The sequence below is a fragment of the Streptomyces sp. NPDC046931 genome (assembly GCF_040644655.1).
Classification (GTDB): Bacteria; Actinomycetota; Actinomycetes; order Streptomycetales; family Streptomycetaceae; genus Streptomyces.
Genome location: NZ_JBEYWX010000002.1, coordinates 386337 through 442873, shown reverse-complemented (window position 1 = coordinate 442873; position 56537 = coordinate 386337). Strand labels below are relative to the sequence as shown.

Below are 56537 nucleotides of genomic sequence, written 5' to 3'. Positions count from 1 at the left end.
CAGGGCTGGTCGCCGGTGTGGTCGTAGTGGTCGGCAGAGCGCCAGTTCAGGAGGGCCACGGTGATCACCGGCCCCAACGCCGCTTCTGCGGGCTGCTGGCCTGGCTGTCGGACGGACCGGACAGTTCCGTGCGACCGGTGCGAGTGGGCTTCGCATCCCGCTTGCTGTCGTGCAGCTTGTGCGCTTTGGCGGTTTTCTTCAGGCGGTCGTAGTCGCCATCCAGCCCATCGGAGTGGATGCGGTCGACGCCGAGGCTCCAGCGGCGGGGCATCAGACGGTCACCTCCTGCTTGCGCACCAGGTGAGCGGTGCCGGTGCCCTTGCAGGCCGGGCAGGTGACGCGGAGGGTGGCGCGGGTGCCGTCGCGGTGGCGGGTGCCGGTGGTGATGGTGGCGATGGCGAAGCCGTCGCAGTCGCGGCAGACGGGCGTGCTGGGGGCGTGCTGGGGCATGATGTGGTCTCCCTTTCGGGTCCCTTGGATCTGGAAGAGGTCCAGGCGCCCGGAGCGGCGGAAGTTTGGCGACCGAGGCCGCTCCGGGGGCCGTCAGTGCTTGTGCAGGTCCTTGACGAGCAGGCGCAGGACGACGGCGACCACAGCGACGGAGACGCCGGTGATGGCCACGGCGAGCAGCAGTGAGACCAGGACGGTGCCGACGACCAGGACCACGGCTCCGCCACCGGCGGCGAGGGCGAGCGCGCTGCTGGGGGTGAGCTGGACGGTGGGCCGGTTCGTACCCGGGGTCGGGCTGGTCTGCGCGGCCGGAACCGGGGCCGTCGTTGCGGACCGCTGCGGCGTGGTCGGCGTGGTGGGGGCGGTGTCCGGGGGCGGGTACTTCGGGGTGAACACGGGCGGGTCTCCTCTCGGGTCAGGGCGTGCAGCGGTGGGTGCGGGCGGCGAGTTCGGCGGCCGAGCGGTTGCGGTGCTCGGTGGAGAAGCCGCAGCCGGGGGCGGTGCAGGCTGCGGTGTGCCGGGTCTGGCCGCGGCCGTTGTGATACGAGCCGACCTGGACGGGACCTATCTGGATCACGTCGTAGAAGCGGTTCGGGCGCATGTCAGCCCTCCTTCCGGAGACTGCGGCCGGGGAACTCAGCGAGGATGCGGGCCGCGTCGTGCGGGTCCGGGGTGCGGTCGGCAGCCTCTTCGGCGAGCAGCCGAGCCAAGGTCGCCCGACCCGAGTCGGCCATCTCCCGCGCCGCTTCCACGTAGTCGGATGGGCGGTTGAAGTTGAACAGCGGCATGGACTGATCTCCCTTTCGTGTCAGGCAAGTTGTGCGGCGATGGCTCCAGCGAGGTCTTCGGGGACCCCGAGACGGGCGCGCAGGGTGGCGGTGTCGATGTCCGTGCCGGTGCGGGTGCGGTGGTCAGCCGCGACCTTGCGGGCGTGGTCGATCAGAGCCGGGGGCACCGGCGGAGCCGGGGCCGCTTGCGGCAGAGCAGGGGCGGGCTCCGGAGTGGTGACCGGCTTGCGCTTGCCTTCCGGGGCCGGTTCGGTGGGCTCGGGGGCCGGGGCAGCGGGTGCCGGCAGAGCTGGCTCCCGGTCGTCGGCGTGGGTGTGGGTGAGCAGGGTGCCGCCGAGGAAGGCCAGGGCAGGCCATCCGGCGACGAGGATGCGTAGCCAGGCCGGGACGTGACCCAGGTCGAGGAGTCCGGCGGTGGCGATGTTGGCGCCGAGCGAGGCGACCAGGGCCACGAGGAACCAGATCCAGGCCAGGCGGGACGGGCCGTCGGTGCGGAGCCGTCGCCACACGGCGACCAGGAGCAGGTCGACCGAGACCGGGTAGGCCCAGGCTTTCCAGCCGGTCTGTCCGGCCGCTGCGGCAAGGTCGTGCAGGTGGGCGAAGGACAGTGAACCGGCAATCACTGCCTGCACCAGAAGGGCATCCAGGCGGATCGAGCGGGGCATGCCCTCACCTCCCTCTCAAGGGGTCGGGCCGGAGCGGGGCAGGGAACGTGTCCGCCGCCCGGCTCCGGGCGGGTCAGTCGGTGGGGGCTTCGCCGGTACCCAGGCAGGTCAGGCACAGGGCGCCTTGCCGGTCTTCGGTGGGGCGGCCCTTGCGGGCGCCGACGCGGACGGTTTCGGCGATCTCGCCCTTGCCGCCGCAGTCGGGGCACTTTGGCGGCTTGGGTGCCGGGCGGCGGGTGCGCTTACCGGTGGTGGCCACGGTGATCACACCTCTAGCCGGGGGTATCCGTGGCCGACCGGCGGATAGGCACCGGCCGCGCGGTCGGCGAACTCGGCGTTGAACGCGCTGGCCAGGGTGGCGATGAAGGCGTCCCGCTCGGGGTGCTGGTGCAGGTGGTTGAGCAGGGTCTCGAACAGGACGCCGAGCCGGTTGGCGTCGTCCCGTTCGGTCGAGTCGTACTCGTACCAGGGCTTGCGGTGCATCGGGGTCCTCCCGGTTTCAGGCATGGCGGGGGTAGGGACCTGGCGCGAAGGCGGTCGCGCCGACCGGGAAAGTGCAGGGGGTTACTCGGTGACCGGGTGCGGCTTGACCAGCGGCGGCACCGGCTCAGGCGCCGGGGCGGGGCGGACGGTCGGCCGGAACGGGGCCAGGAACGGCAGTTCCGGGGTGAGGTCGGCGTACTGGCGGCACACGGCCACGACGTCATCCGTGGACGTCTCGGGGGTGCGGATGCGGGACCAGCCGCCGGAGGTGTCACCGGCCACCGCCACGCCGGGGCGGTCCGGGGCGATCGTGGTCGCAGCCATCACGGCATCCGGCGCGATGTCACCCAACCCCATCTCGGCCGTCTGCTTGTCATTGACCCGGTGCACCACACGCCCGGTGAGCTGTGCGCGCAGCGCGGTCGCGCCCCTGCCCAGGTCCGAGCCGAAGCGCTGGCCGCAGACCTCCAGGAAGATGCCGACCGCGCGGGCCATCTGACCCAGTCGGACCATCTGCATGACTGAGCGGTCCCGGCGCTCCTCCTCCTTCTTCGAGGTGACCAAGAACAGCTCTGCGACCTCGTCGACCAGGACGACCAGGGGCACCGGCCGCACCGCGTCAGGGAGTTCCCACACATCCGACGCCCCGTGCTCGGCGAGCAGGTCAAAGCGGTCTTCCATCTCGCCTACCAGCGCATCGAGCAGGTTGGAGGCGTCGTCTGGGGTGGTGACCAGGGCGGACAGGCGGGGCGCGTAGCGGCTCTGTTCGACGCCGCGTTTGCAGTCGATGCCGACCAGGCCGACCGGCAGCCGGGCCAGCCCCTTGATCAGGTTGCGCTGATACATCGACTTGCCGGACCCGTTCGCGCCCAGCGTCAGTGCCATGGGGACCTTGCGGTAGTCCCGCTCGAATACCGAACCGTCCTCGCGCAGCGCCACTGGCACCACCAGGTCACGGGACTGCACCGAGCGCGGCAGACGCACCCGCTTGAGCACGTCGTAACCGGTCATGCGCAGTTCCACGTAGCCCGGCTTGGTCTCCGCGACGATCACCGACCGCACGCCCCACGCGTGGCGCAGCCGCTCCGAGGACGCGGCGACATCCGCCGGTTCCAGTCCGGCCGGGAGCCGGAGGGAGACCCGCAGGCCGGTAGAGGTAGGGCGGACCCGGCGGACCTTCGGTGGCACCGGGCGGACCTCACGCCGGGCGACGTTGCGGGTCATGAAGGCCCGCAGCCCGGACGGCCGCACCGTCAGCCCGCACACCTCCATCGTGGACCGGTAGGTCCAGGTGAACCGGCCCCAGGTGACCGGCGCGCCGACCAGCGACCAGTAAACGCGCGGGGCGCGTACCTTCGCGTAGCCCAGGCCACCGGCACCCGCTAAGGCGCCCGTGGCTTCCAGCCACATCGTGAGGTCGGTCATGGTCAGACCCCCGCGGTGATCGCGACCGCGCGGAACGAGATCCCGTGCCGCTTCTGACCGTTGAACTCGTTCTCCCAGTCCCTGGCCTTCAGGCCGACCACCCGCACCGGCATACCCGGCGCCAGCCCTTCGGGGAGACCCGTCTCCGGGATGGTCACCTGGTAGAGGTTTCCCTCCCCCTCATCCGAGACCAGCAGGCCCACGGTCGACAGGCCCGCACCGGTCTCCCGGTCCACGGCCCGCTCCCCGGTCTTCTTGTTGACCAGCTTCGGTTCCGGCGCGGTCGCCACGAACACCACAGCAGTCGACAGATCGATCTTGAACGACGGCATGAGCACATCCCTCGTACCGAGGAGGCCGCCCATCGCGACCTCTCTAGACATCTCCATTGGAGCGCAGATCTCTAGAGACGTCAACCGAGATGTCTAGAGATGTTCGGGGCGCCAGATTGCGGCTACACGCACTGAGCAGGTGCCTCACGTATGGCCTAGGCTGTCTAGAGAAGAGAGGAGGGCTCCGGAATGACCAACACCGACGACGACCGTCGGCCGAAGTACCAGAAGATCGCGGACGCTCTGCGCGAAGCGATCGAGTCGGGCGAGTACGGTCCCGGTGATCGGCTTCCGGGGGAAAACGAGCTGATGGCCACGCATGGCGTGGCGCGCATGACGGCCCGCCAGGCCCTGAGTGTGCTCAAGGACGAAGGGGTTGCGGAGGCCCGCAAGGGAGCGGGCGTGTTCGTACGAGCCTTCCGTCCCCTGAGGCGCAAAGGCATCCAGCGGCTAGCGCAGGAGCAGTGGGGAAGCGGCCGGTCTATCTGGTCTGCCGACATCGAGAACCGCACGCTGGTGGTCGACCAGGTGACGGTGTCGGAAGAAGCGGCACCGGAACGCGTCGGACAGGTTTTGGATCTGGGGGAGGAAGACACCGTCTGTGTGCGGCGCCGGCGGTTCGTCTTGGACGGGAAGCCCGTTCTTCTCGCGACGAGCTACCTTCCCACTTCGGTGGTCGCAGGATCGGCGATCACCCAGGAAGACACCGGGCCAGGCGGAACATACGCCCGTCTTGCCGAGCTCGGTTACAAGCCAGTGCACTTCCGCGAAGAGATCCGCTCACGCATGCCCTCGAAGCACGAGACGGCACAGTTGAGCATGTCCGCGGGCACGCCTGTCATCCTCATCTGCCGGACCGCCTTCGCAGACGAAGGCCGCCCCGTCGAGATCAACGAGATGACGCTCGACGCCGCCTCGTACATCCTGGAGTACGACTTCGACGCGTGACCTGGGCTGTTACAGGTTTCTCTACCTCATCAAGCCCCGGCTGCGCTCCGCTCCGCCGGGCGCGCTTCCCGGCTCCGCTGCGGGCGACGCTCCTGCCTTCGGCCCGCTCCGCCCGCGCTGCGCCGACGCGCGCCCACACGTGGATAGGGCCGGAGGCCATGAGTCGATCACCGCATAGCGCGGCCCACGGCCAAGGCAATGCCTCCGGCGGGGGATCGGCCGGCACCGGGATGGAGGGGACACCGTTGCCGACTGCGGGCAGGTAGTGGCGTGCGTGGGGTGCTCCCATCCCGTCCGCCATCGACCCAGGCAGAGCCGAGCAGACGCGGCCCATGGCGTCCAGGTCGTTCGTACAGTGGCGCGCTCCACCTGGACGCCATGAACCACGCCCGCTCCACGGTGTGTGGGTCGACGGCGGACGGGATGGGAGCTGGGGTTGGTGGTGGGAAAGGTGGCAGGGACAGGCTTGGCCGCGATCACTCGTCCCGAGCCGTTCCGCCGGCCGAGCTGCGACTGGACACGGCCATCGGATTGAATACCGTTCCGAACTGCCGTCACGCTGGGGAGAACATGACCTTCACCAAGCTTCTGAGACCCGCCCTCGCAGCCACGCTTCTGGCCTCAGTCACCGCCTGCGGAGCGTCATCCGCGCCGGACGTCTCGGCGAGCACCACGACCAGCTCGGGGGCCGCTGAGACGCGTCGTTCGGCAGACCTCAAGCCGGTCAGCGCCACCATGCCCGATGTCATCGGCGGCAACGCCGGGCGTGCGTACGAGCAGATGAGCTCCGAACTCGACATGGTCTTCAAGGACGCGAGCGGACAGGGGCGTGCGGTGGACGACCCGGCTGCGTGGAAGATTTGCGACTCCCAGCCTGGCCCCAACCAGCAGATCACCGAGTACCCGGTCGTCTTCGAGGTGGTGGAAGTTTCGGAGAGCTGCGAAGACGCGACGCCGAAGTGATGTGTGTCCAACGGCGAGGCTCCCTTTGTCAAGACCGAGTGCGACAGCTGACACCAGCGGCTGACACCAACAAGCCCGAACAGCAGCGGCCGACGCCGGACCCCAGAGGACGATCGGCCGAGGCGCAGGGGCGGTTGGTCGACGTTGGCGAACCCCCATGATCGACCTGATAAGGATGAGGCCAGACCTCAAAGCCTGCATCAGGCGGCGTGTGAGCGCTGGGCCGTCTGTGGGCCGTCCGAGGGCGGCCGACGACGACAGATGACGACAGTCGACGACAGCCCTTCCCCTGCTCAGCGATGATGGTTCGGGTGCCAGCACGGGTGCCCATCAGTGAAGCAGAGTTGAGGAACCCCAGAGCTTCGGCGCAGGATGGCGGCCATGACCTCCAGCGCGCGCCCTTTCCTCAACCGTCGGCTCGCCGAGTTCGGGACGACGATCTTCGCCGAGATGTCGGCCCTCGCCATGAGCACCGGATCCATCAACCTCGGCCAGGGCTTCCCGGACACCGACGGGCCGGAACAGGTCCGCGAGGCCGCCGTGCGGGCGCTGCGGGACGGGCGCGGCAACCAGTACCCGCCGGGCCCCGGCGTCCCCGAGCTGCGCACCGCCGTCGCCGAGCACCAGCGGCGGCGGTACGGCCTCGAATGCGACCCCGACACGGAGGTGCTGGTCACCGCGGGCGCCACCGAGGCGATCGCCGCGACCCTGCTGGCGTTGCTGGAGCCCGGCGACGAGGTGATCGCGCTGGAGCCGTACTACGACTCGTACGCCGCCTGCATCGCCATGGCGGGCGGCGTGCGCGTGCCGGTCACGCTTCGGCCGCACCACGACGGGGGCGCGAGCTTCCGCCTCGACCTGGACGAGCTGCGCGACGCGGTCACCGACCGCACCCGGCTGCTGCTGATCAACACCCCGCACAACCCGACCGGCACCGTGCTCACCCGCGAGGAGCTGGCCGCGATCGCCGAGCTGGCCGTCGAGCGGGATCTGCTCGTCGTCACGGACGAGGTGTACGAGCACCTGGTTTTCGACGACGCCGAGCATGTGCCGCTCGCGACCTTCCCGGGCATGCGGGAACGGACCGTCACCATCTCGTCGGCGGGGAAGACGTTCTCCTTCACGGGGTGGAAGGTCGGCTGGGTGACGGCGGCGCCCGGGCTCGTCACGGCGGTGCGCTCGGCCAAGCAGTTCCTGACGTATGTGTCGTCCGGGCCGTTCCAGTACGCCGTCGCCGAGGCGCTCGCGCTTCCGGAGACGTACTTCGAGGCGTTCCGCGCGGATCTGCGCGCCAAGCGCGACCTGCTGGCGACCGGGCTCACGGAGGCGGGGTTCGCGGTGTTCCGGCCCGCGGGCACGTACTTCATCACCACCGACATCCGCCCCCTCGGCGACAGCGACGGTCTGGCCTTCTGCCGGGCCCTGCCCGAACGCGCGGGGGTCGTCGCCATCCCGAACACGGTCTTCTACGACCACCGCGAGTCCGGCGCCCCCTTCGTCCGCTTCGCCTTCTGCAAACGCACCGAGGTCCTGGAGGAGGCCGTCCGGCGGCTGAAGTCCCTGGCCGGCTGACCCCCATCGTCCGGGGGCGCGCCGTACGCGGGAATTCGTTGCCCTCATGGCCGCGCAAGGTTCGCAAATCGGGTGTGATCGTCGCATGGTTCCGGTGTGACCGACGCCAGGACCATCCCGGCCCCCACCACGCGAGGCCCGCGGGACAGCGACCGAGCCCGTCCGGCCGGGGCCGGGTGGCGGCTGCCTGTGACGGCCACGACGGCCCTCGGGCTGTTCTTCACCGCGCGGCTGTGCGGTGGTCTGGTGCTCGCCCTCGTCGCCCGGTCCGCGGGCAAGCACCCGCTGCTCCTGCTGGGCCGCTCCTGGGACTCCGTCTGGTACCTGGGGATCGCCGAGCACGGCTACGGACTCACCCACCGCAACCGCACCGGCATCCACAGCGATCTGGCGTTCTTCCCGCTCTATCCGGGGCTGGTCCGCACGGTCGCCCTCCTCACCCCGCTCGACGGCGTCAGGGCGGCCCTTGTGGTGTCGTGGACGGCCGCCGCGGCCGCCGCGTACGGGATCTATCTGCTCGGCGTACGGCTGTACGGACCCGCCGTGGCCACCGTCCTGGTCGGACTGTGGGGTCTGCTGCCGCACTCCGTCGTGCTGTCGATGGCCTACACCGAGCCCGTGATGACGGCGTGCGCGGCCTGGTCGCTGTACGCGGTCCTGAGCGGGCGCTGGGTGTGGGCGGGCGTGCTGGCGGCGCTCGCGGGCCTGTCCCGTCCCAACGGGATCGCGGTCGCGGCGGCGGTGCTCTCCGCGGCGTCGCACGAGGTGTGGCGGGCGCGCGGGCGCGGGGTTTCCCCCAGGCTGTGGACGGGCGCGGCGCTCGCGCCCCTCGGCTGGAGTGGCTATGTGCTGTGGGTCGGCAGCCGCAGGGGCGATCCGCTCGGCGGCTACTTCACCGTGCAGCGGCTGTGGGGCTCACGCTTCGACTTCGGGCGCGGCGCCCTGCGCTTCACGGAGCACATGCTGCTGCACGGCACCCGGCTGCTGTTCCCGATCGCGCTGGTGATCGTCGTGGTGAGCGGAGTGCTCTTCGCGCTGCTGATCGCGGACCGCGCCCCGCTTCCGCTCGTCGTCTACAGCGGCGTCCTGCTGGTGATCGCGTTCGGCGGCTCGGGCTTCTTCGAGTCCAAGCCGCGCTTTCTGCTGCCGGCGTTCCCGCTGCTGATCGTGGTGGCGCGGGCGCTGGTACGGACGGCGAGAGCCCGGCCGTGGCACGCCGCCGTCGTGGCGGGCGCCCTGGCCGGGCTCTCGTTCGCCTATGGGGCGTATCTGGTGGTGCTGGCCCGGTCGCCCCTCTAGCCGGGTCTACTCTCCGTCGTCCTCAGGCTCATCCGCGTCGTCGACGTCCTCCGCGAGGCCGAGCTGCTCGACCAGCCACCGGTCGAACTCGATGGCGGCCCTCACCCAGCTGACGGTCGACGAGACGAAGTGCTCCAGGCTCACGCCGGTGCCGATCAGCATCTGCGCCTCACCGATGAGGCGGACGGTGCCGTCGTCGTGCGTGTGCGTGTAGACCTTGGGCCACAGGGTGCGCCGGTTCCAGTCGTCGATGGACTCCAGCAGCTGCGGCTTCTCGCCGATCTGGTGGGGACGGTCGTAGAACGTCCGGACGGAGAAGACCGCCTGGTCGGCCTCGCCGCGGAACATGAAGTACGTACGGAACTGCTCCCACGGCGCGACGAGGTCTCCCTCTTCGTCGACGAGGTGCTTGAGCTCCATCTGGTCCAGGAGCTGCTTCACGAGGTCCTGATCCGGAACCACGGGGCCCGCCGGCTGCTGCGGCTCGGGCTGGCCCCCGAAGTTCGGAATCGAGGACGGGTCGATGCTCACCGTGTTCTTCCCTTCGTACGGATTCCGCCATCCTCCCTCATCCGGGGAGGGGGGTGGCAACCCCCGGCGGATCGTGTCAGCCGTCGGCTGACACGATCCGGTCACCCGGGTGGACAGCGTGTCCGCACCCGGGCGGGACACACCCTCGAGTACCCGCGCGAGGACGCCTGGAGCACCGGGGTACGGCTACAGCGTCTTGCCGGTCGCCGGACCCACCAGCAGGCCCTCGCCGACGCGGTCCACACGGACCGTGTCGCCGTCCTTGACCTCGCCGGCCAGGATCTCCCGCGCGAGGCGGTCGCCGATGGCGGTCTGGACGAGACGGCGCAGCGGGCGGGCGCCGTAGGCCGGGTCCATGCCCTCGTCGGCGAGCCACTCCAGGGCCTCCGGGGTCACCTCCAGGTTGAGCCTGCGCTCGGCCAGGCGCCGCGACAGCCGGTCGATCTGGAGCCGGGCGATCCGGCTCAGCTCGTCCTTCGTCAGAGCCGAGAAGACCACCAGGTCGTCGAGCCGGTTCAGGAACTCCGGCTTGAAGGAGGACCGGACCACCTCCAGGACCTGCTCCCGCTTCTCCTCCTCACTGGAGATCGGGTCGACCAGGAACTGGCTGCCCAGGTTCGAGGTCATCACCAGGATCACGTTGCGGAAGTCGACCGTGCGTCCCTGACCATCCGTCAGGCGGCCGTCGTCCAGCACCTGGAGGAGGATGTCGAAGACCTCCGGGTGGGCCTTCTCCACCTCGTCGAGCAGGACGACGCTGTACGGGCGGCGGCGCACCGCCTCCGTGAGCTGGCCGCCCTCCTCGTAGCCGACATAGCCGGGCGGGGCGCCGACCAGCCGGGCGACGCTGTGCTTCTCGCCGTACTCCGACATGTCGATGCGGACCATCGCCCGCTCGTCGTCGAAGAGGAAGTCGGCGAGCGCCTTGGCCAGTTCGGTCTTGCCGACACCCGTCGGGCCTAGGAAGAGGAACGAGCCGGTCGGGCGGTCGGGGTCGGCGATGCCGGCCCGGCTGCGGCGTACGGCGTCGGAGACGGCCCGTACGGCCTCGGTCTGGCCGATGAGCCGCCTGCCCAGCTCCTCCTCCATGCGCAGCAGCTTCTGCGTCTCGCCTTCCAGGAGGCGCCCGGCGGGGATGCCGGTCCAGGAGGCGACGACGTCCGCGATGTCGTCGGGACCGACCTCCTCCTTGACCATGGTGTCCTTGGCGGCCTCCTCCTCGGCCTGCGAGGCGGCCTCCAGCTCCTTCTCCAGGCCCGGGATCTCGCCGTACAGCAGCTTGGAGGCGGTGTCGAAGTCGCCGTCGCGCTGGGCGCGTTCGGCCTGGCCACGCAGGTCGTCGAGCTTCTCCTTCAGCTCGCCGACGCGGTTGAGGGACTGCTTCTCCTTCTCCCAGCGGGCGGTCAGGCCGCGCAGCTCCTCCTCCTTGTCGGCGAGGTCGCGGCGCAGCTTCTCCAGCCGATCCCTGGAGGCCTGGTCGGTCTCCTTGCCGATCGCCAGCTCCTCCATGCGCAGCCGGTCCACGGCGCGCTGGAGCTCGTCGATCTCCACGGGGGACGAGTCGATCTCCATGCGCAGCCGGGAGGCGGACTCGTCGACCAGGTCGATGGCCTTGTCGGGCAGGAAGCGGGAGGTGATGTACCGGTCGGAGAGAGTGGCCGCGGCCACCAGCGCGCTGTCCGCGATCTGCACCTTGTGGTGGGCCTCGTAGCGGCCCTTGAGGCCGCGCAGGATCGCGATGGTGTCCTCGACGGTCGGCTCGGCCACCAGCACCTGCTGGAAGCGCCGCTCCAGCGCCGGATCCTTCTCGATCCGCTCGCGGTACTCGTCGAGGGTCGTCGCGCCGACCATGCGCAGCTCGCCGCGGGCCAGCATCGGCTTGAGCATGTTGCCGGCGTCCATCGCGGAGTCGCCTCCGGCGCCCGCGCCCACGACGGTGTGCAGCTCGTCGATGAACGTGATGATCTGGCCCTCGGAGTCCTTGATCTCGGCGAGGACGGTCTTCAGCCGCTCCTCGAACTCGCCGCGGTACTTGGCGCCCGCGACCATGGCGCCGAGGTCCAGCGCGACCAGCCGCTTGTCCTTGAGGGACTCGGGCACGTCGCCCTTCACGATCCGCTGGGCGAGCCCCTCGACGACGGCGGTCTTGCCGACGCCCGGCTCACCGATGAGCACCGGGTTGTTCTTCGTACGGCGGGAGAGCACCTGCACCACGCGGCGGATCTCCTGGTCCCGGCCGATGACCGGGTCGAGCTTGCCGTCGCGCGCGGCGGCGGTGAAGTCGGTGCCGAACTTCTCGAGGGCCTTGTACTGGCCCTCCGGGTCCGGGGTCGTCACCCGGCGTCCTCCCCTTGTCCTCTGGAACGCGTCCAGGAGCTTCTTGGCGTCCGCGCCCTCACGGGACAGGACCTCCCCCGCGGCGCCGCCCTTCCCGGCGATGCCGATGAGCAGGTGCTCGGTGGAAAGGTACTCGTCGCCGAGGTCCTTGGCGCGATTGCCGGCGTCTGCGACCACGGCGAGCAGCTCGCGGTTGGGCTGGGGCGGCGCGACGGTCGACCCGGTGACGCTGGGCAGACCGGCGAGCACGCGCTCGGCGCCGGACCGCACGGAGGCCTGGTCGGCGTCCACGGCGGCCAGCAGGTCGATGATGTTCTCGTTGTCCTGCCCCTCGAGCAGCGCGAGGAGCAGGTGGGCGGGGGTCAGGTCCGGGTGGCCCTCCGACACGGCCCGGCTGGTGGCCGCGTTGATCGCGTCCCGGCTCCTGTTGGTCAGCTCGGCGTCCACGTTCCCGATCTCCTCCTTGCGTCGGCCGCGCTCAGCTGTCGTCTTCCTTCACTCTGACGAGAGCAACGTACACAAAGTTGAGTCTATTGCACTCAAGGCGTGAAGCGGGAGAGACAAGGACCGTGTACCCGCGCGGCGCCCGGAGTGACATACGGGCCGGACGCGGAAGCGGCTCGGCGATCGGGAAGGACGGCGCACGAGGAGGCGCACGAGAAGGCATGGTGCCCACGAAGGGCCCAGGCTCGCACGAAGGGACCAAGGGGGCACGTCGACGGCCCCGCCGCGGGCATCCGCGGCGGGACTGTCACCGAATGTGACCGCTGGGACCGGCATGGGTGCGTTGGAACCCGGGAGGAGGGGCTGGTTCCAGCCACCGTGCCCTCGGGACGTACTCGGCGTTTCCGCGCAAACTGCAGCGGCGTCACCGTGTTCAGGTCACGGTGACGCCGCTGCGGGGGGGAAGCACCTGAGCGATCTGTTACGACGGGGGAATCGCGTCAGGCACTGCGGGGGGTGGCTGAGATGGTCGTCATTTCGGGGGTGTCCGGTTCGGCCAGCCGGTGGTCGCGCTGGTCCAGGTTCACAAAGATCATTCCGTACCTTATGGCGCACCGGACGGGCTGCGGCGCCCCCCGAGGCCGCCGCAGAAGCCGGTAGGCCCGCACATCGTCGTCCTCGTCCCGGGTGACGACGACGGGCTCTCCGAACACGGTCACCATCAACGAGTCACCGCTGTGGGGGATGGCGGTGACCAGGTCGATGAAGTGCCAGCCGGAGCGGTAGGCCGTGGCCATCTCGCGACGGAAGGTGCGGTCGTCCGGAGGAGTGGTCACATCAGCTCCACACGCTGTCATCTGTGCCGACGGGTGTGTCACTGCCGGCCGCAGAAGAAGCGGGCACCAACGACCAGACGCTGTCCGCTCGCACGTCCTCCTTCGTGCCGGAGAGGCCACTCAGCGTTCCGAAGGCCACAACGGCGGAGAAGGTGGCGACAAGCACCGAGCGAAGCATTCTCTTACCCATAGTCGGCTTCGTCCTCACTTGAAGGTCCCCTCTTCCCCCGTCGACTAAGACGATGGCTCATTCGGGCACGTCATGGCCACACAATCGGTGCATCATGTTCCTGCATGTTCAGGACCCTGGGGGGTGGAGATTTGACAACCAATCGGGCTAAAGCGACACATCCCCATGCCTTGACCGAACTGTGCGAGGAGGGTGGCCGCCTGTATGCGAACGCCCTGCGCACAGGGCGTATCGCCCGCGCCGACGCGGAAGAGGCTCCTTGTCTGATGGAGTTCGCCCTCCTCCACCCCGATCCGGACGATGCGAACTGGCTGCGTCCCGTGCCCCCTCCGGTCGCCCTGGCCCAGCGGCTGCATCCGATCGAGCGTGAGATCTCCGAGCGCAGGCGGCTGTCGACCAGTCTGGCCGAAACCTTCGAGCCGTTCATGGCGCTCAGCGCCCAGGCGACCGCGCCCACGCATTCGATCACGGTGCTGGAGGGACTCGACCGGATCAACGCGGCGCTCGACCTGGCCACGGCCCAGTGCCAGAACGAGATGCTCACGGTCCAGCCGAGCGGCCACCGCCCCGAGCGCCGGCTCATCGAGGGACTGGAGCGTGACCGGCCGCTGATCGAACGCGGAGTGCGCATCCGGACCCTGTACCAGCACACGGCCCGGTACAGCCCGGAACGGCTGGCCTACGTGGACCAGTTCGCCGACGGCAAGGCCGAGTACCGCACCATCGACGAACTCGTCGAGCGGCTCATCATCTGCGACGAGGCCGTCGCGTTCATCCCGATCAGCGACGACCGCCAGGTCGCCCTGGAGCTGCGTCACCCGGGCCTGGTCCGCTACCTGGTCAAGGTCTTCGAGTTCATGTGGGGCCGGGCGGTGCCGCTGAGAGCCGGCACCCCCTACGAGACCGATCCGGACGGCATCACGGACATCCAGCACTCCATCGCCAAACTGCTCGTGGAGGGCCATGTCGACGAGGCCATCGCCCGCCGCCTGGGCATGAACGTCCGCACCTGCCGCGCCCACATAGCCAAGCTGGCCACAGCCCTCGGCAGCGGCAGCCGTGCCCAACTCGGCTACCTCATCGCCCAGTCGGGGATCCTGAGCCAGAACCAAGGCCTTCCGGGCGGGGGCCGGCCGCAGTGACGACGGCGCCCGCGCGAGGGCACGCTCCTCGCGCGGAGCGGAGCCGTGGCGCCCGGCACGGCGGCCGGCTCCCTCAGAGACCGGTGGGAGGCTCCTGCGCACAGGGAGCGGTGGCGGGCAGCAGTTCGGGGGCGTGCGGAGGCCCGTCCAGGCCCGCCTGGGCGATACGGACGCCCAGCTGGGTACGGCTCGCCGCGCCCAGGGTCTCGGAGAGCCGGGCGATGTGCGCCCGGCAGGTGCGCACGCTGATGCCGAGACGTTCGGCAACCACGGCGTCCTGGTGGCCCTCCGCGAGCAGCGCCGCGATCGAGCGTTCCCGGTGGGTGATGCCGTCGATACCGGTCTCCGGCAGTGGGGAGGTCAGCGGGATCGCCAGGCGCCACAGGCGCTCGAAGACGGTCACCAGATAGTCGATCAGGGCCGGGTGGCGCAGCTCCAGCGCGATGGTGCGGTCGGCGTTCGCCGGGATGAAGGCGACCGTGCGGTCGAAGAGGATCAGGCGCTCGGGCACTTCGTCCAGGGTGCGGGCCTCGGCCGCCTCGCCCATCAGCTCCATGTAGGTGTGCAGACCCTGGCCGTGCCGGGCGACATGCGTGTACAGATCGCGCATGCGAACGCCCCTGCGGCGCATCTCCATCGCCCGGTGCAGGCCCTCGGAGAGTTCGTCCTCGCGGCGGATGCCGCCCGGCTGCACGGTCAGCACCTCGCGCATGCACTGTTCCGTCGCCTCGTCCATGGCGGCACGGATCCGCGGCAGCCCGTCCAGGACACGGATCGCCACGCCCTCCGCGGGGCCCTGCTCACGACCGCCGAGCCCGGCGTACCACTCGACCGCGGCCACCGCCGCCCCGACCCGCGCCTGGCTCGCGCCCACCTCTTCGTGCACCCCGCGCAGCAACCGGGTCATGACCTCCTGCGGGGAGGTCGGCACCAGCCAGTCCATGTCGTCGGGGTCCGGGTGCAGCAGCGCGAGTTCCAGCAGACAGGGCACCGTCGCGGCGTCGGCTCGGGGCACCCGGCCCCGGCGTACGGCCCGGGAGTACACGCGGTTGCCGGCCTCACAGAGCCGGTCAGCGCCGTGCGGATGCGCGTCCGTCCCGTGCCCGGCCATCTTCCACCCCTGGCTCCAACTCCCGGCTCCAGCGTCCTGCATCGCCTTCGCAGCGCAACTATGCGCGGACCCGCCCGCCTCCGCAACACGGCTCCGCCGCCCCAACGCCCGTACTTGCCCGGGAACGTCCGGGATTCTCCCACCCTCCGGAAGTTCCGATTGCACCCAGGTGCCGGGGGCCGCGGGCGGCGGCGGACGCGCGGCCGGGCGTACCGAAAACAGCCGTGGCGGGCGAGCATCACTGCCCGTCCGCCACGGCTGCTTCGATCCAGCTTCGGTCCGGCTGCTTGAGTCCGGCGCTTCGGTCCGGCGCTTCGGTCCTGCCGCTCCCCGCCGCTACTTCAGACCGGCCGCCAGGCAAGCCGCCTTGTACTTGGGGGTGCAGATCTCCTGGACGGTGTAGATGCCGTCGTCGAGCACGGTGTCCTTGACGTTGTCCTTCTTGAGCGAGACCACCGGCACCAGCATCGACGGGATGTTCTTCTCCGTCGGGCTGTCGACCTTGTCACGGGTCAGCGCGTCGAACTCGATCGAGCGGCCCTGGACCTTGGCCACCGCCATCTCGGCGGCGTTGTTGGCCTCCTGCGGGTACGACTTGTACACGCTCATGTACTGCTCGCCCGAGACGACCCGCTGCACGGCGTCCAGCGACGCGTCCTGTCCGGTCACCGGCGGGACCTTGGCGGCGCCCGCCTCCTTCAGCGCCTCGATGACGGCGCCTGCCATGCCGTCGTTGGCCGAGTAGACGCCCGCGATGTTGCCCAGGCCGACGGACCGGATCGCCTCCGCCATGTTCGCCTTGGCGTTCTCCGGCTTCCAGTCCTTCGTGTCGTAGGACTTGACGATGTTGACCTTGCTCTCGAGCTCGCTGAGCGCGCCCTCCTTGAACTGCGCCGCGTTCGGGTCGGTGACCGAACCGTTCATCATGACGATCTTGCCGCCGTCGGCCTTGCTGCCGAGCGCCTCGATGAGCTCGCGGCCCTGCACCTGGCCGACCAGCTCGTTGTCGAAGGAGATGTACGCGTCGATCGGACCCTGGGCGAGCCGGTCGTAGGCGATGACCGGAATGCCCGCGTCCTTGGCCTTCTGCACACCCGGCGCGATGGCCTTGGCGTCCACCGCGTCCACCAGCAGCACGTCCACCTTGTCGGCGATCATCTGGTCGAGCTGCTCGTTCTGCTTGGCCGGCTGGGCGTCGGCGTTGGCGTAGACGACCTTGCCCTTGCTGTGGGTGAGGGAAGCCACCTGGTCCCGGATGATCGGGTAGTCGAACTTGTCGTACCGCGGATTCTCCTTCTCCGGCAGAAGGAGACCCACTGTGATGTCGTCGCCCTTCTTGGGAGACGCGGAGCTGCTGCCCCCGCCGACTCCGTCGATGACGCCGCACGCGGCGAGAGAGACGGCCGCCGTGGAGGCGGCCAGGGCCATGGCGGTTCGACGCACAGCGGTTCTACGGGGGGTACGAGCGTTCACATCAGATGCCTTCCGAGCACGGGAGCAGCATTGCTACCCAGGTGGCTGAAAGCCAACGCGGCGACGGTGTGCACCGTCAAGAAGTACGGGTTAACGAGATGGCAACAGGATCTCTGTGGAAGTCAAGTGAAGACCAAGAGAGTCTCGTGCGCGGACCGTCTTCGAACCCCCGTCCGATGAAGATCCCGCCCACTACCTGCACGGGCCCCGCATCCGAATTCCGGTCAACTCCCGTGGGACGGCGCGGCGTTCAATTCAGACGGGCAAACGTGACCTCCGTCACATGCCCCCGCGGCGGGGCGGCCGCACACCGTCAGGCGCGCTCCCACAAAGGGCAGTTCTTCGTGAACGGCGCAATACCGGGCACAAGGCCCAACCCGTCGGCAGAGGGCTCCGGAACCGGACCACGCGAAAGGGGCCGGGAGGCCACTTCCGGCCTCCCGGCCCCTTCACGTCCGCGTGAGCGCGTCAGTCCGTCTGCTGCTGCCGTTTCGGCCGCCACACCACCAGTGCGCTGCTCTGCTGCATCTCCTGGTACGGCACCAGGTCGCGGCGGTACGAGGCGTGCACGGCGGCCTCGCGCTGGCGCATCACCGCCGCCGCGCCGTCCAGCGCGGCCTGGAGCTCCGCCACACGGGACTGGAGCGCGGCCACCTGGTTCTCCAGTTCGATGATGCGCTTGATGCCGGCCAGGTTGATGCCCTCGTCCTGCGACAACTGCTGCACCTGGCGAAGCAGTTCGATGTCACGGGCCGAGTAGCGCCGGCCCCGGCCCGCGGTGCGGTCCGGGGACACGAGTCCCAGCCGGTCGTACTGACGTAGCGTCTGCGGGTGCAGTCCGGAGAGCTGGGCCGCCACCGAGATGACGTAGACCGGGGTGTCCTCGGTCAGTTCGTACGGATTCCGTCGACGGCCGTCCATCTCCTCATGCTCCCTTCGCGGCCTGGAACAGCTCCGCCCGCGGGTCCTCGCCCGCGGTCGCCTCGCGATACGCCTCCAGCGCGTCACGAGCCTTCCCCGACACGTCCTTGGGGACACTCACCTCGACGGTGACCAGCAGGTCCCCGCGAGTGCCGTCCTTGCGGACCGCGCCCTTGCCCCGGGCACGCATGGTGCGCCCGTTGGGCGTGCCCGGAGGCAGCTTCAGCGTCACCGGTGGCCCGCCGAGGGTGGGCACCCGGATGTCGGCGCCGAGCGCCGCCTCCGCGAACGTCACCGGCACGGTCACCGTCAGGTTGTCGTCCTTGCGGCCGAAGACCGGGTGCGCGTTCACGTGCACGACGACGTACAGATCGCCGGCCGGACCGCCCCGCTCTCCGGGCGCGCCCTTGCCGCGCAGCCGGATGCGCTGCCCGTCGAAGACACCCGCGGGAATGCGCACCTGCATCGTCCGGGAGGACTTCGCCCGGCCACTGCCGTGACAGACCTCGCAGGGGTTCTCCGCGATCAGGCCGCGGCCCTTGCAGTCCGGGCAGGGGTCGGTCAGCGAGAAGCCGCCGCCCGAGCCGCGCGCGACCTGCCCGGTGCCGACGCAGGTCGGGCACACACGGGGCGTGCCGTTCTTGTCGCCGGTGCCCGAGCAGGCCTTGCAGGGCGCCTGGGAGGACATGCGCAGCGGTACGGTCGCGCCGTCCACCGCCTCCATGAAGCTCAGCGTGACCTCGGACTCGATGTCCTGGCCGCGCCTCGGCTGCGTACGCGTGCCCGCGCCGCCGCCACGGTTGAACAGGCCCCCGAAGACGTCACCGAGACCACCGCCGAAAGACCCTCCGGCGCCGCCCTGGCCGCCGAAGAGGTCGCCGAGGTCGAAGTTGAACGAGCCGCCCGCACCGGGACCGGGGCGGAAGCCGCCGTTGCCGAAGAGGGCGCGGGCCTCGTCGTACTCCTTGCGCTTCTTGGGATCGCCGAGGACGTCGTTCGCCTCGGAGATCTCCTTGAAACGTTCCTCCGCCTTGGCGTTGCCCTTGTTGGCGTCCGGATGGAACTCGCGGGCGAGCTTCCGGTACGCCTTCTTGATCTCGGCCTCGGTGGCGTCCTTGGGGACGCCGAGGACCTTGTAGAAGTCCTTCTCGATGAAGTCCTTGGTGCTCATCCCCGACGCCCCTCCTTCCCTACGCGTTCGTGGTGTACGTCAGCCCTCGTCCGGGCCACCGTTCTCCTTGTCGTCGCCCGCCTCGGTGCTCTCCTCGGCCTTGACCGTCTGCGCTCCGGGCTGCGGCTCGGCGACGGCCACCCGCGCGGGACGGATGGTGCGCTCGCCGAAGCGATACCCGGGCTGCAGAATCGCCACGCACGTCGTCTCGGTGACGTCCGGCGCGTAGCTGTGCATCAGGGCCTCGTGGATCGTCGGGTCGAAGGGCTCGCCCTCCTTGCCGAACTGCTGGAGACCCATCTTCGCCGCGACGGTCTCCAGCGACTCGGCGACGGACTTGAACCCGCCGACCAGCTCGCCGTGCTCCCTTGCGCGGCCGATGTCGTCGAGCACGGGCAGGAGTTCGGTCAGGAGGTTCGCGATGGCGATCTCCTTGACCGCGATCCGGTCACGCTCGACGCGGCGGCGGTAGTTCTGGTACTCGGCCTGGAGGCGCTGGAGGTCCATCGTGCGCTCACCGAGCGCCGTACGAACCTGGTCCAGCTGGGCCACCAGACCGGCGTTCTGTGCGCTTGCGTCCCCCGCCGGGGCCGCCGCCCCCTCCGAAGAGGGGGAGGCGGCCTGCGGCTCGGCGTCCTCAGGGGTGGCGCCGGAGGGGACGTCGGGCTTCTCCTCGAAGCCCGGGGTCTCCTCCGTCACGCGGCACCGTCCTTGCGCTCGTCGTCCACGATCTCGGCGTCGACCACGTCGTCGTCCGCCTTGGCCTGGCCGGCACCGGCGTCACCGGCACCGCCCGCGGCCTGCGCGGCCTGGGCGTCGGCGTACATGGCCTGGCCGAGCTTCTGCGAGACGGCCGCGACCTTCTCCGTGGCGCTGCGGATCTCGGCCGTGTCCTCGCCCTTGAGCGCCTCCTTCAGCTCGGCAACGGCGGACTCGACCTCGGTCTTGATCTCGCCCGGGACCTTGTCCTCGTTGTCCTTGAGGAACTTCTCGGTCTGGTAGACGAGCTGCTCGCCCTGGTTGCGGGTCTCGGCGGCCTCGCGGCGGCGGTGGTCCTCCTCCGCGTACTGCTCGGCCTCCTGGCGCATCCGGTCGACCTCGTCCTTCGGCAGCGACGAGCCGCCGGTGACGGTCATCTTCTGCTCCTTGCCGGTGCCGAGGTCCTTCGCCGTGACGTGCATGATGCCGTTGGCGTCGATGTCGAAGGAGACCTCGATCTGCGGGACGCCACGCGGCGCCGGCGGCAGACCGGTCAGCTCGAACATGCCGAGCTTCTTGTTGTACGCCGCGATCTCGCGCTCGCCCTGGTAGACCTGGATCTGCACGGACGGCTGGTTGTCCTCGGCCGTGGTGAAGATCTCGGACCGCTTGGTCGGGATCGTGGTGTTGCGCTCGATGAGCTTGGTCATGATGCCGCCCTTGGTCTCGATACCGAGGGACAGCGGGGTCACGTCGAGGAGCAGGACGTCCTTGACCTCACCCTTGAGGACACCGGCCTGGAGCGAGGCACCGATGGCGACGACCTCGTCCGGGTTCACGCCCTTGTTGGCCTCCTTGCCGCCGGTCAGCTCCTTGACGAGCTCGGCGACGGCGGGCATACGGGTCGAGCCACCCACGAGGACGACGTGGTCGATCTCGTTGATGGAGATGCCGGCGTCCTTGATGACGTTGTGGAAGGGCGTCTTGCAGCGCTCGAGCAGGTCGGCCGTCAGCTGCTGGAACTGAGCCCGGGTGAGCTTCTCGTCCAGGTGCAGCGGGCCCTCGGCGGACGCGGTGATGTACGGCAGGTTGATCGAGGTCTCGGTGGACGAGGACAGCTCGATCTTGGCCTTCTCGGCGGCCTCACGGAGGCGCTGGAGGGCCATCTTGTCCTTGCCGAGGTCGACGCCGTGGCCGGCGGCGAACTGCTTGACCAGGTAGTCGACGACGCGCTGGTCCCAGTCGTCACCACCGAGGTGGTTGTCACCGTTGGTGGCCTTCACCTCGACGACGCCGTCGCCGATCTCCAGCAGGGACACGTCGAAGGTGCCGCCACCGAGGTCGAAGACGAGGATCGTCTGGTCGTCCTTGTCGAGGCCGTAGGCCAGCGCGGCCGCGGTCGGCTCGTTGACGATACGCAGGACGTTCAGGCCCGCGATCTCGCCGGCCTCCTTGGTGGCCTGACGCTCGGAGTCGTTGAAGTACGCCGGGACGGTGATGACCGCGTCGGTCACCTTCTCGCCCAGGTACGCCTCGGCATCCCGCTTCAGCTTCTGCAGGATGAACGCGGAGATCTGCTGCGGGTTGAAGTCCTTGCCGTCGAGCGCGATCTTCCAGTCGGTGCCCATGTGACGCTTCACGGACCGGATGGTCCGGTCGACGTTGGTGACCGCCTGACGCTTGGCCACCTCGCCGACCAGCACCTCGCCGTTCTTGGCGAAGGCGACGACGGACGGCGTGGTCCTGGCGCCCTCGGCGTTGGTGATGACGGTGGGCTCGCCGCCCTCCAGAACGCTGACGACGGAGTTAGTCGTGCCCAGGTCGATGCCGACCGCACGTGCCATTTCGATTCCTCCAGCTGACTTGAGTGGAACAGGCTCAAGGATGCATGAGGGATCGCAACGCGTCAACAGACCTGAGTCGAGCCGACTCAACTTTCATCCGGCGACGTACGGCAATGACAGCGAAGTCGCAGGTGGGGGCCCTGGAAGAGGGATGGCGCGTGTCGTATTCAGGCGCCCGCCCCGTCGCCCTCGAGCAGCCGGGCGAGTCTGCTCACCTGCCCGTCGATCTCCCGGGCACACCCGTACAGCTCATGGTGCGGCCTGCCCCAGGGATCCGCGATGTCGTCCGCGTCCGGTGTGACCGGGGCGACGCCGCCGCGCCGGGCGGCCACGGCCGCCACCACTTCGCCGACCCGCGGAGCATGCGCGGGCACCGCCGCCCCGGCGGCCAGCCGTACGAACTCCTTCAGGGTGAAGCAGCGCCGCAGTGCCGACGGGGCGAGCCGCACGGCCGCCTCCCGGTGCTCACGGGCGAGCCCGAGGACCAGTGCCGCGTCCGCGACCAGCCGCGCGGTCAGCGGCCGGGCCGCGAAGCCGGAACCGTCACCGCCCAGCTCCTCCAGCACGGCCCGGGTGGAGCTCTCCATGCCGGCCCGGGGCCGCCCCGCGGTGCCCGCGCTCTCGGGCCGTACGGCCGAGCCGGGCCCGAGCCGCGCGACCAGCAGCCGCTCGGCGAGCGCCGAGCGGTGCACATTGCCCGTGCAGACGAACAGGACCCGGGTCATACCGCGCCGCCCCGGATCACTGGCCTCCCGCGCCCCACGTCACCGACGGCGCGCCGGCCCCGCCCTGGGGGGTAGCCGCGCGGGGGGCGGGCAGCTCGCCGTACCGGCCGTAGGCGCCGTAGCGGTCGCCCTTCGGGGCCGGGGCCATGTTGAAGACGGTGCCGAGGACGCGGACGCCCACCCGCGCCAGCGACTCGGCCGCGGTGCGAACCTGCTCCCGGCTGGTCTTCGCCGCGCGGACGACGAGCAGCGCACCCTGGGCGAGCGAGGCGAGTCCGACCGTGTCGGCGACCGGCAGCAGCGGGGCGGTGTCCACGATCACGACCTCGTAGATGCCCGCCAGCTCGCGAAGCACCTCCTCCATGCGTGCCGAGGCGAGCAGTTCGGTGGGGTTCGGCGGTACGGCACCGCTGGCCAGCACCGAGAGCCGGCCGCCGGCCTGCTGCATCACGTCCTCGATCCGGGCCTGCCCGATCAGGACCGTGGTCAGACCGGCGTCCTGGACGAGGCCGAAGGCCGGGGCCACGCAGGGACGGCGCAGGTCGCCGTCCACCAGACAGGTGGAGATGCCCGCCTCGGCGAGGGAAAGGGCCAGGTTCACCGCGGTGTTGGTCTTGCCTTCGCCGGGTACCGAACTCGTCACCACGATGATCCTCGGCCGGTCGTCGACCTGCGCGAACTGCAGATTGGTGCGCAGCTTGCGGAAGGCCTCGGCACGCTTGGAGTGCACATCGGCGCTGACCAGCGGCTGCCTGGGCGCGTTCTTGTCGTACGGGATGCTGCCGAGGCCCGGCAGCGCGGTGAACTCGCCCAGCGCCTCACTCGTCTTGAGCGTGGTGTCGAGGGTCTCGCGCACGGCGACGAGCCCGGCGCCGAGCAGCAGACCGCCCAGCACCCCCGCGGCCAGGTTGAGCAGCGGGCGGGGCGAGACCGGGACGGACGGGGGAACGGCCTCCTGGGTCACGCCCAGCGTGACGGGCGAGGCGGGCACGGGTCCGCTGCGCGGGAAATACCCCCGCATCCGCTCGGAACCGACCGTGCGCCTGGGCGCCTCAAGCCGCTCTACGACCGCGCCGAACCGCTCGGCGACCGCGTTGGCGATGCGTGCCGCCCGCCGGGGCGCGGTGTCCCGGACCGTGATGTCGATGAGCACGGTGTTGAGCGGGGCGTCGGCGGTGATCCGGGACGCCAGTTCCTCGGGTGTGGTGCGCAGCCGCAGCCTCTTCACCACCGGCGCGATCACCTGACGCGTCGTCACAATTTGGGCGTACGACTGGACACGCGCCTGCGAGAAGCTCTGACCCTGGTTCAGCTGGGTGGTGTCGTCGGCGGTGCGCGTGGCGACGAAGAGCTGGGCCCGGGCCTCGTAGACGGGAGTGCTCAAGCCCGTCGCGGCGAGTGCCGCCCCGATCGCGAGCACCAGACAGACCACGACGGTCGGCCAGCGTCTGGCAAGAGCCTTCAGGAATCCGTGGAGATCCAAGCTGCACCCCTCATCGAACCAAGGGAACCACCCGAATTGGGATGTTCTGTTCCCTGTGCGCACAGCCGAAGATAGGGACTCGTGCACGCCGATCGGGGGAGCCACCCCCATGTCGGCCCGGCGAACGACCCTGGTGAGGCACGCGGCCCCGTCACTCCATCGGCCAGATCGCGTGGGCCATCGCGGAACGAGCGCTCCCCCATCCGGTGCCTTCTGGGCAGTGCCTCGCCAGTCGGAGGCAGGATGTCCGATTTATTCGATGTATCCAGACCCTGATGACGGCCGACGCAGCAGCCGCCTGGCCCGTACCGAAGCCGAGGAGAGTGAACAAGATGACGTCATCGCCCAGATGGCGGTGCGCACTGGCATCCGCAGCAACGGCTGCTGTGCTCGTGTCAGCACCACTGGTGGGGGCGCAGACCGCCTTTGCGCAGTACCCGCCGACAGCGCCCACCCTGACCCTCTCTGTGACCACCGTGGCCCCAGGACAGCCGTTGACCTTCACCGCCAGGGGCTTCGTGCCCGGGCGAACCGTCAGGGTGCAGCTGGGGACCCACCCGATCGTCCTCGGCACCTTCGTGGTCGACGGCACCGGAACGGTGACGGGGACCGTCACCGTTCCGCCGCACATCCACCGTGGCTGGTACGTCCTCCGGATCACCGAGACCGACCTCGCTCGCAGTGTCGCCACGCGTATCCGGATTCTGGGTGCCGTCGGCGGGCCGGGAGGGCCCGGGCACCCCGGGCACCCCGGGCACCACGGCCACCAGGCCCTTCCGGGAGCTCACGCCGTTCCGGGAGCTCACGCCGTTCCGGGAGCTTCCGGGCGCGGTGCGGGCCTCGCGGCCACCGGCAGCGGGAACGCCCTGGCCGTCGGCGGCACCGCGGCGGGGCTGATCGCGGCGGGCGGCGGCACGATGCTGGCCGTACGCCGTCGCCGTAGTTCATGACGGAGCGGAACACCCGCACCGCGGTACCACGGCGTCCCGGTTTGCGCCGGGGTGCCGTCGGCGTGCCCGCACCCGGCCCCGGCAAGGGCGCCCGGATCCGCCGGCGCGCGCTGAGGACCACCCTGCTGACCGCCGCCGCACTCCCGGTGGCCGCCGCCGTCTGGATCGGGGTCACCGGGGTGTTCGCCCGCTCCGAGCTGCTCGCCGCCCAGCGGGACCTGGACGCACTGCGGCAGTCGGCGGCACCCGCGCAGGCGCCGGGCTCCCCGGGGGGCTCCGCCTGGGAGCGGCCGGCGGCGGTGCGTTCCGCGGCCGTGCACGCCGCCCGGGCGCATCGTCTGACCAGCGGCGCGGTCTGGTACACGGCGGCCCTGCTGCCGTGGGCCGGGGATCCCGTCAGCACCGTGCGGGGGGCCGCGGACGCGGCGGACCGGCTGGCCGGCGAGGTGCTGTCCCCGCTGGCGAGCGCCCTTCCGGCGGCCGCCCCGGACGGCCGCGGGGGCGGGATGGCCGGGGCGCTCACGGCGCTGCGGCAGCATGCGCCGCAGCTCGCCTCGGCCGCCCGCGTCACGGCCGAGGTACGGGCCGATGTGCACCGGCTGCCCGGGACCACCTGGCTGCCCGCCGCCGACCGGGCCCGGGCCCGGCTCGCCCGGCAGCTGGACCGTCTCGCACCCGTGATGACCGATGTCTCCGTGGCGGCCCGGGTCCTGCCGCCCATGCTCGGCATGCAGGGGGAACGCCGCTATTTCCTCGCCTTCCAGAACATCGCCGAGGCACGCGGCACCGGAGGTGTGCCCGGGGCCTTCGCCGTGCTGCGGGCCGACCGGGGCCGGCTGTCCTTCGAACGGTTCGGCAACAACACCGAGATGGAGACGGCGAAGGCGGAACTCGACCGCAAGGACCTCCAGGCCCTGGGAGCCGAGTTCACGGCCCGTTTCCGGGCCGCCGCGCCCACCCGGGTGTGGGCCAACTCCAACATCAGCCCGCACTTCCCCTACGCGGGGCGCATCTGGGCGGCGACGTGGCGGAAGCACACCGGGGAGCGGGTGGACGGCGCGATCGCCGTCGACCCGGTCACCCTGAGCCGATTCCTGCAGGTCACCGGGCCGGTCCGGATGGCCGACGGCACCGAGCTGACCGCCGCCAACGTCGTGGACCTCACCGAGCGGACCAGCTACGCGCGCTTCGGCGACGTCACCCGGCGCAAGGAGTTCTTCGTGGAGGCGGCCCGTGCCGCCGCCGGCCGGCTGATGACCGCGGCGGACGACACCCGGATGCTGCCGCGGCTGCTCGTCGCCCTGTACCACGCTCAGCGGGACGGGCGGCTCAAGGTGTGGAGCGCCCGACCGGAGGAGCAGCGGATCCTCGAGTCGCGCCCGTACGCCGGCACGCTCCCTGCCACCCCGGGTCCCTTCGCCGGGCTGGTGGTGAACAACGCGGCGGGCGGCAAGCTGGACTACTACCTCGACCGGAGCCTGGTCTGGCAGGCCGAGGGCGACGGCTGCTCCGGCGGCGACCGTCGGGTCACCGTCACCGTCACCCTCGCCAACCGGGCCCCGGCCTCCGGCCTGCCGGGCTATGTCACGCTGCGGGCGGACGCCCCGCCCTACCGCACCCGGCCGGGCGACAACCGGCTCCTGGTCTCGTACTACGCCGGTGCCGGCGCCTCCCTCACCGGCGCCGCGCTGGACGGCCGCCCGACCCAGGTCGCGTCCGACGTGGAACGCGGCCACTCGGTGTTCACGCTGGACCTGGAGCTGCCCGCCGGCTCCCGGCGCACCCTCGTCCTGCACCTGCTGGAGCCCCACGCCGACCGCACCCCGACGCTGCTGCGCCAGCCCCTGTTGACACCCCTGCGGGCGGTCCTGAAGCCGGGAGGCGCCTGCCATGCGTGACCGCATGACACCGGTCCTGTCCTGGGCGGCCCTGCTGGTGGGGACGCTGCTGGCGGTGTCGTGCTCCGTGGTGGAGCATGCCCCCGGCCGCCCCGCGGGCCCGGCCGGGGGCGCACCGGCCGGGCAGCGGGCCGAGCGTCTGCGGGTCAAGGTGCTGGAAGTCCTTCCGCACGACCCGGGGGCGTTCACCGAGGGCCTCGAGATGGCCGGGCGCACGCTCTACGAGGGCACCGGCCTCTCCGGCGGCTCCTGGGTGCAGGCGGGGCCACCGGGCCGGCGGCCCACGGTGCGCGCGGCGCTGCCCGGGCCCCTGTTCGGGGAGGGGATCACCGTGCTCGGCCGGACCCTGTGGCAGCTGACCTGGCGGGACCGGATCGCCGTCGAGCGCGACGCCGCCACCCTGAAGGAGCTGCGCCGCGTCCGCTACCCGGACGACGGCTGGGGGGTGTGCTTCCAGGAGTCCCGGCAGCGGCTGGTGACGAGCGACGGCTCGGCCCGGCTGACGTTCCGCGACCCGGGCACGCTCGCGGCGACGGGCGGGGTCTCGGTCACCGAGGACGGCAGCCCGCTGTCGCGGCTGAACGAGCTGGAGTGCGTCGGCGCCGCCGTGTACGCCAATGTGTTCGAGACCGATCGGATCGTGCGGATCGACCCGGCCGGCGGCACGGTGACCGCGGACATCGACGCCTCGGGGCTGGTGCGCCCGGACGGACTCGCCCCCGGGGCCGTGCTCAACGGCATCGCGGCCGTTCCCGGAACGGACCAGTTCCTCATCACCGGGAAGTTCTGGCCCAAAATGTTCCGTGTGGCCTTCGTCCCGGCCGGCGGAACGGGTGGCTCCGGCGGCTGAGCCGGTGGAAGGCCCACAGCGACGCAGATCACCGCTTGCGCCACTACAGTGCGGCGGCATAAGTGGGTAGTCTCAAACGGACTGCATAAGTTACCGCTTAGTAATCGCGCCTTCGGAGTACACGGGAAGTACATCGGAGGAAACCCCCTCGCAGGCCCGAGGAGCCCCCAAATGCAACTCGCCGCGATCATCGTGTCGCTGGTTCTGATCGTGGTCGGCGTGGCCCTGTTCGCCCGCGCCGTCCTGCAGATCTTCAACTTCATGCGGCTCGGCCAGAGCGTGCCCGCGGGCACCCGCACCGACGAGCCCGCCCAGCGCACCCTCACCGTGGTCAGGGAGTTCCTCGGCCACACCCGTATGAACCGCTGGGGCATCGTCGGTGTTGCGCACTGGTTCGTGGCCGTGGGCTTCTTCACCCTGCTGCTGACGATCGTCAACGCCATCGGCGAGCTGTTCCAGGCCGACTGGATCCTGCCGGTCATCGGCGAGTGGGCGCCGTACAACGTCTATGTCGAGTTCATCGGCACGATGACGGTGGTCGGCATCGCGGTCCTGATCGTGATCCGTCAGCTGAGCAAGCCGAACAAGCCGGGCCGCAAGTCCCGCTTCGCCGGCTCCAACTTCGGCCAGGCGTACTTCGTCGAGGCGGTCATCCTGATCGTCGGCGTCTGCATCTTCATGCTGCACGCCCTGGAGGGCGCCCAGCACCACGTGGACGGCTACGAGGCCTCGTTCTTCATCTCCTACCCCGTGGTGTCGTGGCTGGAGGGCATGGACGTCTCCACGCTCCAGAACCTCACCTACTTCTTCGCGGGCCTGAAGATCGCGACCTCCTTCATCTGGATGATCACGGTCGCCCTGAAGACCGACATGGGTGTGGCCTGGCACCGCTTCCTGGCGTTCCCGAACATCTGGTTCAAGCGCAACGCGAACGGCGAGACCTCGCTGGGCGCCCTGCTCCCGATGACCTCCGGCGGCAAGCCGATCGACTTCGCGGACCCGGGCGAGGACGACGTCTTCGGCGTCTCCCAGGTCGAGCAGTTCTCCTGGAAGGGCCTGCTGGACTTCTCCACCTGCACCGAGTGCGGCCGCTGCCAGTCGCAGTGCCCGGCCTGGAACACCGGCAAGCCGCTCTCCCCGAAGCTGCTCATCATGTCCCTGCGCGACCACGCGCACGCCAAGGCCCCCTACCTCCTGGCCGGCGGCGGCAAGACCATGGAGGGCGAGGAGAAGGCGTCCGCCGAGCAGCTGAAGGACGTGCCCGCCGCCGCTCTCGCCGAGGCCGAGCGCCCGCTGATCGGCACCGCCGAGGAGAACGGCGTCATCGACCCGGACGTCCTGTGGTCCTGCACCACCTGCGGCGCCTGCGTCGAGCAGTGCCCGGTGGACATCGAGCACGTCGACCACATCGTCGACATGCGCCGCTACCAGGTGATGATCGAGTCCTCGTTCCCGTCCGAGGCGGGCACGATGCTCAAGAACCTGGAGAAGAAGGGCAACCCCTGGGGCCTGGCCAAGAAGCAGCGCCTGGAGTGGACCAAGGAGCTCGACTTCGAGGTGCCGGTCGTCGGCCGGGACATCGAGGACCTCACCGAGGTCGAGTACCTCTACTGGGTCGGCTGCGCCGGCGCCCTGGAGGACCGCGCCAAAAAGACGACGAAGGCCTTCGCGGAGCTGCTGCACATCGCGGGCGTCAAGTTCGCGATCATGGGCGGCGACGAGAAGTGCACCGGTGACTCCGCCCGCCGCCTCGGCAACGAGCCCCTCTTCCAGGAGCTGGGCATGGAGAACGTCGCCGCGCTGAACATGGCCTTCGGCGAGGACGACGAGGACCCGGCGACCAAGAAGCCGAAGTCGGCGAAGAAGATCGTCGCGACCTGCCCGCACTGCCTCAACACGATCGGCAACGAGTACCCGCAGCTCGGCGGCGACTACGAGGTCATCCACCACACCCAGCTGCTCCAGCACCTGGTCGACGAGGGCAAGCTGGTCCCGGTCACCCCGGTCGAGGGCATCATCACCTACCACGACCCGTGCTACCTGGGCCGCCACAACAAGATCTACACGCCGCCGCGCGAGATCATCGGCAAGGTCCCGGGCCTGCGCAACGAGGAGATGCACCGCCACAAGGAGCGCGGCTTCTGCTGCGGCGCCGGCGGCGCGCGGATGTGGATGGAGGAGCGGATCGGCAAGCGCATCAACAACGAGCGCGTCGACGAGGCCCTCTCCCTCAACCCCGACATCGTCTCCACCGCCTGCCCGTTCTGCCTCGTCATGCTGACCGACTCGGTCAACGGCAAGAAGAACGAGGGCAAGGCCAAGGAGTCCGTCCAGGTCGTCGACGTGGCCCAGCTGCTGCTCGACTCCGTCAGGCCACCGGTCGACCCGGCGGGCGCGGCGGAGGCGGAGAGCGAGCCGGAGCCCGAGCCCGTGAAGTAGCCGGTTTCCGTACGCCGTTTCCGTACGCCGTTTCCTGCGCCGTACGCAGACCGACCAGGGGCCGGGGTCGCCATCGAGCGACCCCGGCCCCTCGTGCGTGCACCGGCCCCCGCCGGTACGCACGTGTACCGGCATGGCGCTCTGCCCATCGGGTGAGAGTTCCTTCTCCCCCAGCGTCGTGCCCCACTCCCCCACAGACCGCCGTAGACACTCGATTCGTCCTTTCCGATCCTCTTGGAGGGCGCATGTGGCTGTTCGGGGAGACAATGCCCCACGCACCAATGACGAGACCCGCACGGACGCACGTCATCCGGGAGCAGCCACCCGTCGGGCGACGCAGCGGCAAACCCGCCTGGTACACGCCCGCAGCCGTCCTCGGCGACGCGGCCGCCGCCGGCACCCCGGTGTGCGCGGCCTTCGCGCGGGCCGACGGCAGGAACGCGGTGGCGTACGCGGCGGTGGCGGCCCTGGCCTGGCTGCTCGTACGTGCCGCGCGGGACCGCTACGCCGACCGCCGGCTCGGCGAGCGCGAAAACGTCGGCTCCGCGCTGCCGGACTGGCTGGTGCTGATCGGACTGCTCGCGGTGGTGCGGGCGGCGACCGGCGAGGAGTCCCCCTTCCTCCTCGCCCTGGCCGCCCTCGTCCCGTGCGCCCCGGTGAGCGCCGCCATGCACGCGCTGCTTCACCGTCATCTGCTCGCGCGGCGTCGCACCGGCCGGGCCGTCCGACGGGCCCTGGTGATCGGGGAGGCGCAGGCCGTCGACGCTCTGGTGAGCCACCTCGCGAAACGGACCGACCACGAGTTCGTCGTCGTCGGGGTGTGCCCCATCGGCGACGAGGACCCGCACGACCTGGCCCCGGTCGCCGCCCGGCTGAGTCGGCAGGCGCCCTCGCGCATGCCGGCCGACTCCACGCCGGTCATCGAAGCGGCCCGGCGGCTCGGCGTGGACGTGGTCGTCGTCGTACCGGGACCGCATCTGAGCGGAGCCCGGCTGCGGCGGCTGTCGTGGGCGCTGCACGGCGCCCAGTGCCCGCTCATGGTCGTACCGGGCCTGACCGAGGTGGCCGGACGCCGGGTGGGCGTCCTCTCGGTCGCCGGGCTCACGATGCTGAACGTGGCCCCGCCCCTGAGACGGGGGCTCGCCGCGCTGCTGAAGGCGGTGACCGACCGGTTGGGCGCGGCGCTGCTGATCGTGCTGCTCGCCCCGGTGCTCGCCGCGGTGGCCCTCGCCGTACGGCTGGACTCCCCGGGCCCGGTCGTGCACCGGCAGACGCGCATCGGCCGCGGCGGAGCGCCCTTCACCATGGCGAAGTTCCGCACGATGGTCGCGGACGCGGAACGGCTGCGGCACCAGCTGGCCTGGACCAACGAACAGGACGGCCGGATGTTCAAGATCCGCCGCGACCCGCGCATCACCCGCGTCGGCCGTGTGCTGCGCCGCTGCTCCCTGGACGAACTGCCCCAGCTGTTCAACGTGCTGCTGGGGCACATGTCGCTGGTCGGACCGCGTCCGCCGCTGCCCGACGAGGTCGCCCGCTACGACGAGGTGGAACGGCGCAGACTGGCCGTCAAACCGGGCCTGACCGGCGTGTGGCAGGTCAGCGGCCGATCGGACCTGTCGTGGGACGAGACGATCGCGCTGGACCTGCGGTACGTGGACAACTGGTCGCCCGCCGGGGACCTCGGGGTCCTCCTCCGCACCGTCCGCGCCGTCATCGTGGGAACCGGCGCCTACTAGCCTCGGTGCCCGCATTTCCGCAATGTCCCGCACACCGGGCGGAAATACAAAACGCAGACGGATTCTTATTCGTACGAATCATCGGGGCTCCGGAATTCACTGTGGAAGGTGCGTCGTCCGGCGCAATCACGGTGGCTGTGACACTAGCCTGGCCTGACGGACTTCGGCGGGGAAAACCGACCCGGCCGGACGGATCTCCGGAGAGCCAGTGGCCGCTTGGAAGAGCAGCAATCCGACGGATGCCGAATTCACCGCCGCCCTGATGCCGCCCGAAGAACTCGAAAGGCGGGCCGATCTCGTTTTCCGTTTGCTCGACGGCGGCGCCTGGGCGGGCCCGGATCCCTACGACGGCCTGACAAGTCCGCTGGCGGTCCTCGCCGTCCACCCCCTGCTGCGTCAGGCTCTCCTCCAGACGGTGAAGAGAAGCCCGGTCGACCTTCGCCGCCATCTGGCCATCCGCCCGCTGCGCACGGCGACCGCCTGCGGTCTGGGCGCGACCGCGTGCGGCCGGCTCGCCGCCTCGCCCCTCTGGCGCGGCAGGGCGCGCGAACTCGGGCGGTGGACCGCCGCCCGGCAACTGCGGGGGCGTCACGCGGGGCTGTGGAGCTACGAGTTCGACGTCCAGACCCGCTGGGGGTACTACCCGTCGTCCATGCCGAACATCGTGGCCACCGCCTTCTGCGCGGACGGATGCCTGGACAGCGGAACACTGGACGCCGACAGCGCCGAAAGGCTCGCCGCCGCTCTGCTGGACCATCTGTACACCGGCACACACTTCGCCTACACACCGGCGTCCGGCACGCTCATCCACAACGCGAACCTCATGGGCGCGGCACTGGCGACGCGACTCGCCTTCCTGGACTCGATGCCCCGGCCGCTCGCCTCACGGCTGCTCGACGCGGCACGCTCGGCGGTGTCCGCCACCGTGGCGGGGCAGCGTCCGGACGGCGCGTGGCCGTACGGCACATCCGCGAACCTCGGATGGGTGGACGGCTTCCACACCGGTTATGTGCTGCTGCGGCTGGACACGGCCGCGCGCGGACTCGGGCTCGAACAGAACAGGGTGATCGACGCGGGAGTCCGGTACTACCTCGAGCACTTGTTTGACGGCCCGGTGCCTCGTTACTACGCGGACGAAAGGCCGGGGCGGCGCGGGCGTACCTGCGGTGACCCGAACAACGACGCGACGGCCGTGCGCATGGCGTCCTGGGCGGAGGAACGCGGCTATGTGAGCCCCGGTTTCGCGGACCGGGTGCTCGCAGCCGTCGGCCCCTTCCTGCCGGAGCATTCCCGGGAACCCGCGGGGCACGCCGCGCTCACCGGGCCGCCGGTCCGCAGGTCGCCGCGGTGGAGTCTGGCGCCGTTCCTGGACGCGCTGACCGCTTTCCGCCTGGCGCGGAGTGCCGGATGAGCGCGTCGTCGAGGACGTACCGGTCCCTGAGGCCCACCCGGTCGACGGCCTTGTCCGTCCTCTACACCGTGGGCAGCCTCCTGGCGCTCACCGCCGTCCTGCTCTCACCGAGTGTGCCGACGGTCGTCCTGTGCGCCGCCGCGATGGTGACGGCGTTCGCCCTCGTGTGCGGCCGGAGCCCACTGGCCGCGGGGGTGACCTGGCTGGTCCTCTCGCCGGTCCTCTACCCCCTCGCCCGCTACCCCCGGTCCGGCTCTCTGGTGACGTTCGACCGTGTCCTGCTCGCCGCGCTGGTCCTCGCGCTCCTCATCGGACGGGGAAGCAGAAGGCCGAGCGCCCCGAGCGTGCGTGCCTTCGCCATCGCCGCGGTGGTGTTCGCGGCACTCTTCCTGGCCCGCGCCGTGACCACACATCCGCACGCCGTGGGCGCCCTGGAGACCTTCGTCGACGCGGTCCTGCTGCCCTGCGCCGCCTTCTGCGTCTGCCGGCGCACGGCGGACAGCCCCCGAAGGGTGAGCCTGTGGGCCTCGGGGCTCGTGGTGTGCGGGACCGTCGTCGCACTGCTCGGCATCACGGAACACCTCTTCGGATACGAACTCGCGTCCCTGAGCGGCGGTGCCGTGCGCGCCGACACCGAGAGCGGCGGCGTGATCCGGGTCTCCGGTCCCTACCCGGTTCCCGAGGTCTACGCGCTCACCCTGGCCCTGACACTCGCCGCGACGATGTTCTGGTGGATGGACGGGCGGATGCACGGCGCACACCGCAGGGCCTTCCGCTCGGTCCTGGGCCCGGTGCTCGCCGTCGTGCAGGTCGTGGGCATGGCCCTGTCCCTCTTCCGCGTGGCCTGGGCGTGTGCCCTGGTGATCCTCGTCATCGGCCTCGGTCTGCGCGCCGGGCGCAGGCTGCGCCTCGCCGCCGTGGGATCCGCCGTCGCCCTGGCCGCGCTTGTCGCCTTCGTACCGCTCCAGGACAACGCGGTGTTCCGCACCCGCATCGGCAACACCGACAACGTGGCGGGCCGCCTCGCCACCTACCAGGTCGGGGCCGAGATCTGGCGGTCCGCCCCCCTGACCGGCGTGGGCATCAACCGGTTCGTCGACGCCCAGAGCCGGATCCATGTCCGCGAGGTGTGGGGGGTTCGGTCGGTGCAGTCCCCGCACAGCTCGTTCGTCGGAGCCCTGGCCGAGCAGGGAGCATTCGGGTTCACCGCCCTGATCGCCCTGTGCGTCTTCTGCGCCAGGATGCTCCGCGGTCTCGGCCGGCTGGCGACCGGGGACCCGACCCGCCAGGTACTGCGCGCGGCGGTGATCGCCGGTGCGCTGTCCTATCTCGCGTTCTCCATGGAACTGACGATGCTGCCCCTCGGCCCGAGCAACGTCGCCCTCGCCGTGCTTCTGGGACTCGCGGCGGCGTCGATCGAGAACGCCGGGCCGCAGGGCGCGGAACGACACGCACACACCACGGCGGGTCCGGCCGTCACGACACCGCTCGTGAACGCGGTCTCATGACCTCCGGCATCACCGCCGACGCGGCCGGGGGGCGCACCAGGGTCAGGAAGGCGTTCGCCTCCACGACGGTGCGTCAGGCGGCGGGCTTCGCCGCCTCCAGCGCGACCCTCGGCGCCCTCGGCATGGTCACCTCGGCGCTCCTCGCCAGATCGATGGACGTCGACGCCTACACGGGCTACACGTTCGGCAAACAGCTGCTGCTCTTCAGCGCGATGTTCTTCGAGTTCGGGCTGTTCCTCCCGGCGGCACGGATGCTGGCGCGCTCTGACCCCGCCCAGCGGCGCCGGGTCACCGGTGCGGTCGTGGCGTTCTTCATGCCCGTGGCCGCCCTGTTCGGGCTGACCGTCCTCGCGCTGTCCTGGATGGTGGACGCCTTCTTCCCGGTGCACGCGGGCCCGGCTCTCAGGGTGGTGGCCTTCCTCTCCGTGGGCTACCCCCTCGACTTCGTGTGCCTTCAGGCGGCACAGGGACTCGGCCGTCTGCACAGTTACTCGATCGCCTCCGTGGTCTCACGACTGGGCTTCGTCGGCCTGCTCCTGGCACTGCCGGCGGTGGGGGTACGGCTGACGTCCTCCGGGGTGCTCCTGGCCGACGCCCTGTTCCTGCTCGCCGGGTGGGTCGCGCTGCTGGCTCACCTCCGTCCCCGGTTCGGCCGGCTCGGCCGGTCCATGGCGCAGATGGTGCAAGGCGCCCGTGACTACGGCTTCTCCGCCTACATCGGGCGGGTGCTGAGCATGGGCACCTACCACATGGACACCCTGATGCTGGGTGCCGCCAGTGACCCGCGCACCTTCGCCTGCTACATGTGCGCGGCTTCTCTTTCGTACCCCGTGGCGCTTCCCGGCGCGGCTCTGGCGACGGCGCTCTTCGGGCGGCTCACTCGCCGGCCGCGTATGGACCCGGCCTGGGTGGTGGCGGTGACGGTGGCGAGTGCCGTACCGGCGGCCGTGGTGAGCATGCTGGCGGTGCCGCTCGTCCGGCTCGTCTACACCGACCGTTTCCTCATGGCGGCAGCGCTGGTGCCGCTGCTCGCCACGGCGCAGGCGACCAGTGCCGTGACCCGCCTGTTCAACACCTTTCTCGCGGCGCACGGGCTCGGATCCGACCTGCGGACCGCTGCGATCACTCTGACCGCGTCCAACCTCGCCCTCAACCTCGCGCTGATCCCGGGTTTCCAGGCCGCCGGAGCGGCTTGGGCCAGCCTGCTGGCGCTCACGGTCAACCTCGTCGTCCACGCCCTGCGGTACCGGCGCGCCGTGCACAGGGGACTGACCGGCGGGCCCGTCCGGGGGGCGGCCCGAAGAGACCGTCCGGAGCAGGGACGGGACGCCACCGCCTGGTAGCCCCGACGGCCGCCCGCCCTCCCGCGCGCGGGCCTTGGTGCGGGGAGCGGCCGGGCGCGACGCCGCTCCCCGGGCGCTCATACGCCGAAGCGTCGCACCGTGCCCACGGCACTCTCACGGCTGAGGGGGGCCTGCTCCGGGACGACCCCTCCGGCTCCTTCGGCCCCACCGGCCCGCGGAGCACAGCGGAGGGCCTCGGCGAGCGCCGGTGTGGCCGGCGCCACCTCGCAGCGGCCACCGCCCGCGACAGCGGATGCGGCCCTGCACGCCACGAGGGAACTCCACAGCGCCAGCCGGAAGTCGGCCTCCTCGACCTCTTCGCCGCGCAGCAGCCTGGTCAGGGCCCGCATCTCCTCCGCATGTCCCTTCGGAGCCGCCCGGTAGACCGACTCCGTCCTCTTGCCCCGCCGCCACAGCGTCAGGGAGGCGAAGTCCTCGATCCTGGCGGCGACACCGTCGCAGGCCACCTCGACGAGTTCTTTGGGGGCGCCGGGCGGTGTGGTGCCGCCGTACACGATCGAAGCGGTCGACGAGTCGGCGTAGCGGATCTGCACGGTGACGCTCTGGGCCGCCACGGGGTCCCCACTGTCGACGCCCGTGGCCGTCACGCTCACGGGCCTGGCCCGTACGAGGAAGCCGGCGGTGTCGATGAAGTGGCAGACCTCGCCGAGCAGCCGGCCGCCCTGCCGCTGGTCGAAGTACCAGTGGCCGGCGGGCAGACGGCCGGCGAACACCCGGTGGACGACCTGGAGCGGCGCACCCTCGGGCAGAGCGGCCCGCAGGTCCCGTACGGCCGGTGAGAACCGGCGGTTGAAGCCGGCCAGCGCCGGTGCGCCGGAGCCGTTCCAGGCCGCCGCCAGCTCCTCCAGTTCCTGCTCCGTGAGCCCAAGAGGCTTCTCGCAGTACAACGCGGCGCCCGAGCGCAGCACTTCGGCCGCGTAACGGCCGTGACTGTCATGGCGGGAGAGCACCATGACGCAGTCGGCGTCGCCCGAGGCGAGTCCGTGCTCGGCGCTCTCCGCGACGGTCCGGAATTCCCACCGCTTGCCCTGCCGGACGGCGGTCAGACCCCGTGCGCTCGCCACCCAGGAGAACGTGACGCCCTGGTCCCGGTACAGATGAGGGAAGAGCATCTTCGTGGCGAAGTTCCCGGCCCCGATCGCGGCGATCCTCACCCGGCCGGCCGGCGGTGACCACTCGGCCGCCTTGTCGTGGCGCCGCGCCGGCTCGCTCACCTCGGCCGTACCGGGGTAGCGCAACAGCAGCGCGGGGCGCCGCCGCGGCCGTTCCGTGTTCAGGACGCGGTACGCCTCGGCGGCGTCCTCCACGGCGAAGACGCGCGGGTCGAGGCCCTCCAGGTCCAGCTGCGGCACCAGCCTGAGGACCTCGGCCAGGTTGCGGCGCTCGGTCCAGGGCGCGTATCCCTCGGGGTACTCCTCACCCCCTTCCTCGAAGCGGGGGTCGTACCGCCCCGGTCCGTACGAGCGGGAGTAACGGATCGACAGTTCCTTGTGGTAGTACGACGACCGGGGCGGTGCCACCTTGACGTCGCCGACGATGACCACGCCCGCCCGGTCACGCGCCAGGCTCCCGGCCAGCTCCACCGGATCGGTACTGGAGGTCGCCGCCGTCACCAGCACCGCATCCGCCCGCGCCCCGCCCCAGTGCCGCGCGACGGTACCGGGCAGGTCCTCCGTCGCCCGGGCGTAGGCGACGAATCCGCCGGCCCGGGCCGTGTCGACGGCCGCGAGGTCCTGGTCCACCCCGACCGTGTCGTACCCGTAGGCCCGCAGCAGCCGCAGGGTCAGCTGCCCCACCAGCCCGAGACCGATCACGGCGACACGGGACCCCGGAACCGCCTCGGCCTGGTGGATTCCCTGGAGTGCGATGGCACCCACGGTCGCGAACGCCGCCCAGCGGTCCTCCACACCGTCGGGCACGGGTACGACGAGGTTGCGGGGGACGGCCACGATCTCCGCGTGGGAGGCGTATCCGGCGCCGCCCGCGGCCACCCGCATGCCGGGCGAGATGTCGTCGACTCCCTCGCCGACCGCGATCACTTCGCCGGCGCACGAGTAACCGAGCGTCATGGGCCGGTCGAGCCGGTCCTGGACCATCCGGTACGTCTCCCGGATGCCCAGCTGCCGGGCCGTGCTGAGGACCTGACGCACCTGGTCGGGACGCTGCCGCGCCTTTCCGACAAGGCTGCTGGCGCCCGTCTCCAGCGTCGCCCGCTCGGTACCCGCGCTGATCAGCGAGTACGTCGTGCGGATCAGCACCATGCCCCACTGCACCGCCGGCGGCGGCATCTCGCCCACACTGATCGAACCGTCCCGGGCCGACAGCAGTACTGCCTTCACGTCACGCGCCTTTCGGAAGACCGGACGGCTCAGCCCGCCGTCCCGTATCGGTTGCGGGCTCTGCGCCCCGGGGCGCGGCGAGCGCACGGTACAGGTGCGTCAGCGTCCTGCTCTCCGTCTCCCAGGAGTACGCGGCCCGTGCGTTCACGGCGTTGCGCCGGAACGTCGGCAGCCCGGCCGCGGCCTCGCGCAGGGCCCGCGCGACCGACGCGGAACTCGCCGGATCGAACAGAACCCCCGTCGGGCCGGCCGGCCCCTCCAGCACCGCCCTGCGCACCTCGGGGAAGTCGCTCCCGACCACCGCAAGGCCGGCCATCAGGTACTCGAAGAGTTTGTTGGTGTCGCCCAGGTAGCAGTTCGGACCGGAGTCGGTGAGGGCGACCACGCCGACGTCCGCGCCGGCCGTGTACGACAGGAGCTCGTCCACCGGCACGGCGGGCAGAATCGCGGTCCGGTCCTCGATTCCGCACTCCGCGACCAGTTCACGCAGCTTGCGCACGGTGTCGTCGCTGCCGAAGCCGATCAGCACCCAGTGCCACTCGGGCAGCTCCCGCAACGCGGCCGCGACCGTGCGGAAGCAACGGGACTCGAGGTAGAAGCCCCCCTGGAAGATCAGCACCAGCCGTTCGCGCGGGATGCCCAGCCGGGCGCGGAGGTCCTTGGGCTCCATGCCGGGCCCGGGCGTCCGCGGATAGTTGCCGACGACGGTGGGGCGGCTGCCGTGAAGACGCTCCAGATACTCCGCACGCGATGGGTTGGTGGTGATCCGGGCCTGCGAGCGGCACCAGACCAGCCGCTCCCACCGTTCGATCAGCCGGCGCACCGGCCCCCGGTGCTTGCACGCCTCCAGCTCGTGGGCGTCGTAGACCAGCGCGGCACCGTGGCGTCGCGCCACCAGCAGCGCGGGCAGACTGAGGTGGAGGTTGTGGCAGTGCACGGCGTCCGGCCGTCCACGGGCCATGAGCAGCGCGGCCCGCGCCGCGCCGAGCCCCGCGCGGGCCAGCCGCAGCGGCCGGGGCAGATTCCGCGAGGGGAAAGGCACCACGTCGTAGCGGACGCCTTCCTCGACCGTGCTGCCGGCGCGCCGGACCCCGGAGTCGAAGCCCACGACCCGCACGTCGTGGCCGTCCGCGGCGAGCGCGGCGGCCTCCCGTCGTACGCGGGCGTCGCTGCGCAGGTCCGAGACGACGGCCATGAGGATCTTCATGTCGTCCGTGCTCCATCCGACATCCGGAACCGAAGCCCCCAGGAGACCGAGCCCCGCGTCCGTACGGCGGCGCGTAGCACCTGTGCGGTGGCGACGTGACCGTAGGCGGCGGACCACGGCGTCTCCTGGACGCCGAAGGACAGCCGGGGGCCCGACGTCTGACCGAGGATCACCGTCGTGCCGTCGGCCACCAGCAGGGTCGCGCCGTCGCGGCGCTCGGCGCGCACCCCCGGGGCCAGCGGAAGGCTGAGCACGAGGGTGTGCGGGGCACGGCAGTCGATGTGGTCGGTCACCGTCAGCCCTTCCCGGTCCAGGACGAACCGGCGGCGGTGCACGACGGGGTCGTCGAGCCGGCGGTATCCCTCGTGGACCGCCTCGAGGACCTGGCGGCCCGAGCCGTCTGCGTGGTGGTCCGTCACCCGGGGGCGGTCGTCGCTCCGCATGGTGAACAGCAGGGCGGGATCGAAGCGGTTCTGCTCCTGACCGTCCACTTCGACCGTGGCGTGGGAGCGGGTGGCGCGCAGCAGGTTCCGCACCTCGGGATCCGGTGTGTAGACCCCGGTCCCGGGGTCGGTGACGATCTCACGCCCGTCCGCACAGAAAACGAACGACAGCGTGTCGTTGTGACCGTGACCGCCGTTGCCGCGCTGCCCCACTCCACCGCACTCCGCGAGGCACCAGTACGGCCCCGCAGCGAGGACGTACCAGCCGGCGCCCGGGAAGGAGGCGGCCCGTGGCCGGGCCTGTGTCCGCCGCGGCGGTGCCCCGCACCACTGCGCCAGTTCGGGGCCCGCCGCCTCCGGGGACGGTTCCGCCTCCCGCACGGCCCCGGCCGCGGCGACCAGCGGGGCGGGGTCTCGCGGATTCCGTCCGGACTGAAGACCCACCACCAGACCGCTGTCGTCGTCGCCGAGGGCGGGCAGGAGTCCGCCGGGGCCGGTCAGCGCGGACAGCACCTCCACCGCCGCCGCGAGACGGTCGCAGACCTCGGACCGTACCGGCGCGCGCAGGCGGCGTAGCGCGAGCAGACCGAGGAGGACCAGCTCCGTCGACAGCCGGTGGTAGCCCGTGGACGCCTCGAAGTTGGAACCGTCCTCGTGGAACTGCTTGAGGATCTCCCGTTGGAGTCCGCTCCCGCCCATGCGGAGCCAGAGCCGGCCGGCGCGGCTGTGCCGCAGGGCCCCGCCCGCATGGACCAGACCGACGAGGTCGGCCAGATAGTGGTTGCTGGTCAGCCGCGGACCGTATTCCAGGTTGCCCGCGATGAACCATCCGTGGTCGCGGAGCATCCCTCCGGCCAGCGACGTGAAACCCGGATCGCCGAGGATCTCGGACGCCCACACCAGATTGGCGGCCCGGATCCCCGCCTCCATCGCGTTCGCCCAGTTGGGCCCGTACCCCACCGGGTTGGCCGCGGACCAGGAACGGAGCAGTTCCACCGCCCCGTCGCGGTACCGGGAGTCACCCGTGTACGCGAAGGCGCGCGCGAGGGCGGTCAGCCACTGGAGCCGGCCGATCTCCCACGGCACCTTGATGTCGGCGCGACCGGGGACGGGAGCGAGAAGACGGTGGTGCCGGTCGGGCCAGGTGAAACCGTGGACCGGATCGTGACGCCAGCCCCGCCCCTCGGTGTCGATTGTCACGGTGCCGTAGCCGAGGACCGCGAAGCCACCGTCGAGAGCCGCGTCCGCCTCGCGAAGGCATGCCTCCAGCTCCAACGGGCTCGGGCCGGCCTTCGGGCGGGTGTCGGCGCCACCGAGTACGAAGGGACGCCAGGTCTCCGGGGACGTCGGGCGGGCGCCGGCCCGCAGCTCCCGCCGATCCGCGAGCGCCCTCAGTCCGCCGCGCAGCGCACGCCAGCCCGCTTCGGCGGCGAGCACACCGGGCGGCAGGGCGGCCGCCGAGACGACCCGCCGTCGCAGACGGGCCGGACGCGAGGGCCCGGCGTACACGCGATCGGCATGCTCAGCGCGCCCCAACGCCGCACCTTCTCAGCATCCGGTCGGTCAACTCGTCCGCCGGCTCCCCTTCGACCCATACCCGGTGCCACACGGCGAAGTTGAGGATCGGCCACAGGAACCAGGCGTGGTGGCCCCGCCCGGCCCGGTGTTCGGCGACCATCCCGGCAACCGCCTCCGTCCGGAAGTAGTGCCGCATCGCGGGCGCCGTCAGCAGATCGACGAGCGCGTCCCCCATCGGACCGCGCAGCCAGTGCGCGATCGGGGCGCCGAACCCCTGCTTCGGCCGGTTCGTCACCCTCTCGGGCATGAGGTCCGCGAGTGCACGGCGCAGCACCACCTTGGTGCGGCCGCCGTCCAGCTTGTGATGCACGGGCAGCCGGTAGGCGTACTCCACCAGCTCCTGGTCCAGGAAGGGCACGCGGGCCTCGACGGAGTGCGCCATGGAGAACCGGTCGATGCGCATGAGCAGCAGCTCCGGCAGCCGGAGTGTGAACTCGTAGTGCTGGGTGTCGAACGCCACCGTCTGAAGGGCGTTCTCGCCACCGGTGAGCTGAGGTGGGATCAGTGGCGGGTCGTAGGTGCGCTCGACCAGCACCTCGGAGCGCAGGGAGGAGGGAATGCCGAGGGGGTAGTGCATCGGGAGCTGCCGGCCGCCGACCGCCCCCACGAGCAGGTCGAAGCCTCTGCGGCGCCGTGAACGCGGTACCGCGGCGGTGAGGATGCGGCGCGCGCCGGCGGGCAGCCGCTGGAGCAGCCGAAGCTCGCGCTGCCGTCGCATCGCCCGTACGTATCCCGGATATCCCCAGAACAGCTCGTCCGCGCCCTCACCGGCCAGCACCACGGGGACCCCGCGGCGCCGGGCGAGTGCGCAGACGAATCCCAGCGGCATGCAGACGGGGTCGGCGAGCGGCTCGTCCTGGTGGTGGACCATGGCCGTCAGCGATTCCAGGGCCTCCCGCGAAGACACCGTGACCTCGTGGTGGTCGGTCCCGAAATGCCGGGCCACCCAGCGCGCCTCGTCCCGTTCGTCCAGGCCGGGTGCGTCGGCGAAGCCCACGGAGAAGGTGGAGGTCCGGGCGGCTCGCTCGCGGAGCAGGGCGACCAGCGCGGTGGAGTCGAACCCTCCGCTGAGCAGGACCCCGACCGGGACGTCGCTCATCAGCCGCGCCTGCACCGACCTGTCCAGCAGGTTCCGCACCTGGGCGGAGGCGTCGGGCAGGGACACGTCCAGGAAGGAGCGCTCCGTGGTGACGTCCCGGTACCGCCAGGTACGGACTCCTTGTGCGTCGCATGTACCGGCCGTCCCGGGAGGCAGCTTGTCGATCCCCCGGTAGAGGGTCGCCGGGGAAGGCGCCACGAGGTTGGCGAGGTAGCTCTCCAGGACCGTCGTGTTGACCCCGGCGTCGACCCTCGGGTGGGCCAGCAGCGCCTTCGCCTCGGACGCGAACAGAAAGGTGCCGTGCCGAGCCGTCCAGTAGAGCGGCTTCTCCCCGAGCGGATCCCTGGCGAACAGCATCCGTGCCGCCTTCGGATCCCAGAGGGCGAAGGCGAACATGCCCCTCAGCAGGTCTACGCAGGCGTCGCCGTGGTGCCGGTAGGCGTGGAGGACGACCTCGGTGTCGCAGTCGGTGCGGAACCGGGCGCCCCGGGCTTCGAGATCACGGCGCAGCGCGGGGTAGTTGTAGATCTCGCCGTTGAAGACCAGGCACTCTCCGCCGTCGCCGAACATGGGCTGGGCGCCGTGAGCGAGGTCCACGACGGCCAGCCTGCGGTGGCCGAGGCCCACGCGGCGGTCCTCGCTGATGTGCACTCCGGCGCCGTCCGGTCCGCGATGGGTCAGCCTGTCGCGCATCCGGGTGACCGTGTCGGCCGTGACGCCCCCCACCGCACGCCCGTACTCGTAGATCCCCGTGATCCCGCACATGGTCAGCCCCTCTCCGTGGCAGGGTGGGTGGCCGGCAGGGACAGCCGGGAGAGGATCTGTTCGGCCCGCCGTTGCCAGGTGTGCCCGGCGAGCGCTTCCCGGCGTGCGGTGCGGCCGAGTGCCGCGCCGCGGTCGGGCAGGTCCAGTACGTGCCTGACGCCCTCGGCGAGGGACTCGGGGTCGCCGGGCTCGGTGAGCACCGCGGTGACGCCGTCCTTCAGCATTTCGCCGATCTGCTCCAGACGGCTGGCCACCACGGGCCTGCCGAGCGCCATGTACTCGAACAGCTTCGTCGGGGAGCCGAAGAAGGGACCGGTTCCCTTCCACACGTGCGGGGAGACGAGCACGTCACAGCGCGACAGAACCTCGAGGGCCTCGTCGTGCGGGAGGCTGCCGGTCCAGGTGATGCGGTCGCCGACGCCGAGCCGGTCGGCCATCCGCACGCACTCCCCGCGTCGTTCCCCGTCACCGATCAGGACCAGCCCGACGTCCGGCGGAAGGTGGCACAGGCTCTCGATCGCCACGTCCACCCCGTGCCAGTGCCCGAAACTGCCGACCCAGCCGAGCCGGGCCCCTTCGCGGGCCGGCAGCGGCGACGGCTCGGGGACGCCTGCCGCGTCGACCGCGTTGGCGACCACCTCCACCGTGCCGGGGTCGGCTCCGGCGTCGATCGCCATGGCCGCGGCGGGCCGCGAGACCGCCGCGACAAGACGCGCGCTCCTGACCGTGTGCCGCTCGTATCGCGCTCCGATGAGCTGGAAGACCCGTTTCAGGGGTGCTTCCCGGTACCAGTTCCGGTTCTCCCACACGACGGACGCGTTCCACTCGACCACCAGCGGAACGCCCAGGTGCCTGCTGACGTCGGCGCCCGCCCGCGACAGGAACGCGTTCCGCTCGTACACGAACGAGGGCGGCGTGCGCAGGGCGAGCGCCAGGGCCGCCTCACACATCCCGTCGTTCGCGGCCAGCTGGGCCGACTCGCGGATGAAACGCTCGCCGCGCGGCAGCGGCGCGGCGATCCGGACGAGGTCCACGGCCGCTCTCAGCTGCTCGGGCGGGCGGTCCTGGGTCACCAGCGCGACCCGCCAGCCCAGTTGCCGGAAACCGGTGAGGACCCCGGACACATGACTGACCGCCCCGCCGACCCCCACCTCCCCCGCATCCCGCCACAGGGCGAGGACCCACGCCCTGCCGGGTGGGACGGCCGGGGGGCGGGCCTGCGGCATACGTTCCTGATGCGGCACACGTTCCTGACGTGGCACCAGGTCACGCAGGACGCGGCGGCCGGCCGTGGCGGCGTCCCACGCACAGCGCACCGTCAGTGCCGCGCGGTTGCCGACGGGAAGGCACTCGCCGGGGCGGCTCATGTCGATGATGCACCGCTCACGCGCCGGCGCCAGCGCGAGAACGAGCTCGACCGGGGTCGCGAAGGGCCTGCGCGCCGGGTCCTTGCTGAGCAGCGCGACCGCCGAGATCCGCTGCCGGCGCAACTCGGCCCGGTATCCGCGGACGTCCCGGATGGCGTCGGACGCCGCCATGACCACGACCGGTTCCTGTCCGAGCAGTTCGGCGGCGGCACGCCTGACGCCGGGGACGCCGAAACGCGATTCGGTCAGAACCGCCCACCGCTGCCGGCCGTTCATATCACCTTGGTGATCAGGATGGGCAGTCAGTGGAACCTCCGAAAGGCGACCTGATGCAGTCCGATGGAAGCCAAGGTATTCCGGACCGCACACCGCGCCGCAACGCAACACAGCAAAGCGAAGGAGTGACAGCGAAAACGAATCGACGACGGAGCCGCACACCAGTAAATACGCCCTGCCGCACGCAACCGCCGATCGACTTGTATTCGCTCGACAACGGCCGGTCGATTTTCCTGCTCAGGCACCGCCTTTGAGTAGGATCTCGCCCATGAAAACCGAGGCCCGTGAAGCGGCGGGCGAACAATGGTCGGCAAACCCCGCGGGAACGAATCACGCAGTCGCAAAAGAGGGCACCAGAGAATTCTACGATCAAATGACCGGAAGCCGTTATCGGCTACAGCCCTGGCTGCCGAGTCTGCTGCGCTCGTGGGTGCCCCGGGGACGGGTGCTGGAAATCGGCTGCGGCGCCGGTACCGATCATTCGGTGATCGCGGGTATCGCCCGTGACACGGTCGCGATCGACCTTGCGGAGCGTGGGGCGCGTCTCACGCAGACACGGCTGAGGCTCGAGGGTCGGCCCGGTGTCGCACAGGTGGCCGACGCCGAGCGCATGCCCTTCCCCGACGAGTCCTTCGACGGGGTCTATTCGTTCGGCGTGCTGCACCACACCGACCATCCGGAGCAGGCCGTGGCCGAGATGCGGCGGGTCATGCGTCCGGGGGCGACGTTCATGGTCGCGCTCTACCACAGACACAGCATGTTCGCAGCGCAGAAGCTCCTGACCTACCTCATCGGCATGCGCTGGCGATCCCAGAGCTGGCGCGACTACCTGCCGGAACTCGAGTACGGAGCCGCCCGGCTGAAGAACCGGCCCCTGGTGCGCCTGTACAGCCGCGGCTCGGCCAAGCAGCTGTTCTCCGCGTTCCACGACGTGCGGGTGACCACCGAACATCCGGCGCTGTCCGGCCGCCTCCTGCCGCGCTGGCTGCGTCCCTTCGGCTGGTACGTCATCGTCACCGGCCGCCGGTGACCCAGCCCGGGCCAGGTTCCAGGCGGGCACCCGGCCCGGCCCCCGGACGCACCGCCGCGGTCCCCGGGGACGTCAGCGCCAGACACTGCGCGTGTCGAAGACGACCTTCCCCCTCAGCATCGTGCGCCTGACCCCGCGGAAGGCGTCGTGGTCGACGAGCAGGACGATCAGGTCCGACTCCTGGAGGGCGGCCTCGAGGTCCACCAGCTTCGCCTGTCCCGTGTCCGCCAGCACCGGCGGCAACTCGGTGATGTGCGGCTCGACCACCAGCAGACGGCCCACCCCCTGCCGGGCGAGTTCCGCCGTGATGTGCAGCGCGGGACTCTCGCGCAGATCGTCCACGTCGGCCTTGAACGCCAGCCCCAGGCAGGCGATGACCGGGTCCTTGAAACGCGCCGCGGTCTTCGACACCTCCGCGATCACATGAGCGGGCTTGGCGTCGTTGACCTGCCGGGCGGTTCTGATCAGCCGCGCCTGGTCGCCGGCCGCACTGACGATGAACCACGGATCGACGGCGATGCAGTGCCCTCCGACTCCCGGGCCCGGCTGGAGGATGTTCACCCTCGGGTGCCGGTTGGCGAGCGCGATCACATCGGTGGCGTCGATGCCCAGCTTGTCGCAGATCATCGACAGCTCGTTGGCGAAGGCGATGTTGACGTCGCGGAACGCGTTCTCGCTCAGCTTGGCCATCTCGGCGGTGGTGGCGTCCGTGACATGGCACCGCCCCCGGGCGAACAGCTCGTACAGCCCCCTCGCCCGCGCGCCGCAGCACTCGCTCACCCCGCCGATCAGACGGTCGTTGGTGACGATCTCGATCATGATCCTGCCCGGCAGGACGCGCTCGGGGCAGTGCGCGACATGCACGTCCGCGGCCGCGCCCGCACTGTGCGGGAAGGTCAGGTCCGGCCGCCGCTCGGCCAGCCACTGCGAGAGCCGCAGCGTCGTTCCCGGCGGCGACGTCGACTCCAGGACCACCAGCGCGCCGGGTTGCAGCACGTCGGCCACCGCGGCCGCCGCGTCCCGCACGCAGGACAGGTCCGGTTCGCGGTCATCGCCCACGGGAGTGGGGACGGCGATGATGAACGCGTCGGCGGGCTCGGCCTCGGCGGCGGCGCGCAGCCGTCCCATCGCCACCGCCCCGCTCACCGCGACGGCGAGGTCCGGTTCCACGAAGGGTGCCTGCCCGGCGTTGATCAGGTCGACCGTGGCCCGGTTGACGTCCACACCGACGACGTCCACCCCCTTGGTGGCCAGTGCGGCCGCGGTCGGCAGCCCGATGTATCCGAGTCCTACGACGGAGACAGTGCTGAACACACGCGTTCCTTTCGGGGGTACGACTCAGGGGTACGGCTCAGGAGGTCAGGGATACGAGTCAGGAGGTGACGACTCAGGAGGTGACGACTCAGGAGGTGACGACTCAGGGGGGTACGGCACTTCGTCACGCGGGAGCACGAAGGGCGGGGGACGTTCACCGCCGGGGGACGAGGAGGGCCGGGACGCCACGGCACTACCCGCGCGGGGTACGTCGTGCCACGGCCTCGCGGAGGACCAGCAGGACGAACGCGGTGTTGCCGACGAGATAGCGAGCGAACAGGCGCCGTGGCTCCTGCATGAGCCGAAAGGCCCATTCCAGGCCGGCGCCGCGCATCCACCGGGGCGCACGCGCCCTGAGCCCGGCCACCACGTCGAAGGACCCGCCGACGCCCACCGCCAGTCGGCAGTTCAGGTCGGCCAGGTGCCCGGCGAGGAAGTACTCCTTCCGCGGCGTCGGCACCGCGAGGAACAGCAGGTCGGGGCGGGCTTCGCGGACGGCGGCGACCACCTCCGGCTCCTGCCCGCCCGACCAGTAGCCGTCGCGGTATCCGACCACGTCCACTCCCCGGCTCGCCGCGATGGCCGCCACCCGGTGCACCACCGCGGGCTCGGCGCCGAGCAGGAAGACCCGGTAGCGTTCCCGCGCCGCGCGCTCCCACAGGGCCAGCATGAGATCGATACCGGCGACGCGTTCGGGAAGAGGACGCCCGAGCATCCGGCCCGCCCACACGACGGCCTGCCCGTCGGCGTTGACGAGTGAGCAGGAACGGATGATGCGCGCCAATTCGGGATCGCGCCGGGCCCTGACGATTTTCGCCGCGTTCACCGAGACATGCTGGTGAGGTCGCCCGTCGGCGATCAGCTCCTCGGCCGCGGCGACACTTTCCGCCAGAGTGAGCGCGTGCACCGGCACCCCGCAGACGGCAACCGGCACTTTCTCGCTCAAACGGCTCGACCGGTCCATCGGTGAGGGAACATTCTCTGGCCCCATGGCCTCCCCCTGGACAGTGGACGTGCCCGCCACGCTAGGTGCCTCTCGAGCCCAGAGGACCGCAAAGGGCGCGACCGGCCGCCATCGCAACTCGAATGGGCCACTGCGCGGCCACCACCCGCCTTTTCCCCGCCCGACGGACGACCGGTCACGAGACGGCCGGTCACAAAGAGCGGGAAGAGCGGACCTTTCCCCGCCGGGCGGACGACACCACGCCGGGAAAAGTCATGACGACCTGAAAGAGCGATTTCCTGCATCCGGCCGGCCGACCGACGCGCCTGCCTTCACGGCGGCCTCCGCACCACGCGATAGCCACAGCACATGCACCAGTGCGGCGACCCCCGAGCCGGAGGCGAAGCGTGAAACGGATCATGACCGTCTACGGCACACGCCCCGAAGCGATCAAGATGGCGCCCGTCGTCGAGGCACTGCGCGCATCGGACCACTTCGAGCCGCTGGTCGCCGTCACCGGGCAGCACCGGTCCATGCTCGATCAGGTCAACCGGCTCTTCGGCATCGAACCCGACCACGACCTGGGCATCCTCAGCGCCGGGCAGACCCTGACCGACATCACCACACGCACGCTGGAACGGCTCCGGCCCGTGCTCGACAAGGAGCAGCCGGACGCGGTGCTGGTACAGGGAGACACCACCACCACGCTCGCCGGGGCGCTGGCCGCCTTCTACCAGAAGACCCCCGTGGTCCATCTCGAGGCGGGGCTGCGGACGCGCAGCACGTACTCGCCCTACCCCGAGGAGATGAACCGCCGCCTCACCACCCGGCTGGCGGACCTGCATCTGGCGCCGACCAGCGGTGCACGCCACAACCTCCTGCGCGAGGGCGTCGACCAGCACTCGGTCGTGGTCACCGGCAACACGGTCATCGACGCCCTGCTCAGGACCCTGGACCGTACGGCCGGCCGGCTGTCCGACACCACCGTGCGATTTCTTGAGGCGGACCCCCGGCGCGTCCTGCTGGTCACGGCACACCGCCGTGAGTCCTGGGGCGAGGGCATGCAGTCCATCGGCGACGCCCTCGCCCGGCTGGCCACGCTCCACCCCGACCTGCTCGTGGTCTTCCCCATCCATCGCAACCCCGCCGTACGGGCCGCCGTCGTGCCCAAGGTCGCCGGGCTGGAGAACGTGAGGGTCGTAGAGCCGCTGGACTACGAGGGCTTCGCCCATCTGATGAACGGCGCCCACCTGATCCTCACCGACAGCGGCGGTGTCCAGGAGGAGGGACCGAGCCTCGGCAAGCCGGTCCTCGTGATGCGCGAGACCACCGAGCGCCCCGAAGGGGTGGCCGCCGGAACCGTGGCACTCGTCGGCACCGACACCGGCCGCATCGTCACGGAGGTGACCCGGCTGCTCCGTGACCCCGTGGCATACGCACGGATGGCGCAGGCCGTGAATCCGTACGGTGACGGACGCGCGGCGGAACGCACCGTCCAGGCCCTGGGGCACTGGTTCGGGCTGTGCGATGCCCCGGCGGACTTCACCGGGACCGCGGCCCTGGCCGCGGAGGAGCTTCCGGCACAGTCGCGCCGGTCCGACGCAATGGCCACGGGCCTGTGAAGGCCCCGAGCCCGGCCGTACACGAGCGGCGGTCTGCCCGTTGCACCGTACGGCGCAACCCGCGGCGGTCACTGAGACGTCCCTGATTCCCGCCTGACGGGCCCTTAGGGGATGTCACAGCTCGGCAGCAAAGCCGGGCCCGAGGCCCCGGGCCCCGCATGTAACCCTCCGGGAGCAGGTACGTTCGAAGACGTGGCTGGATTCAGGATCGGACGCGGCCGGGACAACCGCACTCAAGCGCGACCGCAACAACCCCCGTACGGACAGCAGGCGCCGCAGGGCCCGTCGTACGGCTACCCCTCCGCGCCGCAGCAGCAGTACGGCGGCGCACAGCCCTACGGAGGAGCACAGCCCCACGGCGGTCATCCGCAGTGGCGTGCGCAGGGCCAGGGCGAGCCGGAGTACTTCGGGGACGGCGGCGGTCAGGGCCATCCCCTGCCCAGGGACCCGTACGCGGCCAACAACCCGGGCCACACCCAGGCGTTCTCCGTCGGCGAGGACCCGTACGGCCAGGGCGAGACCTACCGCGCGGGCCAGTCCCCGGCGCCGCCCATCGGCCCGCCCCTGCACTGGAAGGAACTGCTGCGGGGCATCGTGCTGTCCCCGGCCCAGACGTTCCTCCGGATGCGGGACTACACGGTGTGGGCCCCGGCTCTGATCGTGACCTTCCTCTACGGCCTGCTGGCGGTCTTCGGCTTCGACGGCGCGCGCCAGGACGCGATCAACGCCACACTGTCGAGTGCGATCCCGATCGTCCTGACGACGGCCGTGGCGTTCGTCGTCAGCTCCTTCGTCCTGGGCGTGGTCACCCACACCCTGGCCCGCCAGCTCGGCGGCGACGGCGCCTGGCAGCCCACGGTGGGCCTCTCCATGCTGATCATGTCCATCACGGACGCGCCGCGCCTGGTCGTCGCGATGTTCCTCGGCGGCGACGCACCCTTCGTGCAGGTCCTGGGCTGGGCGACCTGGGTGGCGGCGGGCGCGCTGCTGACCCAGATGGTCTCCAGGTCCCACGATCTGCCGTGGCCGAAGGCGCTGGGCGCGTCGGCGATCCAGCTGATCGCGATCCTGTCCATCGTCAAGCTGGGCACGTTCTAGCAGTCGCCGGGCGCCGAGGACCGCCACGTCCCGCGCACCGCGCACGAGGCCCCGGCGCGCCGGGGCCTCGTGCGTGACCTCTCTCGGTCATCCTCGCTGGGGCCTCGCCGCCGCCGGCACATCAGCTGGACTGGGCGCAGATGGCGTAGGCAGTGATCGGGAAGGTGATGTTGGTGCGGTTGCGGTAGGTACCCTCCCAGGCGGTGGTGCCGATGGGCTTGGTCTCGTAGAGCCAGACATCGTTGCTGATGAACGTGTTGGTGCCGATGCCCCCGCCTACGACCACCGACCCGGCCGGACAGTTCGCCGTGGACGAGCAGAAGGTGTCGGGCCCGCATTGCTCGGTGTGGGAAACCTGAACGAATGTGGTGGTGGTGCCGCATTTCTTCCCGCCGCCCAGTACATGCGAACGACGGTCGGCGAGGAGACGTTTGCCGCAGCGGTCGCCCTCCGCGGCCGGTGCCGCGGTCACCCGGGATGCCTTCTGATGAGCGCCGGTGGCCGCCGCGGCCGGGGTGGCCAGGCCGACGGCGAACAAGGCCAGCAGGGCCATGAGGCCGCCGGTCAGCAGGCTCGTAGAGCGGGGAAGGCGCCCGTAACGGGGTTCAGCACACATGAACGACCTGCTTTCTGCCTCAAGCCGTGCCCTGCTCGCGGCGAGCCAGGGGCCTTTCCGGGCGGACGGCCTCCCTCATGATGCGATCACCTCGGAAGAGGCCGGGACCGACATGCCGGATCATCGTCTCAATGGCCCATGCACCGACGACGGGGCAGCTCCGTCGCGCCGCGCCGGCCCGCCGGACGGGAGATCCACGCGCGCCCACTGGTGGATAGGGCCGGTGGCCATGAGTCGATCACCGTATAGCGCGGCCACGGTCAGAACAGTGCCTCCGGCGGGGGATCGGCCGGCACCGGGATGGAGGGGGCGCCGTCGCCGACCGCGGGTCCGTCGTGGCGGATGCCGGGGGCTCCCATCCCGCACACCATCGACCCAGGCAAAGCCGAGCAGACGCGGCCCCTGGCGTCCATGTCGTACGTACAGTGGCGCGCTCCACCTGGACGCCGGGAACCACGCCCGCTCCACGGTGTGTGGGTCGACGGCGTACGGGATGGGAGCTGGGGTCAGTGGTGGGTTTAGAGGGTATGTGCCATGGTCGGCCCCAGCGCTTTGCCCCGATCGGTCTCATCCTGTACGAGCAGGGACAGCAGGGAGGCTACGGAGAGGCCGGCTTCTGCCGGATGGCGCAGCACCTTGTCGGGCTCGATGCGGTAAGTGTTCGTGCGCCCGTCCCGAATGCGGGAGAGGTAACCGTCCTGCTCAAGATCGGAGATGATGCGCTGGACGGCGCGCTCCGTGAGCCGGCAGTGGGCAGCGATGTCGCGGATCCGGACGTTCGGGTTGTCGGCGATGGCCGCCAGTACGCGCGCGTGGCTGGTGATGAACGTCCATCCGCTGTGAGGTTCGGGCACTCCAACCATGCCCAGCATCTTAGAGGGCCCTTATTGACGAAGCCAGATACATGACATACTTTTCCGGTAACTGATGGCGTGCTCCGCGCCGAGGAGCAGCGATAAGGAGCTTCGAAGGTGTCCTGGAATGAGGCCGTCATGCCAAAGCTCATGAGTAGCGCTGGTGCCAAGCAGTGGTCGGGCCACGTCAGCGGGCCTGACCTGGCGACTGCGGTGCATCAGTACGAGTGCTGTGGCGCCTGGGTGGTCGCCCCTCACGGCTCCTACGACATGCACTCGATCCCGCCTCTGGCGGCCGTACTGGACGCCGCCGTCAGGAAGCACCCGAAAGTGATCCTGGACGCCTCCAGCGTCGACTTCGCGGACTCGTCGTTCCTCAACCTGTTGATCCTTGCCCACCAAACGGGCACCCTGCGCGTGGCCGCGCCGCCGGAGCAGCTTCAGCGCCTGTTCGAGATCACCGGAACCGACACCGTGCTGGAGATTCGAGAGACCGTGAACGACGCCGCCGTCTCCTGAGCCCTCTCCACCCAAAGAGCCGCACCCAAGCCGACTGGCAACCTGACAACAGAACCACCAGCCCTGCTGTCAGGCCGTCTCTGGCAGCACGCAATGTCAAGCCTGCCCCCGCCACCTGACACCAACAGGTGCGGACACCAGCGGTCAGGGACGACCTTCAGCGCATGCGTTCCTGAGGAATAGTGGGCGGTTGACCTATGTCGGGGCCCCAGCCTCGATCTACAGAGCCTCCTTCGAGGGCGTGATCGGCTCTCCCGACTTACGTACTGGAGGCAAAACGCTCCATGGGAAGTTGATCCAGTCGTCAGTGCGCTTCCAGACGTACTCGCACTTCACGAGCGACTGGGACTTCTCATAGATCACCGCGGAGCGGACCTCGGCGACGGTTTCGAGGCAGAAGTCGTGGACCAGCTTCAGGGTCTTGCCGGTGTCGGCAACGTCATCGGCGATCAGGACCTTCTTGTCGGTGAAGTCGATCGCATTGGGGACGGGGGCGAGCATGACCGGCATTTCGAGGGTGGTGCCCACACCGGTATAGAACTCGACGTTGACCAGATGGATGTTCTTGCAGTCCAGGGCGTACGCGAGCCCGCCGGCCACGAAGACGCCGCCGCGCGCGATGCTGAGCACGACGTCCGGCTCGTAGCCGTCGTCGGCGATGGTCTGGGCGAGCTCGCGGACGGCACGTCCGAACGCCTCGTAGGTCAGGTTCTCCCGTACGTCGGCCATGTCCGCACTCACACCTGGGTCCGATGGAAGTTCACGAAGGAGCGGGAGGCGGTGGGCCCGCGCTGCCCCTGGTAGCGGGAGCCGTAGCGCTCACTGCCGTACGGGAACTCGGCCGGCGAGCTGAGCCGGAACATGCACAGCTGGCCGATCTTCATGCCCGGCCAGAGCTTGATCGGGAGGGTGGCGAGGTTGGACAGCTCGAGCGTGACGTGCCCGGAGAACCCGGGGTCGATGAACCCGGCGGTGGAGTGGGTCACCAGTCCGAGCCGCCCGAGGGAGCTCTTCCCCTCGAGCCGTGACGCAAGATCGTCGGGCAGCGTGATGACCTCGTACGTCGAGGCGAGCACGAACTCCCCGGGATGCAGGATGAACGGCTCGTCGCCCTCGGGCTCGACGAGACGCGTCAGGTCGACCTGCTCGATAGAGGGGTCGATATGGGGGTATTTGTGGTTCTCGAACACCCGGAAGTAGCGGTCGAGCCGCACGTCGATGCTCGAGGGCTGCACCATGGTCGGATCGTACGGGTCGATCTTGACCCGCCCCTTGTCGATCTCGGTCCGGATGTCCTTGTCTGAGAGAAGCACGTCCCGAGAATACGCAAGGCGCGTGGAGTCGCCCCAATCATGACGACTCCACGCGCCTGTGACGTCTACCGCTGCTGCTTCTCCATGGCCACAGGGACCACACTGCGGAGCCGGGTGCAGCGCGGGCACCGGACGAGCCGGCCGGGCCCGAGGCGCTCGGCCTGCTGCATCGGGAACGAAGCGGTACTGAACACGTGCCCCTCGGCACATCGGACGACGGTGCGCTCCATCAAGTCCTCTGAGTCCCTTCCCCAAGAGCCTTCGCCATCACATCACGACGGACGGCGAAAGCCACATTACGGGATCAAAGGGACGGCCCTCCAGGCGGCACTCCGACCGCGCGGGACCGCTCTCCGCTCCCCTCACCGTACGCCCCAACTCCTGTCCCCCGCAGCCGGATCCACACCCCGAAACGACGGCGGACCCCACGGCTGCGACACCGGGGGTCCGACATGGGGTAGAGTGAGCGGGCGTTCGGACACCGGGCTGAACCGGCGTCTTACGCGGGTGTAGTTTAATGGTAGAACATCAGCTTCCCAAGCTGAGAGCGCGAGTTCGATTCTCGTCACCCGCTCCATGCGAAACCCCCAGGCCAGCGGCCCGGGGGTTCTTTGTTGTCTAGACCAATGGGTGGGCAGCGCACCACATCCGCACCACCAGGCCGTCGCCAGGTGCCGGTGGGCTTGGCGCCCGAGCGGGTCGACAGGGTTGTGTCGGGTGTGACGAAGGTCGTAAGAACGGAAGCCCTCCGGGACTCCGACGGCGGCGCGCGCACGCCGCCGCTTCCGGCCGAAGGAGGTCCGCCGGAAGGGCAGGTCGGGCCGGGAGCGCGCTTGCCATTGGTCCGCTCCGGCTCGGCGACGCGGACGCAGACAACCAGGTTGTCGAGGTGGACGTCCCGGCGGCGGAGGCCGGCCAGCTCCTCGGGGCGCATCGGACCGTACGCGCCGAGGCAGACCATGAGGCGCCGGCGGATACCGATCGCGTCGGCGAGGGCGTCGACCTGCGCCACAGTGGCGATACGCCGTCGGGTAGCCGACTCCTTTTCTGGACCCTTGATTCGGCATGGGTTGCGGCTGAACAGGTCGTCGTCGACGGCTGTCTCCACAATGCCCTTGAGGAGGCGGTACGCCTTGGCGACGGTCCTGTTCGCTTGGGTGGTGCAAGCCTCAGCATGAAGCGAGGTCGCGGGCGGACACGAGGGTATCGGGGTGGTCCTCGCCCAGGACCCGCCGACGCCGCTCCAACGTGTCCTCGTGCATACGGCGGGCCTCGGGATGATGGCCCAGGTTGTGCAGGGTGACGGCGAGGCTGTGGGCGGAGCGCAGGGTGTCGGGGTGGTCCTGGCCCAGGACCCGCCGACGCCGCTCCAACGTGTCCTCGTCCATGCGACGGGCCTCGGCCTCATGGCCCAGGGTGGCCAGGGTGATGGCGAGGCTGTGGGCGGAGCGCAGGGTGTCGGAGTGGTCCTGGCCCAGGACCCGCCGACGCCGCTCCAACGTGTCCTCGTGCATACGGCGGGCCTCGGGGTAATCGCCCAGGTTGTGCAGGGTGACCGCGAGTTCGTGGGCGGAGCGCAAGGTGTCGGGGTGGTCCTCGCCCAGAACCCGCCCACGCCGCTCCAACGTGTCCTCGTGCATGCGGCGGGCCTCGGGGTAATCGCCCAGGTTGTGCAAGGTGACCGCGAGTTCGTGGGCGGAGCGCAAGGTGTCGGGGTGGTCCTCGCCCAGGACCCGCCGACGCCGCTCCAACGTGTCCTCGCCCATGCGGCGGGCCTCGGGATGATGGCCCAGGGTGGCCAGGGTGATGGCAAGGCTGTGGGCGGAGTGCAGGGTGTCGGGGTGATCCTCACCCAGAACCCGCCGACGCCGCTCCAACGTGTCCTCGACCATGCGACGGGCCTCGGGATGATGACCCAGGTTGCACAGGGTGACCGCGAGGCCGTAGGCGGAGTGCAGGGTGTCGGGGTGGTCCTCACCCAGAACCCGCCGACGCCGCTCCAACGTGTCCTCGACCATGCGGCGGGCCTCGGCATGATGGCCCAGGTTGTACAGGGTGACCGCGAATTCGTGGGCGGAGACGAGGGTGTCGGGGTGGTCCTCACCCAGAACCCGCCGACGCCGCTCCAACGTGTCCTCGACCATGCGGCGGGCCTCGGCGTAC

51 protein-coding genes, 1 tRNA gene and 1 pseudogene (2 of these 53 cut by a window edge) are annotated in these 56537 nt (G+C 70.6%); 18 read left to right on the top strand and 35 right to left on the bottom strand.

All coding sequences use genetic code 11. From position 1 onward, the window contains the following. The 11 genes from ABZ876_RS06085 to ABZ876_RS06035 all read right to left on the bottom strand — a co-directional run. On the bottom strand, positions 1 to 59 hold the 5' portion of the coding sequence (locus ABZ876_RS06085) for a hypothetical protein (RefSeq protein ID WP_361774940.1). It extends 112 nt beyond the left edge of the window; only the first 59 of its 171 coding nucleotides appear in the window; the start codon lies at positions 57 to 59; the stop codon falls past the left edge of the window. Positions 60 to 64: 5 nt separating this feature from the next. After that, on the bottom strand, positions 65 to 271 hold the full coding sequence (locus ABZ876_RS06080; RefSeq protein ID WP_361774937.1) for a hypothetical protein: 207 nt from the start codon (positions 269 to 271) through the stop codon (positions 65 to 67). Next, a complete protein-coding gene (locus ABZ876_RS06075) occupies positions 271 to 450 on the bottom strand; it encodes a hypothetical protein (RefSeq protein WP_361774934.1) in 180 nt (59 codons plus the stop codon). Before ABZ876_RS06075 ends, ABZ876_RS06080 begins: the two co-directional genes overlap by 1 nt. Positions 451 to 543: 93 nt before the next feature. Beyond that, entirely contained in the window at positions 544 to 846 is a 303-nt protein-coding gene (locus ABZ876_RS06070) for a SpdD protein (RefSeq protein ID WP_361774931.1), read from the bottom strand. Between the two features lie 19 nt (positions 847 to 865). Continuing rightward, the gene (locus tag ABZ876_RS06065) at positions 866 to 1051 is read right to left on the bottom strand and encodes a mobile element transfer protein (RefSeq protein WP_361774928.1); all 186 of its coding nucleotides are present in this window, start codon (positions 1049 to 1051) and stop codon (positions 866 to 868) included. Between the two features lies 1 nt (position 1052). Next, complete coding sequence (locus ABZ876_RS06060; RefSeq protein ID WP_361774925.1) at positions 1053 to 1238, bottom strand: hypothetical protein; 186 nt, start codon at positions 1236 to 1238, stop codon at positions 1053 to 1055. Between the two features lie 20 nt (positions 1239 to 1258). Beyond that, positions 1259 to 1903, bottom strand: coding sequence for a DUF2637 domain-containing protein (locus ABZ876_RS06055; protein WP_361774922.1), 645 nt, complete (start codon positions 1901 to 1903; stop codon positions 1259 to 1261). Positions 1904 to 1976: 73 nt separating this feature from the next. After that, entirely contained in the window at positions 1977 to 2162 is a 186-nt protein-coding gene (locus tag ABZ876_RS06050) for a hypothetical protein (protein WP_361774919.1), read from the bottom strand. Between the two features lie 5 nt (positions 2163 to 2167). Continuing rightward, entirely contained in the window at positions 2168 to 2386 is a 219-nt protein-coding gene (locus ABZ876_RS06045) for a hypothetical protein (protein WP_361774916.1), read from the bottom strand. An 81-nt stretch (positions 2387 to 2467) separates the two neighbouring features. Beyond that, complete coding sequence (locus ABZ876_RS06040) at positions 2468 to 3811, bottom strand: FtsK/SpoIIIE domain-containing protein (RefSeq protein WP_361774913.1); 1344 nt, start codon at positions 3809 to 3811, stop codon at positions 2468 to 2470. Between the two features lie 2 nt (positions 3812 to 3813). Continuing rightward, on the bottom strand, positions 3814 to 4143 hold the full coding sequence (locus ABZ876_RS06035; protein WP_361775591.1) for a hypothetical protein: 330 nt from the start codon (positions 4141 to 4143) through the stop codon (positions 3814 to 3816). Positions 4144 to 4332: 189 nt separating this feature from the next. On the opposite strand from ABZ876_RS06035, the gene ABZ876_RS06030 reads away from it, so the two are divergent. From ABZ876_RS06030 to ABZ876_RS06015, 4 genes are all read left to right on the top strand, one after another. After that, complete coding sequence (locus tag ABZ876_RS06030) at positions 4333 to 5091, top strand: GntR family transcriptional regulator (protein WP_361774910.1); 759 nt, start codon at positions 4333 to 4335, stop codon at positions 5089 to 5091. Between the two features lie 570 nt (positions 5092 to 5661). Next, on the top strand, positions 5662 to 6054 hold the full coding sequence (locus ABZ876_RS06025; RefSeq protein WP_361774907.1) for a hypothetical protein: 393 nt from the start codon (positions 5662 to 5664) through the stop codon (positions 6052 to 6054). Between the two features lie 372 nt (positions 6055 to 6426). Beyond that, on the top strand, positions 6427 to 7626 hold the full coding sequence (locus ABZ876_RS06020) for a pyridoxal phosphate-dependent aminotransferase (protein ID WP_361774904.1): 1200 nt from the start codon (positions 6427 to 6429) through the stop codon (positions 7624 to 7626). 189 nt (positions 7627 to 7815) lie between these two features. After that, positions 7816 to 8925 (top strand): mannosyltransferase family protein, encoded by a 1110-nt coding sequence (locus ABZ876_RS06015; RefSeq protein ID WP_361774901.1) that lies wholly within the window; start codon positions 7816 to 7818, stop codon positions 8923 to 8925. A 6-nt stretch (positions 8926 to 8931) separates the two neighbouring features. Here ABZ876_RS06015 and ABZ876_RS06010 read toward each other — a convergent pair whose 3' ends face one another. From ABZ876_RS06010 to ABZ876_RS06000, 3 genes are all read right to left on the bottom strand, one after another. Further along, complete coding sequence (locus ABZ876_RS06010; RefSeq protein WP_361774898.1) at positions 8932 to 9456, bottom strand: YbjN domain-containing protein; 525 nt, start codon at positions 9454 to 9456, stop codon at positions 8932 to 8934. A 186-nt stretch (positions 9457 to 9642) separates the two neighbouring features. Next, positions 9643 to 12240 carry an ATP-dependent chaperone ClpB gene (clpB, locus tag ABZ876_RS06005; protein ID WP_361774895.1) on the bottom strand — a complete coding sequence of 866 codons (2598 nt, stop codon included), beginning with the start codon at positions 12238 to 12240 and terminating at the stop codon, positions 9643 to 9645. A gap of 497 nt (positions 12241 to 12737) precedes the next feature. Continuing rightward, positions 12738 to 13034: a (2Fe-2S)-binding protein gene (locus tag ABZ876_RS06000; RefSeq protein WP_361775588.1), complete on the bottom strand. Its 297-nt coding sequence runs from the start codon at positions 13032 to 13034 to the stop codon at positions 12738 to 12740. A 333-nt stretch (positions 13035 to 13367) separates the two neighbouring features. Here ABZ876_RS06000 and ABZ876_RS05995 point away from each other — a divergent pair, with 333 nt between their 5' ends. Then, complete coding sequence (locus tag ABZ876_RS05995) at positions 13368 to 14405, top strand: helix-turn-helix transcriptional regulator (protein WP_361774892.1); 1038 nt, start codon at positions 13368 to 13370, stop codon at positions 14403 to 14405. Between the two features lie 73 nt (positions 14406 to 14478). On the opposite strand, the gene ABZ876_RS05990 is transcribed toward ABZ876_RS05995, so the two are convergent. The 8 genes from ABZ876_RS05990 to ABZ876_RS05955 form a co-directional block, all read right to left on the bottom strand. Next, positions 14479 to 15516 carry a LuxR C-terminal-related transcriptional regulator gene (locus tag ABZ876_RS05990; RefSeq protein ID WP_361774889.1) on the bottom strand — a complete coding sequence of 346 codons (1038 nt, stop codon included), beginning with the start codon at positions 15514 to 15516 and terminating at the stop codon, positions 14479 to 14481. 336 nt (positions 15517 to 15852) lie between these two features. Next, positions 15853 to 16959: a substrate-binding domain-containing protein gene (locus ABZ876_RS05985; protein WP_361774886.1), complete on the bottom strand. Its 1107-nt coding sequence runs from the start codon at positions 16957 to 16959 to the stop codon at positions 15853 to 15855. Positions 16960 to 17457: 498 nt separating this feature from the next. Next, positions 17458 to 17910, bottom strand: a complete 453-nt coding sequence (locus tag ABZ876_RS05980; RefSeq protein ID WP_361774883.1) for a helix-turn-helix domain-containing protein — start codon at positions 17908 to 17910, stop codon at positions 17458 to 17460. Positions 17911 to 17914: 4 nt separating this feature from the next. Continuing rightward, entirely contained in the window at positions 17915 to 19081 is a 1167-nt protein-coding gene (dnaJ, locus tag ABZ876_RS05975; protein ID WP_361774880.1) for a molecular chaperone DnaJ, read from the bottom strand. A 39-nt stretch (positions 19082 to 19120) separates the two neighbouring features. Beyond that, the gene (grpE, locus tag ABZ876_RS05970; RefSeq protein WP_361774878.1) at positions 19121 to 19780 is read right to left on the bottom strand and encodes a nucleotide exchange factor GrpE; all 660 of its coding nucleotides are present in this window, start codon (positions 19778 to 19780) and stop codon (positions 19121 to 19123) included. After that, on the bottom strand, positions 19777 to 21624 hold the full coding sequence (gene dnaK, locus ABZ876_RS05965; protein WP_361774875.1) for a molecular chaperone DnaK: 1848 nt from the start codon (positions 21622 to 21624) through the stop codon (positions 19777 to 19779). The genes grpE and dnaK overlap by 4 nt, the downstream gene beginning before the upstream one ends. A 167-nt stretch (positions 21625 to 21791) precedes the next feature. Next, a complete protein-coding gene (locus tag ABZ876_RS05960; protein WP_361774872.1) occupies positions 21792 to 22349 on the bottom strand; it encodes a low molecular weight phosphatase family protein in 558 nt (185 codons plus the stop codon). Between the two features lie 16 nt (positions 22350 to 22365). Then, on the bottom strand, positions 22366 to 23832 hold the full coding sequence (locus ABZ876_RS05955) for a polysaccharide biosynthesis tyrosine autokinase (RefSeq protein ID WP_361774869.1): 1467 nt from the start codon (positions 23830 to 23832) through the stop codon (positions 22366 to 22368). 494 nt (positions 23833 to 24326) lie between these two features. On the opposite strand from ABZ876_RS05955, the gene ABZ876_RS05950 reads away from it, so the two are divergent. The 8 genes from ABZ876_RS05950 (at position 24327) to ABZ876_RS05915 (ending at position 35970) form a co-directional block, all read left to right on the top strand. Next, positions 24327 to 24782, top strand: coding sequence for a hypothetical protein (locus tag ABZ876_RS05950; RefSeq protein WP_361774866.1), 456 nt, complete (start codon positions 24327 to 24329; stop codon positions 24780 to 24782). A gap of 62 nt (positions 24783 to 24844) precedes the next feature. Continuing rightward, positions 24845 to 26680, top strand: coding sequence for a DUF4012 domain-containing protein (locus tag ABZ876_RS05945; RefSeq protein WP_361774863.1), 1836 nt, complete (start codon positions 24845 to 24847; stop codon positions 26678 to 26680). After that, entirely contained in the window at positions 26673 to 27530 is an 858-nt protein-coding gene (locus ABZ876_RS05940; protein WP_361774860.1) for a glutaminyl-peptide cyclotransferase, read from the top strand. Before ABZ876_RS05945 ends, ABZ876_RS05940 begins: the two co-directional genes overlap by 8 nt. Positions 27531 to 27701: 171 nt before the next feature. Beyond that, positions 27702 to 29969 (top strand): (Fe-S)-binding protein, encoded by a 2268-nt coding sequence (locus ABZ876_RS05935; protein WP_361774857.1) that lies wholly within the window; start codon positions 27702 to 27704, stop codon positions 29967 to 29969. A 281-nt stretch (positions 29970 to 30250) separates the two neighbouring features. Then, positions 30251 to 31708 carry a sugar transferase gene (locus ABZ876_RS05930; protein WP_361774854.1) on the top strand — a complete coding sequence of 486 codons (1458 nt, stop codon included), beginning with the start codon at positions 30251 to 30253 and terminating at the stop codon, positions 31706 to 31708. A 208-nt stretch (positions 31709 to 31916) separates the two neighbouring features. Then, positions 31917 to 33119: a hypothetical protein gene (locus ABZ876_RS05925; protein WP_361774851.1), complete on the top strand. Its 1203-nt coding sequence runs from the start codon at positions 31917 to 31919 to the stop codon at positions 33117 to 33119. Next, a complete protein-coding gene (locus ABZ876_RS05920) occupies positions 33116 to 34627 on the top strand; it encodes an O-antigen ligase family protein (RefSeq protein WP_361774849.1) in 1512 nt (503 codons plus the stop codon). The genes ABZ876_RS05925 and ABZ876_RS05920 overlap by 4 nt, the downstream gene beginning before the upstream one ends. After that, the gene (locus tag ABZ876_RS05915; RefSeq protein WP_361774846.1) at positions 34624 to 35970 is read left to right on the top strand and encodes a polysaccharide biosynthesis C-terminal domain-containing protein; all 1347 of its coding nucleotides are present in this window, start codon (positions 34624 to 34626) and stop codon (positions 35968 to 35970) included. The genes ABZ876_RS05920 and ABZ876_RS05915 overlap by 4 nt, the downstream gene beginning before the upstream one ends. A 77-nt stretch (positions 35971 to 36047) precedes the next feature. Here the strand turns inward: ABZ876_RS05915 and ABZ876_RS05910 are convergent, their stop codons facing one another. The 5 genes from ABZ876_RS05910 to ABZ876_RS05890 are packed head-to-tail and all read right to left on the bottom strand — an operon-like array spanning position 36048 to position 45065. Further along, positions 36048 to 38330, bottom strand: a complete 2283-nt coding sequence (locus tag ABZ876_RS05910) for a bi-domain-containing oxidoreductase (protein ID WP_361774844.1) — start codon at positions 38328 to 38330, stop codon at positions 36048 to 36050. Between the two features lies 1 nt (position 38331). Continuing rightward, a complete protein-coding gene (locus ABZ876_RS05905) occupies positions 38332 to 39537 on the bottom strand; it encodes a glycosyltransferase (RefSeq protein ID WP_361774841.1) in 1206 nt (401 codons plus the stop codon). Continuing rightward, positions 39534 to 41516: an alginate lyase family protein gene (locus ABZ876_RS05900; RefSeq protein WP_361774838.1), complete on the bottom strand. Its 1983-nt coding sequence runs from the start codon at positions 41514 to 41516 to the stop codon at positions 39534 to 39536. The genes ABZ876_RS05905 and ABZ876_RS05900 overlap by 4 nt, the downstream gene beginning before the upstream one ends. Then, the gene (asnB, locus tag ABZ876_RS05895; protein WP_361774835.1) at positions 41503 to 43422 is read right to left on the bottom strand and encodes an asparagine synthase (glutamine-hydrolyzing); all 1920 of its coding nucleotides are present in this window, start codon (positions 43420 to 43422) and stop codon (positions 41503 to 41505) included. The genes ABZ876_RS05900 and asnB overlap by 14 nt, the downstream gene beginning before the upstream one ends. Positions 43423 to 43424: 2 nt before the next feature. Further along, positions 43425 to 45065, bottom strand: coding sequence for a glycosyltransferase (locus tag ABZ876_RS05890; protein WP_361774832.1), 1641 nt, complete (start codon positions 45063 to 45065; stop codon positions 43425 to 43427). Positions 45066 to 45333: 268 nt separating this feature from the next. On the opposite strand from ABZ876_RS05890, the gene ABZ876_RS05885 reads away from it, so the two are divergent. After that, positions 45334 to 46095 carry a class I SAM-dependent methyltransferase gene (locus ABZ876_RS05885; RefSeq protein ID WP_361774829.1) on the top strand — a complete coding sequence of 254 codons (762 nt, stop codon included), beginning with the start codon at positions 45334 to 45336 and terminating at the stop codon, positions 46093 to 46095. A 72-nt stretch (positions 46096 to 46167) separates the two neighbouring features. Here the strand turns inward: ABZ876_RS05885 and wecC are convergent, their stop codons facing one another. Both wecC and ABZ876_RS05875 read right to left on the bottom strand, forming a co-directional pair. Next, positions 46168 to 47409, bottom strand: coding sequence for a UDP-N-acetyl-D-mannosamine dehydrogenase (wecC, locus tag ABZ876_RS05880; RefSeq protein WP_361774826.1), 1242 nt, complete (start codon positions 47407 to 47409; stop codon positions 46168 to 46170). A 193-nt stretch (positions 47410 to 47602) separates the two neighbouring features. After that, the gene (locus ABZ876_RS05875; protein ID WP_361774823.1) at positions 47603 to 48355 is read right to left on the bottom strand and encodes a WecB/TagA/CpsF family glycosyltransferase; all 753 of its coding nucleotides are present in this window, start codon (positions 48353 to 48355) and stop codon (positions 47603 to 47605) included. 404 nt (positions 48356 to 48759) lie between these two features. Here ABZ876_RS05875 and wecB point away from each other — a divergent pair, with 404 nt between their 5' ends. Both wecB and ABZ876_RS05865 read left to right on the top strand, forming a co-directional pair. Continuing rightward, positions 48760 to 49974 carry a UDP-N-acetylglucosamine 2-epimerase (non-hydrolyzing) gene (gene wecB, locus ABZ876_RS05870; RefSeq protein ID WP_361774820.1) on the top strand — a complete coding sequence of 405 codons (1215 nt, stop codon included), beginning with the start codon at positions 48760 to 48762 and terminating at the stop codon, positions 49972 to 49974. A gap of 111 nt (positions 49975 to 50085) precedes the next feature. Next, a complete protein-coding gene (locus tag ABZ876_RS05865) occupies positions 50086 to 51072 on the top strand; it encodes a YIP1 family protein (protein ID WP_361774817.1) in 987 nt (328 codons plus the stop codon). 121 nt (positions 51073 to 51193) lie between these two features. On the opposite strand, the gene ABZ876_RS05860 is transcribed toward ABZ876_RS05865, so the two are convergent. Beyond that, a complete protein-coding gene (locus ABZ876_RS05860) occupies positions 51194 to 51688 on the bottom strand; it encodes a kelch repeat-containing protein (protein ID WP_361774814.1) in 495 nt (164 codons plus the stop codon). Between the two features lie 518 nt (positions 51689 to 52206). Beyond that, the gene (locus ABZ876_RS05855) at positions 52207 to 52551 is read right to left on the bottom strand and encodes a helix-turn-helix domain-containing protein (RefSeq protein WP_361774811.1); all 345 of its coding nucleotides are present in this window, start codon (positions 52549 to 52551) and stop codon (positions 52207 to 52209) included. Positions 52552 to 52692: 141 nt separating this feature from the next. Here ABZ876_RS05855 and ABZ876_RS05850 point away from each other — a divergent pair, with 141 nt between their 5' ends. Then, complete coding sequence (locus ABZ876_RS05850; RefSeq protein WP_361774808.1) at positions 52693 to 53061, top strand: STAS domain-containing protein; 369 nt, start codon at positions 52693 to 52695, stop codon at positions 53059 to 53061. A 219-nt stretch (positions 53062 to 53280) separates the two neighbouring features. Here ABZ876_RS05850 and ABZ876_RS05845 read toward each other — a convergent pair whose 3' ends face one another. Both ABZ876_RS05845 and dcd read right to left on the bottom strand, forming a co-directional pair. Continuing rightward, entirely contained in the window at positions 53281 to 53790 is a 510-nt protein-coding gene (locus tag ABZ876_RS05845; RefSeq protein ID WP_361774805.1) for a phosphoribosyltransferase, read from the bottom strand. A gap of 8 nt (positions 53791 to 53798) precedes the next feature. Next, a complete protein-coding gene (gene dcd, locus ABZ876_RS05840) occupies positions 53799 to 54374 on the bottom strand; it encodes a dCTP deaminase (RefSeq protein ID WP_361774802.1) in 576 nt (191 codons plus the stop codon). A 503-nt stretch (positions 54375 to 54877) separates the two neighbouring features. Here dcd and ABZ876_RS05835 point away from each other — a divergent pair. Continuing rightward, a tRNA-Gly gene (locus ABZ876_RS05835) sits at positions 54878 to 54951 on the top strand. 108 nt (positions 54952 to 55059) lie between these two features. Here the strand turns inward: ABZ876_RS05835 and ABZ876_RS05830 are convergent. Continuing rightward, positions 55060 to 55518: pseudogene (locus ABZ876_RS05830) on the bottom strand (site-specific integrase); the annotation flags it as partial. A gap of 25 nt (positions 55519 to 55543) precedes the next feature. Beyond that, on the bottom strand, positions 55544 to 56537 hold the 3' end of the coding sequence (fxsT, locus tag ABZ876_RS05825) for an FxSxx-COOH system tetratricopeptide repeat protein (protein WP_361774799.1). The gene runs 1811 nt beyond the window's last position; only the last 994 of its 2805 coding nucleotides appear in the window; its start codon lies beyond the right edge, outside the window; it ends in the stop codon at positions 55544 to 55546.

Excerpts from the sequence above, each read along its gene's own strand:
- ABZ876_RS06080 (WP_361774937.1), bottom strand. The coding sequence starts at position 271 with ATGCCCCGCCGCTGGAGCCTCGGCGTCGACCGCATCCACTCCGATGGG.
- ABZ876_RS06055 (WP_361774922.1), bottom strand. The coding sequence starts at position 1,903 with ATGCCCCGCTCGATCCGCCTGGATGCCCTTCTGGTGCAGGCAGTGATT.
- ABZ876_RS05845 (WP_361774805.1), bottom strand. The coding sequence starts at position 53,790 with ATGGCCGACGTACGGGAGAACCTGACCTACGAGGCGTTCGGACGTGCC.
- ABZ876_RS05935 (WP_361774857.1), top strand. The coding sequence starts at position 27,702 with ATGCAACTCGCCGCGATCATCGTGTCGCTGGTTCTGATCGTGGTCGGC.
- ABZ876_RS06060 (WP_361774925.1), bottom strand. The coding sequence starts at position 1,238 with ATGCCGCTGTTCAACTTCAACCGCCCATCCGACTACGTGGAAGCGGCG.
- ABZ876_RS05920 (WP_361774849.1), top strand. The coding sequence starts at position 33,116 with ATGAGCGCGTCGTCGAGGACGTACCGGTCCCTGAGGCCCACCCGGTCG.
- ABZ876_RS05980 (WP_361774883.1), bottom strand. The coding sequence starts at position 17,910 with ATGGACGGCCGTCGACGGAATCCGTACGAACTGACCGAGGACACCCCG.
- ABZ876_RS05930 (WP_361774854.1), top strand. The coding sequence starts at position 30,251 with ATGACGAGACCCGCACGGACGCACGTCATCCGGGAGCAGCCACCCGTC.
- asnB (WP_361774835.1), bottom strand. The coding sequence starts at position 43,422 with ATGTGCGGGATCACGGGGATCTACGAGTACGGGCGTGCGGTGGGGGGC.
- dnaK (WP_361774875.1), bottom strand. The coding sequence starts at position 21,624 with ATGGCACGTGCGGTCGGCATCGACCTGGGCACGACTAACTCCGTCGTC.
- ABZ876_RS05890 (WP_361774832.1), bottom strand. The coding sequence starts at position 45,065 with ATGAACGGCCGGCAGCGGTGGGCGGTTCTGACCGAATCGCGTTTCGGC.
- ABZ876_RS06030 (WP_361774910.1), top strand. The coding sequence starts at position 4,333 with ATGACCAACACCGACGACGACCGTCGGCCGAAGTACCAGAAGATCGCG.
- ABZ876_RS06075 (WP_361774934.1), bottom strand. The coding sequence starts at position 450 with ATGCCCCAGCACGCCCCCAGCACGCCCGTCTGCCGCGACTGCGACGGC.
- ABZ876_RS05905 (WP_361774841.1), bottom strand. The coding sequence starts at position 39,537 with ATGAAGATCCTCATGGCCGTCGTCTCGGACCTGCGCAGCGACGCCCGC.
- ABZ876_RS06045 (WP_361774916.1), bottom strand. The coding sequence starts at position 2,386 with ATGCACCGCAAGCCCTGGTACGAGTACGACTCGACCGAACGGGACGAC.
- ABZ876_RS05855 (WP_361774811.1), bottom strand. The coding sequence starts at position 52,551 with ATGGTTGGAGTGCCCGAACCTCACAGCGGATGGACGTTCATCACCAGC.
- ABZ876_RS05885 (WP_361774829.1), top strand. The coding sequence starts at position 45,334 with ATGAAAACCGAGGCCCGTGAAGCGGCGGGCGAACAATGGTCGGCAAAC.
- ABZ876_RS06000 (WP_361775588.1), bottom strand. The coding sequence starts at position 13,034 with ATGGCCACGGCCTACCGCTCCGGCTGGCACTTCATCGACCTGGTCACC.
- ABZ876_RS05960 (WP_361774872.1), bottom strand. The coding sequence starts at position 22,349 with ATGACCCGGGTCCTGTTCGTCTGCACGGGCAATGTGCACCGCTCGGCG.
- ABZ876_RS05850 (WP_361774808.1), top strand. The coding sequence starts at position 52,693 with ATGAGTAGCGCTGGTGCCAAGCAGTGGTCGGGCCACGTCAGCGGGCCT.
- ABZ876_RS05995 (WP_361774892.1), top strand. The coding sequence starts at position 13,368 with ATGTTCAGGACCCTGGGGGGTGGAGATTTGACAACCAATCGGGCTAAA.
- ABZ876_RS06065 (WP_361774928.1), bottom strand. The coding sequence starts at position 1,051 with ATGCGCCCGAACCGCTTCTACGACGTGATCCAGATAGGTCCCGTCCAG.
- ABZ876_RS06020 (WP_361774904.1), top strand. The coding sequence starts at position 6,427 with ATGGCGGCCATGACCTCCAGCGCGCGCCCTTTCCTCAACCGTCGGCTC.
- ABZ876_RS06025 (WP_361774907.1), top strand. The coding sequence starts at position 5,662 with ATGACCTTCACCAAGCTTCTGAGACCCGCCCTCGCAGCCACGCTTCTG.
- ABZ876_RS05915 (WP_361774846.1), top strand. The coding sequence starts at position 34,624 with ATGACCTCCGGCATCACCGCCGACGCGGCCGGGGGGCGCACCAGGGTC.
- ABZ876_RS05865 (WP_361774817.1), top strand. The coding sequence starts at position 50,086 with ATGTCACAGCTCGGCAGCAAAGCCGGGCCCGAGGCCCCGGGCCCCGCA.
- ABZ876_RS06040 (WP_361774913.1), bottom strand. The coding sequence starts at position 3,811 with ATGACCGACCTCACGATGTGGCTGGAAGCCACGGGCGCCTTAGCGGGT.
- dnaJ (WP_361774880.1), bottom strand. The coding sequence starts at position 19,081 with ATGAGCACCAAGGACTTCATCGAGAAGGACTTCTACAAGGTCCTCGGC.
- ABZ876_RS05990 (WP_361774889.1), bottom strand. The coding sequence starts at position 15,516 with ATGGCCGGGCACGGGACGGACGCGCATCCGCACGGCGCTGACCGGCTC.
- ABZ876_RS05940 (WP_361774860.1), top strand. The coding sequence starts at position 26,673 with ATGCGTGACCGCATGACACCGGTCCTGTCCTGGGCGGCCCTGCTGGTG.
- ABZ876_RS06035 (WP_361775591.1), bottom strand. The coding sequence starts at position 4,143 with ATGCCGTCGTTCAAGATCGATCTGTCGACTGCTGTGGTGTTCGTGGCG.
- ABZ876_RS05860 (WP_361774814.1), bottom strand. The coding sequence starts at position 51,688 with ATGTGTGCTGAACCCCGTTACGGGCGCCTTCCCCGCTCTACGAGCCTG.